We start from the raw sequence: 57671 nt of genomic DNA, 5'->3' as shown, positions 1-57671 counted from the left end.
GAAAGCTCCGTGCAAGCTGAAACGATACTAGGTCAGTTTGGTACCTTAACTATCGATTCTAAAGGGCATTGGCAGTACCAAGTCGATAACTCACAAAGCAATATCCAAGCATTGACGAGTCAAACTGCCCTACATGAATCGTTCACCATTCACACTAAAGATGGAACGCCACAGGTCCTTAATATGACCATTGGTGGTGAGGATGACAATGCCGTCATCTCAGGTGTAGATGCTGGAACGGTCACTGAGGATCAAAATACACATGCTCAGGGCCAGCTCTTGGTGACGGACTCAGACCTTGGGGAAGATCATTTTCAAGCATCCCAAGTGGTTGGACAGTTTGGTACGTTAACCATCACCAAAGATGGTGCTTGGAGCTACGACCTTGATAACTCCAATCCAAAAGTACAAACCTTAGGACAAGGGGCTACAGCTACTGAAACCATAACAGTGACCTCAGCGGATGGTACACAGCATCAGGTCACGGTTACGATAAACGGCACCAATGACCGCCCAGTGGTGTCTGGAGCATCAACTGGGGCAGTTGTTGAGCAAGGTTTAAATACTTCTGGAACGCCTGATGCAAGCGGTAGTCTCACCGCCACTGATGTAGATACGTCGGATACGATTACATGGATGGTAAATCAGCCTCTGGGTCAGTTTGGTACGCTATCGATTGACCAACAAGGGCATTGGCATTATCAGCTAGACAACTCTACAGGAGGTGCGGCAGATAGACTCGCTGCAGGTGAACATCAATCTGAAGCATTTTGGGTTACAGCGACCGACAGTGCTGGCGCTTCAACCCCTCAAAAGATTGTCATAGACGTTCAAGGTAGCAACGACAAGCCCGTGGTTAGCGCTTGGACGCAGCTTCCTGCAGGAAAAGAAGATCAACCTGTCATGATAAAAGCATCCGATCTCCTAACCCATGCAAGCGATGTAGACGCTACCGATAATCTGCATGTCAGTAACTTACAAGCCACTCACGGTCATCTGGTCGACAACAAGGATGGCACTTATACCTTCACGCCAGATAAAGATTTCAACGGTGAAATTCGACTTACCTATGACGTGGTTGATGGGCATGGGGGGAGCGTGAGTACGCAAGCGAAATTCGATCTCACCGCCGCACCTGATAATGCCCAAATCAGTTATGCCGCAACGGATAACCATCAAGGTGGTGTGACTGAAGATCATTACTACATCGATACCCATGACAACCTCCACTTCAATGGCAAACTGGATATCGTTGACCCTGATAAAGGGGAAGCTCAGTTTGATATTAACTTGGGCCCACAAACCTACCAGGGCATTGGGTATGACACTAAACTCGGTGGTCACGTCTTGATAATGCAGGATGGTCGCTACACCTACACCATTCGAGATCATCAGCCATTAGTGCAAAACCTGAAACAGGGTGAAACCATCACCGATGAGTGTGTCGTAAGATCGCAAGATGGCACTCAGTTCACAATAAAAGTGAATATACATGGCACCAATGATGCGCCAACATTGACCGCCCAAACGCATTCCGTTACCGAAGATGGAGTATCGCTATCAGGACAAATAGTTGGACAGGACGTCGACCACGGCGCGTCACTGACCTACTCTATTGTTAATTCTGTCGATGGCTTAACCTTCAACGCTGACGGCAGTTATAGTTTTGACCCCTCCCACGCGAGTTATCAATCACTTGCACAAGGTCAAACTCAGACTCTGACTATTCCTGTGACGGTAACCGACGAACATGGTGCCAGCGCAACACAAAACCTAGAGATTGTGATTACTGGTACTAATGATGCCGCTACGGTTGCAGGTGTGGATACGGGTGATGTGCATGAGAATCAAGCTGGGCAAAATATGTCACCAGACTATGCGCAAACTGGTATGTCCAAGATTAGTCATGATGCATTAACCACCTCTGGTCAATTATCTGTTGTCGATCCAGATACCAACGAAGCCATCTTCGATACCAAGGGCGGAGTTTACTCTTATCATGGTCAATATGGGCATCTATTACTCCGTGGTGATGGGCACTGGGAGTATGCTGTTGCGGCGGGTCAAACCGATTGGCAACAGAAAGGCGCTAGTACAACTGTAGGCTCGACCATCGACAAGTTGGGAACTGGTGAAACTCTAACCGATACCATCACAATACAAACTAAAGATGGTACCAACCATGACATTGTGGTCACGATTCATGGCGACAATGACGCGCCTTATGTTTCTGGTGAAGTACAACTTCATTCAGGCAAAGAAGATTTACCACAAACCCTTACTCAAACCGAGTTACTCACCAATAGTATTGATGTTGACCATAACGATATAGGCAAACTGAGTGTAGCGAATCTGCATGCTGATCATGGCTCAATCCTTGATAACAAAGATGGTACCTATACCTTCACGCCAGATAAGAACTACAACGGCCAAGTCCACTTCACCTACGACGTTAAAGATGCACATGGTGGAACCACACACACTGGAGCAAATACCACACTTGTCGCGACCTCAGACAAAGCCATTATTTCAGAGGTAACTACTGGAAGCGTGATAGAAGACGGGCCACATGCAACGCACAGCAACGGCACGACTACCGAGTTGGCAAGCGGTCAACTTCGAGTCATAGACCCTGACAACGGCGAAGATAAGTTCCAATACAGCCAATTTGGTGAGACTCGCATTCACGACCCCTTTGGCGGAATACTTCGAATTGATAGCGCGGGTAGTTGGGGCTATAGCGTCGACAACACGGCTCTTCAACACCTAGCACAAGGGCAAGTTGAAACAGTGACGTATCGCGTCCACAGCTTCGATGGTACCGCTTACGACTTACATATTGATGTCATCGGAACCAACGACGCCCCGACAGCCACCAAGGTGGTTTTAAGCAACGGTACGGAAGATACACATTATCAAATGCAGGCGAGTCAGTTCGGGTTCACCGATGTCGACACTGGTGATACGCTGCACTCAATTGCTATCACCGATCTTCCGCCAGCCACCCAAGGTAAGTTTGTACTCGATGGACACGACATTACTGCTGGTCAAAGTATTGCTACTGCCGATATCGCTAAGCTTCAGTTTGTCCCAGCCACTGATTTTAACGGTGATGTTCAATTTAAGTTCACGGTTAATGACGGACATGTCGATTCACAAGAAGTAACCAATACTCTGCACATCGATGCTGTTGGCGATGCTGCAACAATCTCGGGGCGCGACACTGGAGATGTTCATGAAGGGCATACCTATACAGCGCCTGACGGCACTATGTCTGGCGGCTACGTCGATGACCGTTCACCGGATCATATGCATGGAAACGTCGGTAAGATATGGAACGATGAGATACACACTGATGGCCATCTGGACATCGTTGACCCAGACGCCGGTGAAAACCATGCTCAAACAGGCACTTACCAAGGTACACTGGGGCACGTCATACTCCAGAGTAACGGAGACTGGAGCTACTATGCTTCCATAGGCCAAGACGCAACGGGTAGAAGGATAGATCGTCTCGGTCAAGGTGAATCAATAACAGATACCGTCACCGTCAAATCGGCTGATGGCACCACTCACGATATTCATATCACCATTCATGGCGACAATGACCGCCCGTACTGCTCTTCAGAAGTTCAGCTCAACAGTGGAAAAGAAGATCTCGCGCAAACCATCACAACGACTGAGTTGCTAGCCAACACTGTAGACGTTGACGCGAACGATGCTGGGCAGCTCTCTATCGCCAATCTACGCGCGGACCATGGCACTCTCGTCGACAACAAAGATGGCACATTCACCTTCACTCCAGAGCATAATTTCAACGGACAAGTCCACTTCACTTATGACGTTAAAGATGCACATGGTGGAACCACACACACTGGTGCAAACGTGGTATTGACCCCTACAGGAGACGCAGCTAAATTCTCTGGGACTGATGCAGGTAGTCTTACTGAAGATCTTCACGTTCAAGGCGATGCACAACACACCATCTATACAACTGGCGTTCTGGATGTCACCGACCCAGACTCTGGGGAAGATCACTTCAGAGCAACTCGAAATGCGCATGCTCTCCACGATCCCTATGGTGGAACACTTACAATAGGTACAGCAGGTGATTGGTCATACAGTGTGCCCAATGGCAACGTGCAACATTTGGCGCAAGGTGAGAGTAAGCAAGTTCAATATGAAGTTCAAAGTGCTGGCGGTGACAAACACGTCATCACTCTCACAATTCATGGAACCAATGACGTTCCAGTCGTGACCTCCGCCGTAACGCTCGCTCAAGGTACTGAAGATACACCAGTCGTATTGAAAGCATCTGACTTACTGGCGAACGCCACTGATGTTGATGATAACAGCCACCTTAGCGTGCATAACCTCAGTGCAGATCATGGGCAAATCGTCGATAACCATGATGGCACATTCAGTTTTACCCCAGATAAAGACTATAACGGCCAAGTTCAGTTTCGTTATGATGTCCAAGATGAACATGGCGCTTCCGTTACGACATCAGCCTCGATGAGCCTCGCCGCGGTCAATGATGCAGCAACCTTTGCAGGTGATTTTGGGAGTATTACTGAAGATGCAAATGTACAACACAACGTCTACCTGACCGGCACATCACCAACCCAAAACGCTCTTCAATGCACTGGCCATCTCGTTGTGTCTGATTTGGACGGACAAAGTGAAAGTGCATTGGATCTCCAAGGTCAACGTTTTCTCACCCATGACGGAACCTACGGGCACTTTATTGTTTCAGCCAAGGGCACATGGGCTTATGTTGCAGACAATGACAATCAACAGCTCCAAGATCTCGATAACGGACAAACACTCACTGACAGCGTTGAAGTAACTTCTAAGGATGGCACCAAACACTCTATTACAGTGACGATTAACGGTACGACCGATAAACCTGTATTACACAGCCTGAGTGATTCAGGTATCCAACATAGTGGTCCTATTGAAGGTAATCTGCTATCGGGTATCGGTACTCATGAAGGCGTATCTGGCGCAGCGACAGATACCGACTCCAATGCCCATCTGGTTCTGCAAGATATCCAAATACAGGATCCCAATGCAGGTTATGTGACGGTCACACCAGGACATCCACATTCTATCGCAGGGGTAGGCACATTAGCTATTGAAGCAAACGGTCACTATACCTTTACGCCAGAAGCTGGGTTTACTGGGATGGTCCCGGCTATGGTCTACCGCGTAGGCGATGATGGCGGCGGTTCGAGAGGCGACTCGTCTCAAAACCGACTCACCATTGAAGTGACGCCACCAGCGCAACATGCACCAACAGCTACGCCGCAAACCGTATCCAGTGATGAGGACCAAACTCATACCTTTACCACTTCCGAGTTTGGCTATAGCGATGCTGATGGTGACGCCCTCAGCCACATAACCATTACGCAACTCCCTGCTCATGGCACTTTGATGCTTAACGGCATTTTAGTGACCACTAATCAACAAATATCGAAAGCAGACTTAGACGCGGGGCACCTAACCTTCACACCCATTCATGACCAAAATGGTGCTAATTATGCCAACATTGGGTTCACTGCGAATGACGGCCATCAGGATTCAGCAAACGTGACAATGGTCTTGAACGTTAATGCCATCAATGATGCACCAACAGTGCAGGAAAAAACTCAAACGGGTCAGCCTTTGGGTTCTCACTCAATAACTGAAGATTCAAACGTAGATTCAACTGGTCAGATAGCCATTCATGATGTAGATGGTGACCAATTGAGTGTCGCGGTCGACCCAATGCACAATGCTCAATTTGGTCAGGTTCAATTTGATAGTCATACCAACACTTGGACTTACCACTTAAACAATACCAACCCACGAGTTGACGCCCTCAATGATGGCGACACGCTACAAGACACGTTTACCTTAGTGGTCGATGATGGTCATGGCGGCCAAACACGCCAACAAATTACCATGACGATCAACGGCCACACCGATCCGGTTCCTTATACTCCACCAACGCTCAATGTGAATGTAGATACGCAACACGCTCACCACATCACACCAAGTATCACTGCGGCAACCGTACAAGCTTATGCTCACAATATTGGGCAATTCGCTCACAGAGTGTCAGGGCGCGATGAAATTGAAGGCCACGGCAATAGCGAAGTATTTATTGTCCAAGGCAGTCTCCACGAAGAAGCAGAGCTCAAGGGTGGTAACGATATCCTGTTTATCGGCGGTAGACTCACCGACGAGGAAATAGAGGGCGGAAGCGGTACAGATACCTTAATCTTGGGGGCTTACACTCGCCAAAACGCTCCTAGGCTTCACGACCATGGTGAAAAACTGGGGAACATGGAACTAGAGAGCATAGAGAACATAATCTTAGGGGACGGTACTGTACTCAAAGGCCATATGCCTGCGAACTTCCCTGTCTCAAGTCATGGGCACTATGAGACGGCTGTCGATATCAGCGCTCGTTTATCATCACCTGACGAGTCCGTCACTGATATTCGTTTAACCCATCTCCAGAGTGGTGTGACCCTACAAAGCAATGGTCACCCAATTAACGCTAATCCTGACGGCAGTTACTCTGTTCCAGCGAGTGGGCACATAACCTTAGTGTCAGATCAACCCATTAATGGCAACCATCACTACTTTGAAACTGAGGTCACAACGCACAATAGCGTGACAGGTGTAACCGGTGTAACCACAGAAGACCGACAAGGCCAGTTGCATAGCCATATCACCCCACCACCGCCGCCTCCTCCACCAACGATGAGTCAATCTGATGAAGTGGCCGATGCTGATACGTTGGATGTTGAGATCACTTTGTCTTCGGATATCGATCACTACGGAAATGACGATCAGCATCATGTGGATCCGCATCTAGTCTCTCAAACCACTCAAACAGACAGTGACGAACCACAACACGGCGCAGCAGCATACCTATCGGCATTGGGCATAGAGCCTACACAAGCAGTAGTCGACGCGCCTGTACATGCTGCGTTGCCCGATGATATTGACCTTGTTTTAGCCGATGACATGAGTTCAGCAGACAGCTCTCACCTTGGGCTAGATGACGCTGCCACTGGAGCTATGCAAGAAGCCAGTGACCATGCGCACCAGCACGAAGAGCGTATCAACCCAGACGAGCATCATGACCAAGGGGATCCAAGCAGCTTCATCGACCCTTACTAGGCTTAATTAACATTTAGCCAATAAAAACGGGCAGCGAATTTGCTGCCCGTTTTGGTATCTCTGTTTTAGGCTCGCCTATCGTTCACCAAAAGCGACACTCACATTGGTGTAAATTGGCTTCCAAAGGTACTGAAAGACAGACTTCTCACCGGTGGTAATATCCGCTTCTCCCGTCATTCCGGGCAGAATAGAGAAGCGCTCAGGGTCATCGTGGAAGTAAGGTTTATCTACCGAGACAACGACCTCATAAAAAATCTCACCTCGCTCACTTTGACTGGTTGTTGGTGATATCTTTTCCACTTTTCCCTGCAAAGCTCCAAATCGGCTGTAATCGAACGCGTCCACCTTAACTCGAACAGGCTGCCCCTCTCGGACAAAGCCAATATCTCTTGGAGATAATTTCGCTTTAAAGTCTGCTTTGCCTGTCAAAGGGACAATCTCAACCACTGTTCCGCCGGGCTGAATCACGCCCCCGACTTGTGTACTTGGAACACTTTGAACTAACCCTTTGAGTGGGGAAATCACCACGGTATTTGAAACCTTCGCTTCACTCGAACGCACACGAGCATTCAGCGCTGAAAGATCAGAAACCGCTTTCGAACGTTCATCACTCACCTTAACTCGCGCTTCTGCGAGGAGCTGCTCAATTTTTTGCTCATTGGTCGCTGCCTGCTTTTCAAGCACGGAACGTTTACCCGTCGTTTCTGCAATCTGCTGCTCGATACCCGCAAGCTTCTGCCTCATCTCTAGCACTCTTAAACGAGAGATGTTTCCGGACTTAAAGCCCTTTTCAAGAATATTGAGCTCTTGTTTGGTCGCCAATAACTGCTTCTCATAAGACGGTAGCGCTTTATTAACCGAGCGTAGTTGCTCGGCAATTTGTTCGCTGTCTTTTTCTAATACCACTCGTTGTTGGTAGAACAGAGCCTTCTGCGCACTGAGCTGCGCCTGCTGTTCACTCACCAAAGATGGGTATTCCACCATGTACAAAGAAAAGTCAGGCTCTCTTTGATCCAATAACGCATTCATCCGCTCGATGCTCAACGACAAGGTAACCTGCTGTGATTTAAGCTCATCTAAGGTTGTCTTTTGGAAAGTCGCATCAAACTCCACCAGCGGTTGTCCCTGTTCAACTAAGTCCCCTTCGTTAACCAGAACACGTTTAAGTTTGCCGCCGATCTCACTCTGAAGGACTTGCCTTTCCCCTTCAGGGATAACCGCACCTTTCGCCTTTGCAATCTCATCCACCTGAGTCATCAAAGACCACACAACAAACGCAACCACACAAATTGCTACCGCCCAAGTTGCCATTGCTAGGGCTCTCGCGGTTGACTTAGATTCCACCAACTCGCCATATTCATGTTTAGCCATTCGATACCTCTTTACTGACGTTTGGTTGTTCGCTCGACTCTTCCATCGGTCCGGCATAGACCACCGCACCTTCATTTAGAATGACCACTTTGTCGGCTAGCTTGATTAGATCGGGGTCGTGAGATGTAAAGATAATGGTCGACTTACCGCGTTTTTGGTTAACAAACTCACTAAACACACGTTTCGCCCTTGGGTGATAATCGGGCACGGGGTTGTCCATTAGCATGAGCTTGTAGTCAAACACCAAAGCTTTAGCATCAATAAGCACCTGAGCAACCGTTCCAGATAAAATATCAAAAAGGCTATCTGGGATAAGCGAGCTGATAACTGTATCTAAGCCATCAGGAAGAGTATCAAACCAAGCTTTTCCGCCGACCAGATTAAGCGCTTGGATCATCTCATCATCACTCACTTGGTTACCATCAGACAGCCATTCACGTACTGACAAAGAAAGAAGGTCTGGGTATGCCGCACGAATGAAACACCAATGGCGATAAAGCTGTGGGTCATATTGAGATAGGTTCACGCCATTAAGATCAATGGTCCCATTTTGAGCTTGTTGTAAACCCGAAAGGATCTCCAGAAGCGTTGATTTACCGCTGCTCGAAGGCCCTGCAATGGCAATAACTTCCCCACTTTCCACCGCAAAGCTGACAGCAGAAAGCGCAGGTCGTGACTGCTTAGGGTATCGAAAAGTGACTTGATCCACCTTAATCTCAGGGGCTTGCTTAGGTAAGGCATGATGCTGGTAACTAAAATCACGTTCAGACGGCTGGGTTAACAATCGATTAATTTGCGCTTTGGACTGATTGAAGCTCGAAAACCGTGAGGCACTGTTTGCCAGCATTTGGGCAGGCCCAGTCACACGCGAGATCAACATCATAGAAGCAATCAAGCCACCCGGACTTAATACCTCCTCAAAGATAAGGCCGACCCCTAATCCCATAACAGCGATAGTCGAACCTAGCGTGATCGCATAATACATCGAGGTGTATCTATGCTGTTTAATCGCTTGTTCGAAGCCCACTTTTGAAGCTAAGAAATTTGCTTTGTCAAAACGCTTGAGCCAATAGTGCGCGAAGCCTGAGCTACGCAGATAGACGAGTTTAGAAGAAATCTCGTTGACTAGATTCTGCCTGTTAGTACCCGCGATGGTTGATTGCATAGAGCTTTTTCGTGACGAGTAAATCGCTCGCTGAGCAAGTAATAAATACATTGTTAATGCCACTATTGGGACAAGCACCAGCCAGCCACCTAACAGCCCAATCGCCAAGATAAAAATCACTACAAATGGAAGGTCAAACAGTGCACTGCCCAACGGGCCTGACAACACCCCCGATAGCCTCTCAGAAAGAAGTATTTGGTTCTGCTGGTTTGACACTGTGGACTGTTGGTTTTGAGAATAGGAGTTCTTCAACAGCTTTTTGATTAAGGCTTGGGAAACCTCTCGACTTAGTCTGTTAGACAAGCTGACGAGCACTCGACTCCGAAGCGTTCGAAGCAGTCCCATCATGGCAAACAGCAAGGCGGCGCCAATTGCAATCCCCGATAGTTCGTGGGCGGCGTCACCACCGATGACATGGTCATAAATCGACATGGTAATAAACGGGATCGCCAACGCAAAAAGGTTGGTAAACAGGCTAATAAATAGGAGTTTAGGTAAGATGGGTTTGAACGCATTCAGACGTTCACCAACCCAATCAACAGAGTGCTTTTCCAGCGGTAGCCCCAGCGCAACTAAATAGAACGTCGCACCTTTTTCACCACTCTTTGCTGCAAAGCCCTCAAGGACATCAACCTGTTCATCATCAAAAAACAGCAAAACCTGCTTGGACTCATGTTCTGGAAGGAGTTTAGGTACTATTTCGTAAGGTAAGTGAATTCTATCAAGAAGAGAGAGCAGCTCGTCCGTGTTTTCTAAGCCATTTTCATCAATCCACTGCTTGGAGAATAACTGTATGTTGCTGCTGACTTCTAAGTTCTTCAGCAGCGAAATTGCGGCTTGTTCATAACTGTTCATCATGCCGACACTCCTCGCGCGATTTCATCCACTGCCACTTTTTTCGTCGCTAAAGCAATGAATCCTGGATAATGACTCACCAGCACAATCATCCGCCCTTGAGCTTGCTCTTGCTTCAACACTTGAGACAATGCGTTTAATCCATCCAAATCCAGCGAAGCATCTGGCTTATCAAGGACGACAATACTTGATGATGAAGCCAATTGGGTCGCAATGTTTAACAGCTTGATGTTACCCATACTAAGCGGGCTAGACGGGGAATGGCCGACTTTGGTTTCTAACCCTTCACTAAGCTGAGATAGCTTAGTCCCTAAGCCTAGTTTCCGTGCATAGTCTTGCGCTTTTTCTGTTCTTTCAGGGTCGAAGCCACACAGGTTATCGAGAAGAGATCCACTCACTAATTGACCTTTAGCGCCAACATAAGATGACATCGCCGAGAGAGTTTCAATCGGTAATGTCGTGTCGTTTATCAGCACTTCGCCACTTTGAACTTCATCAACACCCGCAATAGCACTGGCCATAAAACTGTCGAGATGCCTTTCATCACTGGCAAGGTGGACAATATCACCTCGCTTAATCTCAAAAGAGCTCATGTATTGGCTTCCGTAACGTTCGATAGTGAGGTTTTGCACCTGCAATGAAGTCACGTCTTGAATGGCGTTTGACACTGGTGGCACTTGAGGCAACTGCTGGATTTGGCTGATAGCTTGGTTGGCCGTATGGATAGTATTGAGTTTTACCCGCATCCCAATAAGCGCACTTAAAGGAGCAACCGCTCGTCCAGATAAGATAGAACATGCGGCCAAACCACCTGTTGTCAGGTCGCCATCGAGCACCCAAAGACTACCAGTAATAACGATCACCACCGAAGTCATCAGGGATGCAAGCTGAATAAACTCCAGCGCAAAGGCATTTTGTTGTTCTTCACTGGATTTCGATAGAGAACGCGCATCATTGGTACGTTTGAATTGACTAAACAGTCTAGATTCAACAGCTTGGCGCTTGATGCCTTGCAGCGTTTGTCCTAAAAGAAGCATAAAGCCTTTTCGTTCCTGCTCTTTTTCGGATGCCATTTCACCTAAACGTATGGATTTGATAGAAGCTAACCAAACAATCGTACTGGCGAGCCCCCATACTGCGATCGGCACCATCACTAAGCTGTCACCGATGTAATAAACCAGAGCTAAGAAGAGCAAAGCGAAAGGGAGATCGATAAATCCGGCAACGATGCCCCCTGAATACCACTCTCTCACTTTAGAGATGGATGCAAGCCCGTTATCAACACCAGAAGCACCAAGCTCCCGAAGTGCATAAGGTTGAGAATTCGTCACCGACGAAACGAGCTGATCGAAGGTTGTTTTCTCTGTGTTACTCGCAGCGGCAGACAGTAACCAACTCCGTATGTATCGAATCAAAGCTTCTAGAAGCACTGCCGTGCCTGCACCCACAAGTAATAATGTTGCTGTACCGTAGCTTTGATTGGGAAGAATTCGATCGTAGATCTGTAAAACCGTCAGTGGAACGGCGAGCGATAACAAATTAATGAGAATAGAAGGGACCATGACCCTTCCAATGACATCCTTGTTGACGGTGCGTGTCAGCTGCATACCTAGCCCCTGTTTATCCTTATGAAATAAGGTTGGTACATAGATAGCAGTTCTTCAAGTTAAGGTGCTGAATTTATAGTTAAAATTTTAAAAAATGGAATCTATGTTATTCAGCAGCTCATTCAGAAAGATCAGTCATTCCCATAGAGGCTTTTTATCGTATCTCTGAGCCAAGTGATCTTCGGGTTTTGATTGTTGCGTTTGTGCCAAATCATCGTAAATGGGATCAACAATTTGTGCTGATATTCCTCACCAATCGGGATGGGCAGCGCAATCAAATTGGGGTGCAACTGTTCACAATAACGCTGACAGTATTTAGGCGCCGTAGTCAGCATTTCATGCCCTGGTTTTTCTGCAACGAACAGCGCTTGCTCAAAGCTTGCCATCGTTAGGCTGACGTTACGAGTGTGGCCTTGCTCGACCAATATTTCATCAAGCGCCCAGCTGTCATTCTTCTCCCACGTCACGTTGATGTGGGCATAGCTAAGGAATGTTTCCATGTTCCACTCTTGCTTCAAGGCTGGGTGGTCATTTCTTACGTACACCATTGGTAAGTCTGAAAACAGCACTTCAAAGTTGATGAAGTATGGCAGAAGGTCGAGAGACTCTTTAGAGCGAGGGTGGCTCTCTCGACCAGTAAAACCGATATCGACCTCACCGCGGGTAATCGCGTCTAACGAATCGTAGTCCCAGTTATGAAATTTCACCTTTGAATCTGGGTATGTATCGTGAATACGTGTGGTCAGTTCATCCACCATGATCAATGACAGTGGCGATTCAACCCCAAGATTAAACGAGACGCCACTTGGTGCTTCATCGCCTCGTCTTGATGCGATCTGTGTGCCTATCTGCATCCAATCTGACAGACTCTCATGCATACTGCTGGCAAGCGTCGTCGGCTTTAATCCTTGAGGTGTATTCACAAAGAGTGGGTCATCAAACCAATCACGAAGTTTGCCTAAAGACTTGCTGACTGTTGAAGGCGTTACATTGAGTTTTTTCGCCGCTTTGGTGACACTCTGCTCTTGCAACAGCAATTGCAGAGTAAGCAGCAAATTGAGATCAAGTCGGGCAAGGGTTTTCTTCATGATGTTCACTAACGTTTTGATGTGGAAATAATAATATTAGAGAGAGACCGATAACGCCACTCGTAACCAACGCAATAATTAACATCATCACAGCCGACACACCCAAAACGGCCATCAGCCAAATATAGAGTGCCGAACACGATACTTGAGCAATCCCCAACATCGAACTGGCTAACCCCGCTTTACGTGAGAACAGGCTGAGCGCTTGACTCATCGCGACACCAAATCCCATTGAGAAACCCATACTCAGAAGCACGAACCCGATCATATAGAGTGTCGAGCTATCGCTATTCAAGTGAGCCGCGAGAATAACGATAGCCGACAGTAAACTCAGTGTTTGTGAGCCAATCATCAAGGTCGTTTGTTTGAAGTACGACAGCAAAACCGGAGCTGAAAACGACGTCGCCATCCCGACCATCGCAAGTAGCGCCATGGCCGTTGAATACTCACCTCGAGTAAAGCCTAATGTGTCCATTACAATCATTGGCGAAGTATTCACGTAAGATAAAATGGCCGTTACACCCAGAGAGGTATAAATCACTCGTGATAGGAAAAAGCGATGAAATAACGACTCTTGCGCCTCTTGTTCATCCGTTGCATTTCCCTCAAACGTCTTTGGTGACGTCTCTTTCAAAATAAAACAGGCAATCAACCCTACCGCTAAACCCATGATCGCCATGGCAGTAAAAAGTACAGGCCAAGGGAATTTGAGCATAATAAGGTTGCCGATCACTGGAGCCAGCACTGGGATCATGCAGGTAATGCCGTTTAGCATCGACAGCACTTTAGCGCGCTTCTGATCGTCCAAAGTGTCACGCAATATGGCAAAGGCCACTACGTAACAACATGCAGCTCCCACCCCTTGGAAAAAGCGCATCATCAGAAAGCTATCACTGGTTTCTGCAGATCCTGCAAGCAAAGAAGCGATAGAAAAAATCGTCGCTCCAATCATAGCAACAGGTTTACGACCAAATTTATCGGCTGCTCGACCGACAAAAATCATCGTCGTCGCCATACCGGCTAAATAGATCGAAAAAGCGATATGAAGTTGCGACTCAGACGCCGACAGATCACTTGCGATCTGAGGAAGTGCGACCAAGTAAAGGTCAATGGCTGTGGGATACAGCAAGACGAAGGCAAAGCTACATAATAAAAATCGGGACATAACAAATCTCGCTCACGGTAATCGTTTGCGAGAATCATAGGGCATGGGCTAATGATTGGCTCGTTGCCATTCTGACAACAGGTATTTCCATTTACGACATAGTGACCCCAATATGCAACAAATTTAATTGATTGTTTACACAATGCAAATAAGTGCATACCATTCAACCAGTCATTTCAACATGGAGTACTATAAATGATCATACATAGGTGTCTATTTTCGCATTCACTACTTAGCATTGCACTCACTGCATCCACTTTTACAACGTATGCCAGCACAAGCTTTGCAGAAATACCCATTGACAATGATGAGTATACAGAAGTACTTCATCAGCTCGGATTCAACATTTATTCCGTGGATAAACGACCGTTCGACCCGGTAAATGGTTTGCCTGATTCAAACTATACGCCACAAGAAACCTTTATTACCCCAGTCGTTCAGGATCAGCTGGGCTTTACAAATTACCCTAAAAATGAAGAAGCCCAAGACTACTTGTTTTACCAAACTGACCCGTACGGAGTAAGCGAGAACCAGCTTCCATTAGAAAGTGTTAGTTATATTGATAATCAAAATGACTTATCAGCCGGACAATCTCATAGTTTTGGAAAAGGGGTTGTAGAAGGGGAAGTTCTGAGATCAAATATTCACCACACAACCTTTCTCTATGGAGAAAAGGCGACATCACTCGCTAGTGGTAGTGCGATCTTAGAGCTCGTTAGATCAGATGATATTGCTAAACTCCACCTGACATTTGATACACAGGAAGGTAAGGTATCAAACATACTACTTACCGACACAAGCAGTAACTTCCCCATTCCAAGTGGAGAAAAGCTTCAACAGACACATAGACTTAAATCCATCTTTTTAGACACTGATTCAGATGGATATTCTGAACTGCTTGCAATCTCTTATAATGGTCGCGTATATGTGTTTGTTCTTGAAAACCTGACTGGTTCATCAGGTAGTGCACTCCCTGCTTCCTATGCTATCTCTCCAGAGTTCTCTTTATCTGGGTACGGTAGCATATCCCTTGCTAAAGGAGAGTTTAGAACGGAGCCCGGCGAACAGTTAATGTTCCTCAAACGTTCATATGCTTACCCTTGGGACCTGGATAAACCCGCTGAAGCAAAGCACTGCTCCGAGCGCGAAGTAAGCATAGTCAAGCTTGGCACGAAGGACTACAACACCCTCATCAATAGCACCTATGCCAACTTATCTGAAACTTTCTGCCCTCAAGCAATAACAAGTGCGAAGATCGACGGACGAAAGACTGATCAATTGATCCTGGGCGGAATTAATTCAAACATACAGCCCCAGCTAGCTACCCATGTAATTAATATCAATGAAATAGACAGTGAGACCTATTCTTCAGAACCTTTCGCTGTCTTTAATTGGAGTGAAAGTAAGTGGAAAGAGGAAAGCTTCTATGCTCAAACATCCATTGCAGCAGCTGACCTACTTGGTATAGGTCAAGACTACATCGCCTATGCTAGTAAAATATTTGTTTTTGACCCATCTCAAGCCAATAAATTATCCAACGTTGGCCGATGGAATCTAGGTGATTCGCCAAATGTAACACTTGAGTGGCAAGTAGGTAACTTTTCAGAGGACTTTAACGAATACCAAACTCAAGACAACATATTAACTGCATCCCCCTCAGAATCGCAGATAGTTCGTTCTGAAGGTGAAGAGTTGATACTCGCTAGAATAAATAGAGACAGCGCTAAATACTCACTTCGAACTGTGCAACTGATCGATGTAGACAATAGCATATTTGAAGATGTTGAAGGCACAGGTGATAATTTTTACGGATATAAATCTGGTTTAGACCGAAGTCACATTTCACAACCTCCATTTTTTCCTAGCGCTAAAGTGAAGATCGCAACCCACTATCATTCTGCTTACCCGAGCTTGAATGCGGTTGACCCTAACCAAGTGTCAATCAATGCGAGACATGCAGGTGGACACGAAGTAAAAATATCACCTCCAATCCTGCTTGAAGCAATGGATGCCGTTCCATACTACGCGAGTTTATTCGAATCAATGGAACCTACCCAAGAGTTTTATCACTCAACTGAAACGGGGGATTCATATAGCCTGACTTCAACGTCTTCATCAGGGACAACTTCTGAAGTAACGTCTCCAGTATTCGAGTATGCGACAAGCTCAACGATTAGTGACATCTTTAGTCAGCAACTCTCCGTAACTAAAACCACCTCAAACATAGCAGGTAATACAGCCGGAGACGCCTTTCTTCACTTTGAAGTCACTCCATTTGACAGTTATGAATACAAAATACTTACAGCTCCAAATGAGTTAGCGGATGCTATCGGCACTACTACGAAATATATGTTTCCTAGAACACCATTGAGTTCCTATGTAAACCTTACAAAATATAACCAAGTAAACAGTGACACTGGAGGGAAACTGTTTTCCTATGATCATCTATTTGCTCCTAAAGGAATACCTCAAGAATATCCAAAGTTGCCCGATATCTATGAGAAATATCCAGATGCACAAGAAAGCACATATCACTCTCCTCCTCCAACACCTGACCAATACTTGGAAGTGGGTATGACTGTAACCACTTATTTAGAAAAAGGTCAGGGGAATGGGGAGTCCCTCACCCAGACAGTAAAGGTAGGAGCGAACTTTAAAAACTTTGGTTTTGGCAAAAGCAAGTCATATACAAAAGGTTTAGAAACGTTAACCACCCGTTCATGGAGTGGCTCTCAAGGCTATTATGGTCGAGTCCACGGATTTGACGTCAGCGAAGAGTTCCCTGTGTATGAGTTTGGGATGTACATGGCTACAGACACCAACACAAACGGCGCAAAAGAAGACTATATAAAAATAGGTTTCTTTACGACACACTAGCCCTTTGAAACATTAACAACACGTTACATAATAAACTGTACGCCACTCTTTCAAACAAGAGTGGCGTACTCATGTCTAGAGCCTTTGTCTAACTTGCCCTATATACGGCAGGACAGAATTACAACCCAATTCGAAACATCACCGAAAAGAGTGGAAACAAAAGCTAGCTCCAACGAACCTAGCTTTCTAGGTTCATTCTTCGCTCACTATTTTCGTCATAGAGATGGGCTTGGTTTTGATCAATCAAGACCATAGCTGAGAGCGGATTCACCGATAGAACCGCGCCTTTCCGATAAGGAATCGGCACATCCCACGGATTATTTTGGTACAAGCCTTCCTGATCAAATTGGATAAGAACGTCCATGCCTACCTCCAGAAACACGTTAAGCACCCTGTAATTTTAGTCCTTATTGATTATTTTGTTAGTTACTCATAAGAACGAAAAAGGATAAGGCGTAAAGTGTTTAGGCTCTATCTCGAGTTACCAAAAACTTGTTCGTCGTTATGTAACTGATTAGCATAAAAAACAGTACAAATCGAACTGCGCAGTTTATAGTATCTATCAACCAACAAACTATCGTTTGCGCTGAACCAGCCACAACATAGACACAAGGAAGAATTCGATGAACCCTAGTGACATCGGCAAAGCTTACGATCAGATTACCCATATTTGGCAGCGCGATGAGTTCAATATGAACAATGGCATCGACGCTCACAAACGGGCACTAAAATTTGTCAGCCATAAAGGGCAAGCGTTAGAAATAGGCTGTGGCTGTACATGCCGATTTATTGACTTGCTGTCAGAAGAAGGGTTTCAGGTATCAGGCTTAGATGTCTCTTCTGAAATGCTGAAGTTAGCGAAAGAAAAACGTCCTGATATCGATTTTATTCAAGCTGATATTTGTGAACACACGTTAGACAGTCAGTATGATTTCATCACTGCATGGGACAGCATCTGGCATATCCCACTTGCTAAACAACGACCTGTGATTACTAAGATCGTCGACAGTCTTAACTCTGGTGGTATTTTTATCTTTTCATTCGGAGGCACAGACTCGGAGGGCGACCACAAAGATGATTTCATGGGGCCAGAGGTCTACTATTCTTCCCTTGGAACTCAAGGTTTTTTGAGCCTATTCATCGAACTGGGATGCAAAATCAGACATTTGGAGTTTGACCAACATCCAGAACTTCATACTTATTTGATTGTTGAGAAAGCGTAGTTTGAGTTGGAAGTCTCACCGCTAGCAGTTGGTGTTTTCAATTCGCACAGTGCAGACGCAGCCATCAGCAGGACACGTTGCTCCTGCACGACCACCAAATGAGTCATAGATAACGTAGCAACCCGCAGGTAATACCTCGATGAGGTTCGACCCAAGATCTTGAGCTGAAAAGTCATGCTCGAAGCCAATCACGGTATGACGATTGCCGATCGCTGTCGTCAAGTCATCCGTTGTTCCTAAGGTAAGAAAGTCGAGCATGGTCAAGCCATCAGCCGACTCACCGATACTTTCTGGGCAAAGTGCGCCCCAGTCAACTTCAACTTCACCAATGCCAAAATCGATAATGTAATCATCCTGCGCTGAGCTGCCTGAGCCCGCTGTTGGGTTAGAATCACTTGGGGTTAAACCAGCGATAGCCGCTTTTGCATTTACCTGAGTGATCGCACTCTCCATCGCACCCGCGATACCTTCAAGTACAGCTTCACGCGCTGACTCTTGCAAATTAAGAAAACGCGGCGCAGCCACAACAGCGAGGATACCCAGAATAACAATAACAACCACTAACTCGATTAACGTAAAACCACTCTTTTTCATCACGCTTACTGCTACCTTTTACAACTCGATCCATGAAGTCAAAACGTTTCTAACATGTAACAAAGTATAAATCACAAACAATTTATAAATTTGTTTTATAGATCAAGTATAGGCCTGCAGTATAGATGACGGTCATTTAAACTTAATGAATAAAAGCCCAGCGGGATCCACTGGGCTTATTCTGGGGCAATTGCGTTTATTGTTAGAGCACCCAATCACCGCCTAATGCTTTATACACACCAACCGTCACCTGAGCAGTTTGCAATCTGGCCGCCAATTGTCTGTCCTCCATCATGCGGTTCTGACGCTGAGCATCCAACACCGAAAGATGATCGATTAGGCCAGCTTTATATAACGACTTCGCTTTACTGACGGCTTTTTCAGATGACGCTAAAGCATCATCAATATGGCGTTGGTTTTCTTGGCTTCGACCATAAGCGAAGAGCATCGAGTCGACCTCCGTAAATGCCGAGTCCACTGCATGCTGATAACCGAGCGCTGCGCTATCAAATCGCGCTTGGTTCAACTCCACTAAGGCGTCGCCTCTGCCACCATCGAATACGTTCCAACTAACACCAACTGACCCAGCCCAGCCAAAAGAATCACTGCTGAACAGATCATCGAAATCACTAGCTGATACGCCTGGTGCGCCTGTTAAGAAGAATTTTGGATAACGATTCGCGATGCTTGATGCGACTTCTTCGTTAATGGCCGCCATTTCACGCTCCGCTAAGCGAATATCAGGGCGACGCTTTAATAAGTCAGAAGGTAAGCCTACTGGAATCATCCCTTCCATCTGAGGCAAACCTTGCGACTGAGCAAGTCGAATATCTACCTGAGATAGCGGCTCACCGAGGAGCGTTGCGATCCGCTGCTTGTGGACTTGTTGAGCAATCTCTAGCTGAGGCAACAAAGATTGAGTTGCCGATAACATGGCTTTGGCTTGCGCTAAGTCGAGCTCCGAGCCATAACCGCTGCTGACCACTTTCTCGACCAATTGGAGAGTCTTTTTCTGGTCAACTAAGTTAGCTTGTACCAACGCAGTTCTCTCTTCAGCACCTCGATATTGCAGGTAATTGTGGACGAGATCTGCGGTAATCAAAGTGGTTAATCCGCTTTGATAAATCTCGGCTTGTTCGACACGAATAGCCGCAGCGTTGGCTTGACGGTCCAAGCGTCCGAACAAGTCCATCTCCCAAGCAATGGACGCGCCAACAAAACCACCGTCATGTTGATTGTCTAACACGGTGGCATTAGACAACTGAGGCGGCAGTGAGGCTACGCTCTCTCCTAGTGGGTTAAGGGCAGGGCCAAGTAAGGAGTCATTTTTGCTTAGTTGGTAGTTGTAGTATCCCGCGCCAACATTAATGGTTGGAACTTTAAATGATTCAACCACTGACTTATAGCTGTTGGCCATGTTGATACGTTTGGCCGCCATTTGCAGCGGAATGTTTTGGCGCTGAACATCCATGACCATGGTATCGAGCGTTTGGTCATTGAAATGCATCCACCAATAATCATTGTCGGCCAATTCTTGGCTGTCAGAGTAGAGGTAACTTTCCGCCATCGATACCGTTGGTTCGGTATAGTTAGGCCCTACTGCACATCCAGTTAACACCAAAGCAAGCGCAATCGATGATAGCTTTAACGCCTTATTAAGCTGTAGTTTACGTATAGTCATTTCCAGCTCCTAAGCTTGCTGTGGTTGGTTGATACGAACGTTATTATGCGGCTGCGGCTTCTCTTTGTAAGCCAGACGATATAACGCTGGCATTACAAACAGTGACAAAACGGTCGCGGCAGCCAAACCACCAATAATCGTCGCGGCCATTTGGTCGAACAGCAGATCGCTCAGCAGCGGAATCATCCCCAATGCCGTTGTAAGAGCGCCCATAGAAATAGCCATGGTACGGTTGATCGTCGCTTCTTTAATCGCGTCCGATAGCGCTCGGCCATTTGCTCGTTCTAGCTCGATTTGATCCATCAAGACAATGCCGTTTTTAATGATCATCCCCATCAAGGTAATAGCACCAATCAGAGCCATAAAACCGAATGGCTTATCAAACGCCAGCAGTGCAAACGTCGCCCCGGTGGCTGCCAGTGGAATGGTCGATAAGATGATCACAGGCTGCTTAAAGGCATTGAACATGGCGACTAAGATGATCACCATAATCAACATCGCCTTAGGCAGTTGTTTAAGAATGTCTGATACTGCCTTGTGCTCGTCGTAATACTCACCGCCCCACTCCATCGAGTAACCTGGTGGCAATTCAATCGCTTCAATTCGGTCTTTGATTGCATTACGCACTCGTGCCGGAGTGGTTTCGCGGCTCACTCCTGCCTGCGCCGTAATGGTTTTCACACGGTCACGTCGCCAAATCATGCTCTCTTCGGCCGCCAACTCGAATCCATCGACGACTTGACCAAGCGGCACAGAATGTACTCCCAACAACGACTTCACGGGCAATGTTTCTAGCGATGCCATGGTCTGCTCAGAGCCACGAAGTTGAATCGGGATGAGTTCATCATTGAGGTTCATTTGACCAAGAGGCATACCATCAGAGGCACGTTTCAGAGCAAACGCAATGTCTGCACGATTAATTCCCGCTCGGCGAGCCTTATCTTGATTGATGATCGGCTGAAGCGTTTTACTCTGCTGGCGCCAATCATCACGCACGTATTTTGCATCTGGGTGCGTCGACATAATGGCTTTCGCCTGTGCCGCTAATTGATGTAATACCACTTCGTCTGGTCCAGAGAATCTGGCTTCAACTGAATACTTATCGGTCGTCGCAAGTTTGAGCGATCTAAAGCGAGGCTCAGCATTCGGGAACTCTGCTTTTACCCACTCGTCACCTCGGGCAACCAAGCTTGAGATAGCGTGATAATTGGTTGTATTGATTAGGATTTGGCCGTAAGCAGGATCAAGCGGCTCGGGTTCAACTGTCACCGAGAAACGTGGCACACTCGCACCTACTGAGGATGAAATTGACACCACTTCAGGCTGCTCAAGTAACCACTCTTCCATCTTTTGCATGTCTGCTGAGGTTTGCTCAACTTTCGCTCCGTTCGGCAGCCAATAGTCAAAGAACACGATTGGTCGATCAGATTGAGGGATAAAGTTGATTGAGATGTACGGCACCGCAAACGCCGTCAGGACAATCAATGGAATCAAACCACTTAGAGCCTTAGCTGGATTATCTACCGTCCAGCTCACCCACTGCTTGTAGCGAACCATCTTATTGCTAGCATCCCCTTTGCTTGGTTTGATGAACAGCCAGCACATAAGCGTGGTAAAGGTCATGGCAACCAGCCAAGAGAGTAGCAATGAAGAGGCAATGATATAGAACACTGACCCCGCAAATTCAGCCGCGTCGGTTTTAGAAAACAGCACCGGACTCGCGCCCATAATGGCAATAATGGTTGCGCCAAGCAGCGGAATGGCCGTCTCTTTTACCGACTCAATCGCGGCTTCAGTACGTTCGATGCCTTTGTTGAGTTTAGCGATCATCATATCAGTGATCACAATGGCGTTATCCACCAGCATGCCTAGCGCCAAAATGAAGGTACCTAGAGAGACTCTGTGAAGGTCAATGCTCATCACATTCATGTAAATCAAGGTTAATAGAATGGTGAGCAGTAAGCTACCGCCAACAATGGTCGCACTCTTAAAGCCCATAAAGACAAGCAGTACAACAAAGACAATGCCGACACTTTCCGCGAGGTTTCCGACGAAATCATCAATCGATTTCTGCACTTCATCTGGCTGATAAGCAACAGTCGAGATCTCAACACCCAGAGGTAAGCTCGCTTGATATTCGTCGATGATTGTACGGATCGTATCGCCTAATGACACCACGTTAATACCTTGAACAGGACTCACCGCAAGAGTCACCGACTGTTCACCATTGTAGCGGTTTTCGGTCAACGCTGGCCTCTGATAGCCCATCGAGACATCTGCAATATCCCCTAGACGAATCAAGCCAGTACCGAGTTCGCTAACGCCACCTTTAATCACAAGGTTGCGCACATCATCGAGTGACTGAAATTCACTGCTTTGAGCAATACGAACACGCTCTCGGCCAGTATCAAATTTGCCCGCTTCAAAGGTCATGTTGCGACTGTTTAACTGGCTCCAAACCTGAGCGGTTGAAAGGCCATATTGCGCCAGCCTTTCGTCTGGCATGTCGATGTATACCACGCGAGGTTGAACGCCATGAAGCTCGACTTTTTTAATGCCTTTTACCGTTTTAATACGTCGTTGAAGATCTTCTGCATAACGGCGCAGCTCTTCAGGTTTAGCATCTTCGCCATGAACCGCGAAAAGCATGCCATACACTTCCGAGAATTCGTCTTGCACTAGGGTAAGCTGCGCGGTCGACGGCAATAACAGCTTCACGTCATCAACTTTGCGACGCAGTAAATCCCACTGCTGAGGAAGTCCTTCAGAATTGAGACTCTCTTTGAGATCGACAAACACCATCGACATGCCCGGACGAGAAAGCGAGCGCAAGCGATTGAGTTCGCCCATCTCTTGCAGTTTCGTTTCAATCGTATCAGTCACTTGAGCTTCCACTTCTTGTGCGGATGCACCCGGATACAAAGTCACAACAACGGCTGTTTTTACCGTAAAGCTTGGGTCTTCCAATTTACCCAAATCGAAGTAAGAGTAGATTCCAGCAATGACACTTAATGCGGTAAAGAACAGCAGAAAGGTTCGCTGACGAATAGCAAATTCAGCAAGTTTGATCATGAAAATTCCCTACTGAACTCGTACAACGATTTTATCGGCTCGATCGCCATCGGAAAGATAATGACTACCACTCACAACAACATAATCGCCGTTTTGCATCTCTCCTTTCACGCACGCTTGGTACGCATCCAGTGACTGCAACTCAACGGGGGTCGACACCACGGTATGCGCTCGAACAAGATTGACGTGCATATCTTGTTTTTCACCGATTAGGGCTGAATATGGCACACAGTAGGCATTTTGCATTGTGCTTAACTGCGTAGTCACCGACACTGCTTTTCCGGGGAACAGCATTTGAGCAGCCCCATCAATTCGGTAGGTCACCGTGTAGGTTTGCTTAATCAAATGTGGCAACGGAGCAATCTCGGTCACCTGTGCATTCAGAGCCGTTTTAGATTGATACCAAGAGACTGCGCCTGTTTGCCCGATAGCAAAATCTTCAATCAGGCTTTCTGGTACATCGACCTCCACTTCAAGCTGCATATTATCTTGCAACGTTGCCACTGAAATACCCGGTAGCACTTGCTCATGTGCATCGTAATCCACTCGTCCTATCACGCCATCAAATGGAGCGCGAAGCTCGGTGTATCTCAAAGTGTCTTTTGAGCGCTGAATGTTTTTATCCACCACCTTGATGGCCGATAAGCTGCGTTCATAACCACTGATTGCTCGATCTAAATTCACACTCGCGATGGCGTCATCTTGCGTAGCCTGTTTAATCCGCTTGAGTTCCGCTTTCGCCAGCTTGTGTGCTGATTCAGCTTCCAGCTTTTTGGCTTGAAGCTCTTCGAGCGCCACTTGATAATCATGAGGATCCAACTGCGCGATAAGCTGGCCTTTCTCTACACTCTGACCTTTTTTCACGTGAATGTGTGTAATCGTTCCCGGAACACGGAAAGCCAAACCCGCCGTTTCTTGAGAATGTACAACGCCACTAAAATGCTTTGCACTTAACGATTGAGAATCAGCCAACTCAACGACTTGAAGCGTTTTTTGGCTCACCTGAGGTTGCTCAATAATTTGAGCCTGATTGCAGCCAGTTAACCCAATGGCTAACCCGACTATGATAGAGAGTGAAGAGAATCTGTTCATATAATAGCTCCATATTGTTGGCGCTATTCTATAATTGAACACCGTTCAAATAATCCGCTGTTCACAAGACTGACTGTCACGAATATTGTGACAATAGGTTCCACTTAGCTGAGTTTTGGAATCTCTTGTAATAAGAATTCGATCAATAAACGACTCACGTGACTGAGTGTTTTAGGTTGCGGGTAGAGCAAGTAACCATGCTCCGACTTGGTTTGAGACTCGGGTAAGATATGAACGAGCTCTCCACTGGCCAGTTGGTTCTGCACCAAAATTTTAGGTAAGAAGCAGATCCCTCTTGCCGCAATAGACGCATCTTTTAAAAACGCGACACTGTTGGCGATGAGCTTCGAATCCACCTTAATGGTTTGTTGTGAGAAGTGCCAAAACTGGTCTACCTCTCCGGTTGGCCAGCGGAAACACAAAGCCTGATGCTGTGTGAGTTGCTCAACACACGTTGGAGTGCCATATTGGTTTAAATAATCTGGAGAGGCTACCAAGCAACGATCGAGCAACAGGACTTTTCGTGCAACCAAATCTGAATCCATCAATTCGCCGCCATGAAATGCAATATCCAGCCCTTGCTGGTACATGTCGATAAAGCCATTTTGAATAACTCGTACATCCAGTTCGACTTCTGGATAGCGATCAAGAAATTCAAACAGTATTGGCTGCAGCAAATCATGGGTTTCAGGCAAGATACCGAGCTTCACCTTTCCTTTCACAACGCCACTATCACGCTTAATGGCTTGGCCTGCATTGTCGAACATTTCGAGCGCTTTGATTAGCTCCTCGTAGTAGATCGCCCCCTGATTGGTCAGTGAAAGGCTGCGAGTGGTGCGGTGGAACAAAGAGGTATTGAGAGTCGACTCAAGCTCATTGATTCTGCGGCTCACGTTCGCACGAGGCAAATCAAGGGCATTCGCCGCAGCAGTGAAGCTCCCAAGCTCCACCACTTTTACAAACAACTTTAAGTCTTCAATCTTCACATCTACTCTCCTTTGTACCCGCTTACTTTACGTAATGAGCGCCACCGCCACTTTAGCCAATATCAAATTATATCGACTCCGGCTCAGGTTTCTTCTCAACTGCGACGACAAGAGTGTACACCATGACAGAGATACTCTAGTATTCGCCGTGTCGAAGCGTTACCCAACAAGGAAATGACATGTTTGAACTGATTAAATTTACTCTTATCAGCAATTTGATAGCGGCTGCAATTGTGATTGGTTTGGAAGTGTCGACGGGGTTCTTCGGGCTTAACTTCTTATCAGATTATGCGTTTTTTATGGTGATGCTTCTGTGGGGTACCGCCGCACTGTTTTTCATGTATCCCCCGCTTGGAGGGTTCAGCGCTTCTGCTGACAAAGAGGATCGCGTTGCTGACTCCATGGTAGACAGAACCGTGGCCGATGAAGTCGATGACAAGCGTTTTTCTGAGAATAGTCTCTTTTGCATCAAACTGATGGTTGCTGGTGTTCCTGCCTTTTTGGCCTGCCTCATTCTAAGTCTCTAGGTTTAATTATCTTAAGCTCAAAAGATAAAATTACAGCTTTTTCACTCCGCTAATCGCGGAACTAGGTAAGGTTATCATTGATGGTTTTCTTACCACATTGTTCACAAATGCTATGACGCTGGAAGTCATCCATGCTGGCTTCAAACGCACCCACTGCTGAGCTTTTAATTAACCCACCCAAAAAGTCGGAGAAACTGTTCTGCTTCGGTTCATCACGAACCAAGACAACAATGTGTGTTGTTTTCGCATCACATTGAGTGCAGTGCTGGGTTTCTTTAGTTGTCAGCATTTGGTGTCCTTCATTTAGAGTTAGGTAAAGCAAATAGGAAGATAACCCTAACTCAATGGTTAACTAAATACCGAGAGGGAAAACGATTTTATGATATCAGCATCATAAACATCATTTTCTGTAATCATCTTTCCGCCAGTTGTTTCGATTTATTGAAAACGTGCCGTGACTTCTTCAGTCCAATACATAACCTCCCCCATACAGTTTTGCTCTCGTTAATTGTTATGATATAACATCACATTAAACTTATACATCTAACCTTAAGACACCTATTATTTGGGAGGTTACTCGTGACTGCTTTAGCCGAATCTTTTGACATCGATATAATCGATAAAACACATGCCAGCATAGGCCAAGAGGCAACGGCCCTCAGTGATATCTACCAACCTGATACCAATATCGCCGTCTGGCAACGAGACTTTGAACCAGACACCGTCGATGCGATTTCGCAGTTCATCGCTGAAAACCCAGAGCTAAGCAAATCAGTCACCCTCTCTCCAGAAAACGCTTTCGAATCTCTAGACTACACATTTGACGGCAAAGCCCCTGTTTCTCTGCTTATCGACATCGCTCAACTCGTCGATATGTTTTGCTGTCTATTTGATCTAGACAGCGCAGGGGTCAGGCTCGCAACCCTCAACGGTGCGATGTGTCCTCGTTTTCATGTTGATCATGTGCCTTGCCGATTGGTCACTACCTACCAAGGCATCGCAACACAATGGCTTCCAAACACAGCACTAGACCGTTCAAAACTTGGCAAAGGTAGTAATGGCCTACCGGATTCATCATCCGGTTTGTATCAACAAGATTCAGATATCAAGCAGCTATCAAGCGGAGATGTCGCACTGTTAAAAGGCACCCGCTGGGAAGGGAATGAAGAGACAGGTTTAGTGCATCGCTCACCTAACAATGTCGCCAATGAGCCTCGATTACTGCTGACGATGGATTTTGGATAGTGATCTCTATGCCTACCAACGAATAACTCAGTGAAAAGCGACCTACTTACTCGGTCGCTTTTTTTAATGGTACCCACCAATTTTGATAATATAGAATTATCAAATGAATAATTATCAATAATTTAACCTAATCAAAAAAGCTACCTATACTTATCTCCATCGAAACGAAATACGACACACATTAACTAGACAGTTTCTGGAGCAGAATATGAAAATGAATCACGTTGGTATCATGGTTGGCGATATGGACAAAGCGGTAGAGTTCTACACGAAAGCGCTAGGCCTACGCATTGTTATGAACAACACAAAGGTAATGGAAGAGCGTGAAACAGCCATCGGCCGTATGTGTATTGCGGTGTTTGGTGAAGGCTTTAAAGGCTTCAACATTGCTCACCTAGTAACAACAGATGGCATCGGTGTTGAACTGTTTGAGATGAAAGACCGTCAAGAGCGTCATGAAGTTGATTTCTCTCGCCTAGGCATCTTCCACTTCTGTCTACAGTTGCCAAAAGAGCAATTTGATTCAGCAATCAAGCGTGTTGAAGAGTATGGCGGTAAAGTACGTATGGACATTCACCGTTACCACCCAGAAGATGAACTAAAACAAGCACAAATGGTTTACCTAGAAGACCCGTTTGGCAACCTATTTGAGTTCTACTCGCACTCTTACGAAGACACTTACGCGACTGACTACGAGTAATATCAGGCGGTAGAGTCAACTAAAAAAGGATTGGTATCACTACCAATCCTTTTTTGAATTTAATGCTTTTAGGCAAAGCCCTATTGAGTTGAGATGATTCGCTAAACAGAAAAGACCGGCGACATACCCGCATCTTGGCCATTCATTAACAGCATACCGATGATCACCAGTAATACTCCACCAAACAGTTGTAAATAGTGGCCTGCTACTTTCAAAGAGCCGTTCTCGTCTTTATTTCCTACGGCTAAATAGCGCTTCACTAAGTGTTTTCCTGTCAACGTCATTATGGCAATCAATGACGTGGTCAAAGCGGTACCCACCGCCATCGCTAATGCACTCAAGACGCCCATCCAGTAGAGACCCACAACATTCGAAAACAACAACACCATAATCGCACCGGTGCAAGGCCTTATACCGATAGTAACAATGATGCCTGCATATTCGCGTAGTGTTGATGCGTTATTGATCGACTCCGCATCGGCGACATGTTGATGCCCGCAACCACATTCAGAACCCGCTTTATGATTTGTGCGGACTGTATGAATCGCCGTTGCCATAGGCGTATGAGCATTGAGTGATAACATTGGTTTTGAAGACAAGGGTTGTGAAGACAGTGCTTGCGAAGACAGTGGTTGAATCGCTTTGACCCGAAGTTGCGGCTGACGCATAGCGCGATAGATATTCTTCAGCGCTTTCCAGCAAATCAAAACACCGACAACAGCGACGAGCGCAAAGCTCAATGCAACAAACATGTTCGCTTTGTCATTGACGACTCGCATAGAAGCATTAAAGCCCCATATCAATACAGATACCAACAGAACGGCCACTAAAGCTTGCAGCAAAGCTGAAACGATCGTGAGGGCCAAACTTGCTTTAGCTTTTGTCGGATGAGTGGCGAGATAGGTAGAAACGATCACTTTGCCATGACCCGGCCCAAGCGAATGCAGCATACCGTAGATAAAACTAAACCCGATTAGGTAACTGCCAGCGACCCAAGGGGCGGTTTTTGCTTCATAGAGCAAGTCAGCTAATTGAGCATTCACTTCTCGCTGCCATTGAATACTGGAAATCACTAGCGATGGCCACATCAACCACAGCTGGTAAAAACCTAGGCCTAACATGGCTAAAACCGCGAGACCAACCAGACAGTGGCGCGCTTTAAATGGATTACTTTTCATTTATTTAGCCCCCTATCATTGCGCTGGAAACGCGGCACAATGGATATTAATCGATTGGGTAAAAAGCTGACCCAATGTGTTATCAGGGTCAGCATCGACAGGTAATGACATCGCATAACTCATCTGTTCTGGCGTTGGGTTAGGCTCTACTAGCTCTAATGCACACTGCCTTGCTAACTCAGGCGATAACTCAACATCTCCTTTCGAGTTCCAGCTCATATCAACAAAATAGCTCGGATCAAACACCAGTAGCCGCAAAGAGTCTCGCGTTACCGTTTTTGGTTTAGATAGTGGTAGGTCAAATGTCAGGACAAGTTTCGCTTTATCACGCTCAAGCTTGGCATGTTGCGCCATTTTATACTTGATTGGCTCTTCACCATCATAGAAGTAGGTGAAATAGTGCTCATACATCATGTTATCAATCACGGATGCCGCAACCTTTTCGAACGTCTGTTGCTCATTTTCAGGTGACGTGTCTTCACCATCGAGCATATACATCGACGTCATGGCATCAAATGACCATTCCATCTTCAAGCCAGTAATCACGCCCTGCTCACCTTCAATGTAAGTCTTCATCTCAATCCACGAGTGAGGATGAGCATAAAGATTGGTAGAGAATAAGGCAGTGAATAACCCAACTGAGAAAATTTTTCTAAGAGTAGCAATGACTTGCTTAGAGAAGAGGCGGTTGGATAAACCAACAAAAGAAAATCGCTGTGTCATGGTGAAAAATAGTGGCTCGAAACAGTGTTATAACATAACAAAAACTAGCCTTAATTCACATCGAAATAGACCATTCCTACAAAGTGCTGACATTCCCTTTCAGACGAGTTGAGTAAAGCCCCAAAGCATTTCACTTTGAGGCTTCCTCTGATACTGACTTTGATACCTAACGAGATTAGCTGAAACCAGCCGACCTCGTCACTCCAGACTCCGACACAAAATCATCATCATGGCTGATCAGAATAAATCCACCTCGGTACTCGTTAAGCGCTTGAGCAAGCAAGCTTTTCGAATCCAGATCCAAATGGTTGTCCGGCTCGTCGAGGAGCAATAAAGGCTGATTAGGCTGATGACTGACGATCAACATGGCCAATTTCATTTTTTCTCCACCACTGAGTACTTCCCCCAATGGAAAAACATCGTCGCGACGAAAGCCGATACCGGCCAGTAATGTTCTAGCATCACTCTCTTTCACGTCGCTGCAGTTTTGCATCAGGTTTTCCAGCAGAGACAGCTCAGAGTTGATGACTCCAAAATGCTGATCAAGATAATACAAAGGAGTATTTACCAAGACCTCTCCTTGCCGGAACGACAGTTCGCCCAGAAGCGCCTTTAACAACGTCGATTTCCCACTGCCATTTTTCCCTACCAAGTGAATTTTTTCGTTCGCATACACTTGCAGATCTATCGGCACCTGATGACCAAATGGTAAAACTGCATCAATAAGCGTGATCACTTTTCTAGAACGAGTTTGCCCTTCAGCAAGGTATATCTTCTGAGTTTGTAACTGCTCTTTTCGCGCATGTAATGCTTGCTGTTTGTCTTGCAAATGACCTCGTCTAAGCTGCTCATTTTTATGCCTATTTGAGCTTCGCAACTCAGCTTTGTTCTTTTTGCCGTCCAATAAGATTTTTGGCTGACTGCCATCTTTGCGTAATTTGTTACCTTTGGCCGCCCTTTGCTCAGCTTTCTCTCTGTTATGCTGTGCCTGAAGTTCCAGTTGCTTCTTCTGTTTCTCCACGCTCGTTAATTGACGTTCAACCGCTTGCAGCTCGGTACTTTTATGTTTGGCATAGTCATCATAATTGCCTCCAAACACTTGTAAGCCAAGGGTGGAAAGCTCCCAGATCTCCTCCATTTCTCTGAGCAAAGTGCGATCATGACTGATCAACAATATTGCTCCCTCATAAGATCGCATAGAGTCAATTAGCCATTGCCGAGCTTGGTTATCGAGATGGTTGGACGGTTCATCCAAAATAAGTAGCTCAACATCACTTTCAAACAATCGCCACAACTGTAATACCGCCAACTGCCCACCACTCAAATCCAAGCAAGAAAACTCAGGCTCAGGGGGCAGTCCTAGTTTAGCCAACTGATCCGCCAATTTAGTGGGGAGATCCCACTGCTCTGCGATGATATTGAACCAATGCTCTGCGCAATCACCCTGTTCTACTTGCTTGATCGCATCAAGCACTTCCGACTTACCCAAAAATTGCGCGACAGTGCATGGTTGAGAAAATGAATGTGAAGCTTGTTGACGATACATGGAAAATGACCGAGGTAATGTCACCGCCCCGCTTGATGGAGAAACCTCTCCGCTCAATATGGACGCGAGAACCGATTTTCCTGCGCCATTGCGCCCGACCAAACCGACCCTTTGCTTAGTCATAGAGCACGATAGTTGAGTAAATAATGTGTCACCGTTTTCGAATTGATGACTGATATTGTGTGTCTGTAAGACTGGCATAATTTGCCTCCTGTATGACAGGGACAACAGCCGCAGCTAAATGCAATTTTGAGATGAGATCGATGCCAAGACTGATCACGATATGAGTGAATACATCGGTAAGATTTTGTCTGACAAAGAAATATCGGAAAGTGAGCTACGCCTACTAACCCTGTAAATCCAAAAATAAAATGAGATATGGATGACAGGTTTAGTTATTCATATTGGCGTAATCTCCTAGAGAAGTGATGGTCAGAGATTAACCTATTTAAAGAAGGAGCGTCAAGATTAGAACGCTCCACCATCTTCAACCTATGACATTAACCATTCGCCTTAGCTAAGATAAACATGTGATAACCAAATTCATAGGCAAATTGCGTACATACATTGACCTCATGCTTGATGTCCTTAAATGCCGCTGAATCCGCCATTTCAGGCTCAAGTTCCGTCACTCGTTCTCCTAATGGACCGTAGTAGTTCAGCCACGCCTCTTTGCTCATTGGGAAATGATCTACCACTTGGTATCCGGCCTTTTCCATTTGCTTGATACGCGTTTCAACCAATTGAATGTCTGGGTACTCTTGGTTCCAAAACTGCGTCGATTCAGTGCTCGGCGCTTCGGTGCGCCAAACCATGTCACTGATCATTAGATGACCACTGTCTTTCAATAGCCCTTTCCACGCCGAGAGTGCTTTTTCAACGCCCATGATATAAGCACTTCCTTCAGCCCAGATAAGGTCGAAAGTCTTTTGTTCAAACGGCATTTCCGTCATGCTTGAGCACACCGTTTCCAGTCTGCCTGACATATTTTGCTGTTCAAAACGCTGAGTAAGGCGATCAAGTGCTGACTGCTCATTATCAACCGCAGTAATCACGGCTTGGCTATTCTCCGCCAAGACTTGGGTCGCTAACCCTTTGCCACATCCCACCTCTAAAATTGAATTTAAAGTGTTTGGAACAAGATTCAATGCTTTTTGTGTTTCACCTTCGCTGCCTGGCCCCCAGCGTTCTAACGTCTCGAAAACGCGCATAAAGTCAGCCATATATAATTCGTGTTCGTTCATGTCTTTTGATAACCATTTCAATCGCAACGCCTCTTTTTCACTAAAGCCTTGCTTCATTAACCAATCCAGGTGAGCGTCAGGGGCGAGCTTATCTAACCCCTCATGCCACGCTTTGAGATCACCCTCACCTAACATAGCAGCAAGCAGCGTACGGGATTGCTGCTTACGTTCGATCTCTTCATCCAATGCGACAAGTCTGTTCTGTAGTAGCTGCCGGTCTATTTTTGCTTCAAGACAGATTTTGCACTCTTGCAGCGTTAAACCGCCCGCCTGCAACTGTTGGATCAGGCGAACACGTTGTACATCTTTATCACTGTAGACTCGGTAGCCGTTCTCTAATCGACGACCGGTAATCAGCTTTTGTTTTTCGTAGTAAAGCAGCGCCGTGCGTGATAGCCCGACTTTCGTTGCTAGCTCCGATATTTGGTACATAGTGTTACGCCTATAAATTCGATCATGGTTGAGTACTTTAAACTATGAAGCTGTAGACAAGTCAACCAAAGAAAGCCGAGTGGTAAGTCACTGCGCCCGATGGAACAGTGCCGTCTAGAGGCAACGCCAAGAAATACTCCGCAGGTACTCCCGTAAAGGTCAGCTTAGGTTCTGCAACAAAACCAAATCGTCCGTAGTACTCAGGCTCTCCAAGCAAAACGACGCCTTCATACCCTAGATTGGTAAGTTGAGCGAGTGATTCACGTATTAATGCTCCGCCAATCCCTTTTCCTGATGGTTTGGAGAAACAGATACAGGGCCAAGTCCAAGCCACTTGCTCTCACTACCGTTAATCAAGATAGGAGAAAATGCGATATGACCTAAGATCTCTGATCCTTGTTCATATACTAAAGAAAGCGTCAGCGCGTCAGCTTCACGCAGTCGATTTACGATCAAATGTTCAGTCGGTTTAGCACCTGGTTCATGGTGTGGGTGATTCACGAACGCATGATAAGTGATGGTTTCAATCTGTTGTGAATCTAATTTCGTTTCATGTCGGATAGTCATGATAGGTTTACTCGTATTAGTTATGCGGCTCCACAATCAATGCCGCTGTCGATGAGTAAACTATAAAGTGTAAAGCTGTAGACAGGTCAACAGCCAATTCTCAATTTCTTCTCCGATAGCAAGAAAAGAAAAACTAATCCTCACGACAAAATACTCGATTAGTCCAATCGCACAATTGCTGTTTTAATCCGCGCCGAGAGATTTTCAGAATCTATTATTTAACTTCAAGGTGTTTCCATGTTTGCAATTGATGATGTAGTTGTAGCAACTAAAGGCATTGATTTAGGTCAGATGGTAGTTGTTGGTTTAAGCAGCGGCGGTTACTACGTTCGCGTTTCTGTTGACGGAATGTCACTGACTTACCCAGCAGCAGACCTGAAGAAAGCTTAATCGCTAGAACAGTCAAAAAAGCCCCGACAACTTAACGGTTGTCGGGGCTTTTCAATTTAGTGGTTTAGCTATGGAAACTATTTAGAGCGAGACAGTTTAGTTTGCTCTTGAGAGTTATCCATTTCAGTAAACAAGCCCTTCACTAAGCTCACACAACCAATCAGAAGAATAATGGTAAACGGCATCGCAGCAATGATCGTAATCGACTGCAGAGCCTGAATTGACTGAGTGCCACCAATCCACAGCATGACAATCGCAATCAGACCAGAGATGATTGCCCAAACGATTTTCTGCTTCATTGGTACTTCCAACTTACCACCCGCGGTCATGCTATCGATAACGATAGAGCCAGAGTCCAGCGTTGTAACGAAGAAAACAATGATAAGTACAACCGCAACCACAGACAGAATGTCGCCAATCGCGTACGCTTCTAGCATGTAGAACAAGCTTAGCGACACATCACTTAGGGCTTGTTGTGCGCCCAGCAGACCCACTTTATCGATCATCTGTTGAATCGCGATACCACCGAATGCTGACATCCATACCGTTGTTACGATAGTCGGAATGATCAACACGTAAGTTAAGAACTCACGAACCGTACGACCTTTTGAAATACGCGCAACAAACATACCAAAGAATGGCGCGTATGCGACCCACCAAGCCCAGTAGAATACCGTCCAACCATGCAAGAACGTGGTATCTTCACGGCCCGATGTTTGGCTCAGAGGAATGATGTTCTTCACATAGCCCACCACTGACGTTGCGACGGAATCAAGCACCGTGGTGAAGTTCAAAATCGCCATCAAACCTAGGAAGACAAATGCGATAACCATGTTTAGGTTACTCAGCAGTTTGACACCACCATCCATACCACGCAGTACAGAGATGATCGCAAGACCCATAATAAGAACGATGATAGATTGCTGAAGCAGCAAGGTGTTCTCTAGGCCAAATACGTGGCTAATACCACTCGCTGCCTGTGTGCCACCTAAGCCAAGCGATGTCGCTAGACCAAATAGCGTCACAAGCACAGTCATGACATCAATGAAGTCGCCAACTTTACCCCATACGCGATCGCCAAGCAGCGGATAGAAGACTGAGCGCATGGAAAGAGGCAAGCCTTTGTTGTAAACAAAGTACGCTAGACAAAGTGCAGTCACACCATAAATTGCCCAAGCGTGGAAACCCCAGTGGAACGTCGCCGCACCAAGCGCTAACTCGCGCCCTTCCATCGTATGCGACTCAACGTTTAGTGGTGTGCCATACCAACCTGTGTAGAAGGCTGTCGGTTCTGCCACACCCCAGAAAATAAGACCAATACCCATACCCGCTGCGAACAGCATAGTGATCCAAGAGATGGTTGAGTAGTCCGTTGTTGCCCCTTCGCCGCCAAGACGAACTTTACCAAACGGAGAGAAAGCGATGGCAACCGCAAACAATAAGAAGATGTTCGCGCCCCACATAAATAGGAAGTCAAAGTAAGATAACACTGCCCCTTTCACCGAATCGATCGCCGCTTTGGCATCTGCCGGTGATAACAATAATAGGGTAACAATGAAAAGAAGAGATAGGCCTACCGAGGCAGTGAAAACGGTGTTGTGGACATCCATACCCCACTTGTTCACGTTATCTTGGCCGACTTGGTAGTCTGTAGATTCAATACTGTATTTTTTAGATTTAAAGCTCATATATCATGAGGTTTACATACCCGACTCAACGGATATAAAGACCAACTCCATGTTAGTGATAGTTTGATTAGCGATGACAAGCTCATGCCATACTGATGATGACCAATACTCTTTCCTAACGAATATTGTCGACTCCATCACCAATCCCCAGCACGTTATACTATCACATTGATGCTGATCTTTCGCCCGACCGAGACCAAAACGAGGTCAAGTGCCACCCAAGCCCTTGTTAGATAAAGAAGAAAAATCGTCCTTGATAACTAAGGCTCTCGCTTTTCCAATTCACTGATCAAATGAGTGACGTGAGTAGAAGCCTTGCATGAATAGTTAAGCAATAAAAAAGGCTAACCGATGTTTCACCGTTAGCCTTATTGGTTCAGTTTAAAATGAGTATGGTCTATTGAAATTTTTCACCAGCGGCAGCGACAAACGCCATTTCGACCAAAAGGTTAGGATCGGCAAGCTCGACTTTCACACACGCACGGCTTGGCGCTGTACCTTCTTCAAACCAATTGTCCCAAACCTCGTTTAACGCATCAAAGTTGGCGAAATCAGTAACGTAGATGGTCACTGATAGGATGCGTGTTTTATCGCTATCAACCAGAGCAAGCATCTGTTCCGCTTGATCAAAAATTTGCTGAACTTGGCCTTTCATGTCCGCTGAGGTATCCGCTTCTGCCACTTCAACAAAGTGAGCGATACCATTAAATACAGTCACATCTGACCAACGTTTGGTCGGGTTAATATGGTGAACAGTCATAGTTTTCTTATTCTCTAATAATGATGTTGTTGTTCGATTAGACAGACAGGCGCATCAACGCGGCATTCAAAGCCAGTCGCAGTAATACTCCCATCGTCAACATTACGATGATAACTTGTGATGTTGTTGGTGTGTTGATTAGCGACTAAGAGCCACTCACCGCAGCGAGTTAAGGTAAAGTCTCGTGGAAACTGGCCGCCACTATCGGTCATAGAACGCCACTGGATAACGTCCCCCGAGACCTCAAAGCAGCTCACTTTGTTTTGGTGACGACATGACACATAGATAAAGCGTTCGTCATCAGAGAGCTTAATCGCAGCAGCGGCTTGGCCTTTTTCGCCACTCGGCAGTAAATCGAGTTGCTGCGCCACCTGCCAACCTTGGGCGGTTTTGATCAGCTCCACCAGCGTTTCAGACAACTCGCACACCACATACGCCTTGTCCTCTTTGCGATTGAACGCAAGATGACGAGGCCCAGAGCTTGGTGGCATCGCGACAGATTGCGCTAGTTGGAACTTATCGTTTTCTCGTCGATAGAAACGCACCGCGTCGCTACCCAAGTCAACAGTAACCAAGGTGCTTTCCGTTTGCTGAAACACCGCTTGGTGAGCATGGGGTGATAGCTGCCTATCTTGATTTGGCCCGTGACCCTGTTCAAAAAGGCTATCTACCAAAGCGACTGGTTTACCTTGGCTATCGAGAGAGTAAATACTGACATTGCCAGAGCCATAATTCGAAACGGCAAGGTGTTTGTTGTCGGGTGAAATAGCCAAATGGCAAGGGTAGTCACCTGCTATCGACATAGTGTGTACCTGCTGGTCTTGAATACACACCAGTTGAGCACCGTCTTGTTCGGCGATTTCAGAAAAGCTATAAATGCCCAAAGAGGTTTGAGCGATATAAGAAGGGTTTTGCAGTGTGTAGACATCCTCCAGCCGAGTCATTTCACCCGTTTGTCGATTTAAGCTCACTTGAGCTATTCCCTTGCTTTGACTTGGCTCATCCGTGTAGGTGCCGACGTAAAAGCGTAAGTGACCACTTGCTTGCATGATGACGATTCCAATCCATAAACGTTAGAAACAACAATGCCGCCAGCGTTGGCCGGCGGCAATGAGTTGTGCGATTTACTTCGCTAAAGTATGAAGTAAGTTCTCAGTCGGCTTAACAATAGCCACAATGGTTTCGTCCAAGATGATGGCATTTTCGCTGATAAGACGTTGGTATTCCGCCGCATCTTGCGCTCTTACCGATTTGCCTTGCTTGGCCAAATCAATCAAAGTCGCCGCTAGTTCAGAGACTTTAACCGTCGCCTCTGTCACTTTCACGGTATCCACTGAAGCCACATTATTGGCAAAAATTGGCTGCGCCTGCTTCGCTGCCAAAGAGACAACTTGGTAGTGCATCGCGAGTTTGTCTAACGCGGCCTTATCACCTTCAGCAAATGCGCCAACAAGATCGTTCATCTCATAGACCGCTAAGCTTTCGACTGGCAACGCATCGGCAAATCGGTTCAAACGCTCATACTGGTTATACAGATCGCCTTTGTTTGGTGTGGAAATCCACTTCTCCCAATGGCGTGCGTAGTACTGAGCAGGCTCTGTGTACTTCGCGAGTGTTTGTAGAGGCGTTGCATCCGCACCATTAGCAAGACGTTTTAGCATGATGTCAGCATCGGCATGGTGACGCAGACCTAACGAGATTTCAGACCATGTATCCATGACGCTCATACGCTGGTACATGCTGCGCTCATCGGTGAGCTCTTGGCTTGACCATAAACGCTCAGCAATTGCGTAGCTGCGAGGCCACAGGCGCTGTTCAATCGTCATTGAGTCTAGGTTTTCACCCCAAATGGTGATTTCGCCGCCCAAGATAAGGTCTTGTTCATCACCTTTAAGCTCTGCTGGGTAACCGCCATTTGGCTCTGGGATCTCGCTCCCTTTCAGCACGCTACCTGCAACCAATTCACCCGTGGCAGGCCAACGAACGTTCCCCACCAATTGGTAGCTGCTCTCTTTAAGCTTGCCACCTGCAAACTCATAGTTGAACTCTGTGTACGACATGAAGTTATCGAAGTGGCCACGGAACTTAACGCCCGGGACATATTCAAGAATATGAACTTCTTCACGAGATTTACCGTTGTAGTCGGTAAATGCGCGGAACGTGCCATCTTTAGCTTCGATAATGGTCAAGTTACCTTTACGAGGGCCGCCCTTATTACGTGGTTTTACCCAATCATAAGTTTCGAACTTCTCACCGCTGTACAGCTTGTCATCAACCGTAATACCCGTTGGCATTGGGTCATTACGATAGTGATAGCTGGTCGGTTGCGGTTGATCTAGGTAATAGCCCGTGGACAACACACCTTGGTAACCTTCTTTGGCAGCTCGGCCAATGCTGTCATGGCCTCGCCAGCTTTGAATGACGATCGACTTAGGTAAATCTTTGTGCCAGATTTCATCCCAGCCTGACATTTTCTTACCGCGCTCTTCCAGCATCTTCTCAACTTTAGTGTTGAGGTAAGACTGCAAACCGCGCTCGCCATCAAGATTGTTGTCAGCAATGAATTGTTGGATATCTGGGTTCTCTTTCCACTGCTTATAGTTCGGCTCATCACCACCAATGTGGAAATACTCATCTGGGAACAACGCCACCACTTCATCAAACACGCTACCTAGCATGGTGTAAAGCTCTGGGTTAGTTGGATCCATCAATGGTTCAAATACCCCCCAGCCACGCTGTTGCGGGTAAGATTGCTCACCTAAACCTGACATAAGCTCTGGGTAGGCATGAGCGACTGCTGACGCATGACCTGGCAATGAGATTTCAGGAATAACACGAATACCAAGGTTACGGGCATAGTTGACCACATAACGGATTTCGTCTTTGGTGTAGTAATCGCCGTCGGCCGTTTCTGACCACAGCTTAGTGTAGTTATCTAGCTGAATGCGGATGCCTTGGTCATCCCAAATATGCCAATGGAAAACGTTCATCTTCGCCGATGCCATGGCATCGAGCTGACGAATAATCACATCCAGCTCAATGAAGTGACGCGCCGTATCATAAGAGACGCCGCGCCATTTGAATCTTGGTTCATCCTCAATCGACACTTCTGGTACGTAGTAGCCCGACGCATCGGTTGTCACTAACTGTAGGAAGGTTTCTAAACCGTGGAAGGCACCAAACGGACGTTCAGAACGAATGCGGATCTGGCCATTTTCGACCTCAAGTTGATACGATTCATCGCTCTCGATGTTCTGTACATCGTGCTTAGCTGCGCTATCAATATCGATGACCAGCGTCGCCTCTTTTTCAGATTCAGCCTGCCAGTGGAGCATTGGCAGGCCAGTCTGACGGTATAAACGTTCCATTGTGCGTTTCGCATTAAACTGCACGCGCTCTGAATCGTAACCTTTGATGTAAATACTAAAGTCTTTATCGAGCTCAACTTTGCCACTGCCCAATTCCACTTCCTGTGGGTAAGGCATCAAGTTAAGGTCTGTGTTTGGAGCCATCGCCATCGCGTTTGTTGTCAGTAGTCCAGAAATCAGTAGGGTAAGAGTGGTTCTCTTCATCTTTATGTTCCTATTTATTTTTATTATTGGATTTCTGTTATGCGACTAGCTCGACAGCTTCACGCACTAATCGGCCGATTTCATCCCACTGCTCACCTTCAATCAGAGCTGGAGAAACCATCCAAGTACCGCCACAACAAACCACGCGGTCAATCGCTAGATAATCATTAACGTTACCTTTACCGATACCACCCGTTGGCATCAGGCTAACGTCAACGTATGGAGCAAGCAGAGACTTCACCATCGCTACACCACCAGACGCTTCAGCTGGGAAGAACTTTAGGAAGTTAAGGCCAAGCTCTAGCGCCTGCTCAACTTGGCTAGGGTTGTTAACACCTGGAACGATCGGCATGCCGATCTCTTGGCAGTAGCGAACGGTATTAGGGTTTAGACCCGGTGCTACAACAAACTCCGAACCAGCCGCTTTCGCTTGATCGACTTGCTCGGCATTTAATACCGTACCTGCACCCACACACATCTCAGGGTACGCTTCACTCATCGCTTTAATGGATGCCGCTGCCGCATCTGTACGGAATGTTACTTCCGCCACAGGTAGGCCGTTTTCTACCAGCACTTTAGCCAGTGGGATAGCATGTTCAACGTTGTTGATTTGAATTACAGGGATTACTTTGAACTGTTCTAGTTTGTTGATCATTTCTGTTGTCATTGTTGTTTTCCAATCAAAAAATTAAGCAAGGATGAGATGCGCCATTTCCTCTTGAGGAATAATCGCACCTGAAAATTGAATTACGGTTGAAGCTAGATGATGCCCTAGCGCCGCGGAGGCTTGAGCTCTTTGTCCGCTTAAACGACCAGCAAGATAACCTGCTGCGAATGAGTCTCCGGCCGCACAAGTATCGACAACGTTCGTCACTCGCTCAGCACTGACATACGCACTGTGTGAAGCTTGCTCTGTCCAGATTACTTTGCACGGTTCACAGCCACGCTTTATAACGGTTTCAGGGCATCCAAAACGTTCGCTGCGTGCTTCGACGCTCTCCTCATCGCCCCAAACACGCTGATCATCGTCTTCAGTGATTAACGCGATATCGACAATGGGTAGCAACTCGCCGTACCAGTGTTTTGCTTGCTCTGCACTCCACAGTTGCGGGCGGAAGTTATTATCGAATACCACTTTGCCATCTGACTCAGAAAACGCCTTTAACGCACTGATAAGCCGCTTTTTACTTGAGTCATCAAGAATCGCTAAGCTAATGCCACTCAGATAAACGTAATCTATCTCGCCTTGCGCCATGGCTTGCTCTAGCTTGCTCAATTCAGCTTGCGCGAAGTAGCTTTTCACCGCCGCCGTATCGCGCCAATAAATAAAGCTGCGCTCGCCTTGAGCATCAGTCTCGACCATGTACAGGCCCGGTACTTTATCTTGGTAGGTCTGAACCAAAGAGGTTGAAATACCTTCACTTTGCCAAGCTTGAATCAGCTCTTGAGATAAAGCGTCTTCACCCAAGCCAGTCGCGTAGCTCACTGATGTATTTGTGTTTGCCGTCAAACGTGAAAGGTAAAGCGCGGTGTTTAACGTGTCGCCACCGAATCCTTTCTTCAGTGGGTTACCGCTAAGTTCGATCATGCATTCCCCAAAGAATGCGATATGCAGTGGTTGTGTCATAAAACTCACCTGTAGGAAGGCGGTGACTTACCGAAAGTAAGTCACCGAAGTTGTGCGATTAAGAAGCGCTTTGAGCCGTTTTTTGGTTTTGAAGAGAAGCGTCTTCTTCAATTTGGCCTTTATCTGAAAGTTCCATTTCCATCATTGCACGCTCATCATCTAGGATTGCTCGCGCCATTTCTGGTGTAACTTGATTTGCTGGAGTCAGTAAGCTCACTACCACACCTAACGTTAAGGCAAACAGGCAAGATGGGATGACAGGGTTACCCCAGAAAGCCGTCAGGTCAGCGTTCAGCATTACCGTGAATGAAGCAATTGATGCGCCCGCTAGTGTTGCCAGAGCGCCTTGCCAGTTGTAACGCTTCCAGAAGCGACCTAGCATTCCACACACGAACATGCCTGACATCACGGTTGAGATCATCTTGGTGATGTAGCCAATAATGTCGTTTGACGTCAGTGCAAACAGCAGAGCAAAACCAATCACCACGATAAGCGCAAGACGCGAGTAGTTCAGCATTGACTCTTTATTTGGCACACGACCTGTGAACATCACATAGACGTCGCGAAGTAGGATAGATACGCCCGCAATCGCGTCAGAACTCGCGCTCGACATGGTTGCAGAAAGACCTGCGATAAGAACAATCAGGCCAACGCCGACAGGCAGAACCGTTGCCGCCACGTATGGGAATGAGAAGTTCGGGTTATCTAACGTAGGGTCAATCGCATGCGCAGCCATACCAATGATTGCAGGGATGATTGAGAAGAATAGGTATAAAACGCCTGACGCCACAAATGAACGGCGAATCGTTGATACGTCTTTACCTGAGTAGATACGCTGGCGGAATGATGGCGTCGCCAGTACACCCACACCAATAACCACAGCCAGTGAAATAGCAGGCAGTAGGCCCAGTTTCTCAATCGCTAGGAAACTTGTCGCCGCAGGGTCCATCGCTTCATATAGGTTATCTAGGCCACCAATGTGCTGCACTGACAGTACCGCCATTAGAATAAAGCCCGCAAATAGAATGATTGCTTGAATGGTATCTGTCCAAACAACGGCGGTGTAACCACCAATCACAACGTAGATAGTAAACGCCGCAGCAATGATCACTTTCGCGGTATTCAGGTCGATGTCCGCAATCCAAGCGAGGTACATACCACCACCCAGAATATGCGCGCCCAACCAACCAATCGATGCGATGAAGATAAGTAGACCAACGACGTTTTTAACAATGCGATTTGCGCCAACGTAATACGCTAACTCTTCACTCATTGTCATGAAATTCAGTTTTCGTACTGGGGCAAACCATAGCGCCAGCAATAAAATGCCGACTGCGCCACCAATACCATAAAGGGCACCAGCCCAACCATTTGCGTAACCAAAGCCAACAGCACCCATACTTGAGCCTGTGCCGACCATTGTCGCAACCGTTGTGCCTAAAACAAGAAACAGAGGTAAACCACGTCCGCCTAGTAGAAAGTCTTCACCTGACTTTTGGTTGCGCGAAACGAACCATCCAAGCCAAATAAGAAATACAACATAAGCTCCGAAACCAGTAAGAAAAAGTGTGCTATTCATTAAACACTCCTTGGGCAAAAATCCATATTAAATTCAGATTCATTCACAACAGGGCAATTAAATCTTATTCCTAGAAAATAGAGTTATTCATCTACGTGAAATTAATTCTCTATTTAGGGCACTGTTGGTTTATATTTATTTTTGTAGGGAAGTCAGTGCCGAGGCGATAATAACAGGGATGTATTAGCCCCGACACTTTATACGATATAATTGTGAAGCTTATCGACGGTCTTCGCGGTAGCAAGTCACATCTACTTCTACTTTCACGTCTACTACAAGGTCACACACCATGCAGATGCGTGCAGGAGGATTTGCGCCAAAGAACTCTTTGAACACCTTATTGAATGATTGGAAGTAACGTGAATCGGTAAGTACCACTTTAACGTGCACCACGTCTTCTAGGCCGTAGCCCGCTTCTTCCATGATGTCTACACAGTTTTGAATCGCTAGGCGAGACTGATCGATGATGCCACCTTCAACCACTTCACCGTCCGTCATTGGTGTTTGACCAGACACATATAGGAAACCGCCCGCTTCCGTTGCACGAGCAAATGGAAGATGCTGACCGCCAGTACCTGTACCGCCTTCAATACCGTAACGTTTAATAGACATAATATTCTCCAGTAACTACTTAAATGATTTAATTAATATATGTGTTAATTGATATTTATTGATTTAACGATTTATTTTCTATAAATAAATGTTCCATTTCTTTTTTCGCTGACGTTACCTTGTAAATAAGATAATTCGCCATTCACAAATACCGATTCAATACCCTGCGCCATTGAAATTGGATCTTCAAATGTTGCCGTGTCTTTGATGGTATTTGGATTAAATAAAACTAAATCGGCAAACGCTCCGACACGGATTTCACCGCGACCTTGCAAGTTGTATCGTTTCGCCGACATACCCGTCATTTTGTGAATCGCTTCTGCTAGCGGGAATAACTTCTCTTCGCGGCAGTAGTGCCCAAGCACTTTCGGGAATGTGCCCCACAAACGTGGATGTGGGTGAGGGTCATTTGGCAAACCATCTGAACCAACCATCGTCAATTTGTATTTAAGAACACGCTTAACGTCATTCTCATCCATGCAGTGGTAAACCGCACCTGCTGGCTGCAATGCTTTGGCTGCGTCCATTAAAGACAGATTCATTTCATCCGCAATTTGTTTTAACGTTTTACCTGCGTGTTCAGGCTTCGCTTCTGACCACGTAATGAAAATGTCGAAGTCGTCTGTAACCTGTTTAAGATCCAGTGTCGATGAGCTTGCAGAGTATGGATAGCAGTCACATGACACATCTTGGTGTTCAGAAACTTTATCCATCAGGTCAAGCACTTCAACAGTACGACCCCAGTTACCTGCACCGGCACATTTCAGGTGAGAGATCACCACCGGCACTTTGGCAAACTGCCCCGTTTCAAACGCTTCTTCCATCGCAGAGATGATCTCTTCAAACTCTGTACGCATGTGCGTGGTGTAGATGCCGCCATGCTCGCCTAGCACTTGAGCTAAACGCATCACTTCATCAGCAGTCGCTTGTTTCGCACTTGCGTACGCCAAGCCTGAACTCAGACCCAGTGCGCCCTCTTCCATCGCTTGGTTCAGAGCCGATCGCATTTGAGTAATTTCATCGTCCGTCGCCGTGCGCTGTAAATCATCCATCACGTTATTGCGCAGCGCAGTATGCCCCACCAAAGCTGCCACATTAACAGCAGGTTGAGCCTCTTCTACTGCTTTGGCATAGCTTGCGAAGGTTGGGTATTTAAAATCTTGTTGCTGACCAAGTAAGTTCATCGGATCAGGTGGATCGCCAGCTAGCACAACTGGGCTAGCACTGATGCCACAGTTACCAACAATGACCGTCGTAACCCCTTGGCTAATCTTTGGCAAACACTCAGGAAAGCGAATGACATTAGTGTCATCATGAGTGTGAACATCAATAAAACCTGGTGCGATTGCCAATCCTTGACCATCGATAACACGTTCAGCGGCGACTTCGCCTAACTGTCCGATTTGTTCTACTCTGTCTTGACGAATAGCAATATCAGCTGTGTATGGCTTAGCGCCCGTTCCGTCATATATCTCTACACTTTTGATAATGGTGTCGAACAACATTGTTCACCTTCTTCGTCTCTCGTTTGCATGAGTTCATATTAATAATCCGCCCAATAAAATCAGTGATAAAACACACAAAAAATACCAATTTGTTTGATAGTTTCTAACACAACATTTAATGTAGATAGCAACAAACAATAAAAATCAACAACTTAACAAATGTTAGACGCGAGTGTGCCATGAATAACTTTGAACAAAAATGTGATACAAACTACCAAAATCCCGTAACTTGCACGCCTGGAGCGGGTGAAAAAGGTCAGCCTTATCAAAGAGATGATCGCCAAATCTATAGTTTGATTAATGAAGAAGTGAGCCTACCGGCAGCGGTGATCCAACAATCGCGCCTTAACAATAACCTCGATTGGATGCAAAGATTTGCAACTGAGCACAACGTAAAACTGTGCCCGCATGGCAAGACGACCATGACGCCGGACTTCTTCAGTCAGCAACTTGCTCATGGCGCATGGGGTCTAACAGTCGCTACAGCCGCCCAAGCAGAAGTCGCGGCTCTTGCTGGCGCTAAACAGATCATCATCGCCAACCAGCTTGTCGGTAAAGCCAACATGGCGATCGTTGCCAACCTGATTAAGGAAAAAGGCGTTGAGGTATACACCTGCGTTGACTCTGCATTGAACGTTAATGCACTCGGTGCTTTCTTCTCTCAGCAAGAGGTTAAGCTCAATGTTCTGATCGAATTTGGTGTCGAAGGCGGCCGCTGCGGTTGTCGCACCGAAGAGCAAGTCCGTGAAATCGCAACAGTAATCCAACAGCACTCTTACCTCACTTTACGTGGAATCGAAGTGTATGAAGGGGTTATCCATGGTGACGACGCCGAGCAGATGATTCGTAATTTCCTCACTCAAACTCTTGAGCTCGCGCGCTCCCTTGAACAAACTCAGCTGATCACGACCAAACCGATCGTGACAGGTGCAGGCTCTGCTTGGTATGACGTGGTGTCTGAATGTTTTGCTAATTTAGATGATGTAACCGCGATTATCCGCCCAGGCTGCTACGCGATTCATGACACTGGAATCTACCTTGATGCTCAGGACAAAGTCATGGCACGCGCCAAGAAAAACCAAGGTGCCGCTTGTGACCTTGGCGGCGATCTTCAATCGTCCTTAGAGGTGTGGGCGTACGTCATTTCTCGTCCTGAACCGACCAAGCTGGTTGCGGGTATTGGCAAACGTGATGTGGCGTTTGATGCTGGACTGCCAATCCCAGAGCGTGCGTATCGAAATGGTGAAGCCATCAGTGTCGCCAGTGCGGTCACCACGGCCGTTATGGATCAACACGCCTTTATTGAAATTGACGCTGATAGCGAGCTAAATGTGGGTGATGTCATCGCATTTTCAACGTCACACCCATGTTTGACGTTTGATAAGTGGCGCGCCATCGCGGTATGTGATGACGACTACAATGTAACGCATTGGGTAAACACTCGTTTCTAACCTTACTGCCTTTAGTCCCATGACATTTGGGGTATACTAACCGAAGAAAAATAGGGAGCATGTCAAAGGCTCCCGTCATCAAGAATAGGACATAACGTTGAGTTTAGAAGTCGATATTATTTCGCGGATTACAGAGCGATTCAGCGCCCTACGAGATGCTGAAAAGAAAGTCGCCAAGTTGATCATGGACGACATAGAAACCGCCGCGAACGCCAGTATTACTGAACTTGCGGAAAGTGCTCAAGTCAGTGAAGCGACCATCACTCGATTTGCTAAGGCTGTCGGTTGTAAAAACGTTCGTGATATGAAGATTAAGCTTGCTCAAACCTTAACCGTTGGCCAACGCTTTATCTTAGAGCCGCCAGATCAAAGTGGTTATCAGGGCATTTACGAGTCGATAAAGCAATCACTCGATATCAATCGTAATCTGATCAATGAAGCAGATATCGATACGGCAGTTGATTGGCTTCACAATGCCAGACAAATCATCTCTATCGGTATGGGTGGAGGCTCCACCATCGCTTCGCAAGAGATTCAACACCGCTTGTTCCGCCTTGGCTATGCTGTGGTTGCCTACAACGACGGCTTAATGTCTCGAATGATTGCGTCAACCGCAGATAGCAATGACGTGATTGTTATGCTTTCGGCAACAGGCTACACGCCAACGATTCTCGAAACCGCAGAGCTTGCCAAGGAGTATGGAGTAAAAGTCATCGCGATTACGCCAAAAGCAACGCCTCTGTCTGACATTGCCGATCTGACCTTACCGATTGAGCACCAAGAGACTGACTTTATCTATAAACCGTCTGCTTCGCGTTATGCCATGTTGGCGTTGGTCGATGTACTGTCGATGGCACTAGCGGTCAACCATAAACGCCGCTCTAGAGACAAACTGCGTCGCCTAAAATTGGCGCTAGACTCATACCGCGGTGGGTTAGAACGCCAGCCTCTGGGTGACTAACAACCTCTCATCTTAAAAGCGCTAACCGACCAGTTAGCGCTTTTTTATTAGTGTTTCGAGGCTTAACCCACACTATCAATTCGAATCATCACGGCATCTGGTCGCCAATATTCCAATTCACAATCCATAAGCTCTCCATCTTGCTTGTAGTTCACTCGACAGATTTTTAGTACAGGTTGCCCTTCTGCCAAATTTAACGCTTTGGCGACATGAGCGGGGGCAGAAGTGGGAATCACATCAAATCGAGAACGCTTGGTCTCGTAGCCATACTTTTCACGATAAATACCCGTCAAAGATAGGGTCAGGGTTTCTTCCAATATCCCGTCAAAAAGCTCGGAGATCAGCACATTTTCGACGAATAACACCGCTCGACCATCAATAAAGCGCAGCCTTTCAATAACATGAATGGGCGTTATTTTGTCAATCTCTAAGACCTTGGCAAACTCCCCTGCGGCCATTTCACTGCGCACATTAACTAATGTCGTTTCAGCGATCCGATGTTGCTCTCGAATCATTTGATGGAAATGAGAACGAGAGAGCGGGTTGTAACAGATTCGTTCAGGTGACACGTACCAACCACGCCGCTCTTCCCGATAAATCAACCCTTCTGTCTCAAGTGAAATCAGCGCATCTTTTATGGTGATGCGCGTGGTCGAGAACAGCTCACTCAGCTCTCTTTCTGAAGGCAATTTCTGCCCCTCCTTCATGATCTGAGAGTGAATTTGTTGTCGAAGGCTCCCTTTAATTTTTGCCAGTTGTGTGCCTGATTGGCTAGAAGCAATGACGCTCATGTTCTGATCTAGTCCATTAGTTAGTTTCGCCCTACGTTAAAACGAGTAGATAACAGGAATATGACACCCATCAATCGCGTACCTATTACTCAAATGAAATATAAACGCCACATAAATTCATAAAAAGTGTCAAATAACTAAAGCCAAATCGTCACATTCCTTGCCTAGCATACAAATCGAACTTACTGACCTAGTCCAGAAGGATGGAGACAATGAAAACTTTGCTAAGTCGTTCAACTGCTTTTTCTGTAAAGCACATGGGGCCAACTGCTGCAATGATTGCAGCAACCCTTTCAGTGCCAGCAATGGCAAAAGATGCAGACCTAGAATCCCTCATCAAAGCGGCGCAAAATGAAGGCGCGGTTTACAGTGTGGGAATGCCTGATAGTTGGGCGAACTGGAAAGATACTTGGACAGATTTAACGTCAAACTACGGCTTGAAACACCAAGATACTGACATGAGCTCTGCGCAAGAGATTGCAAAATTTGAAGCAGAAAAGCGTAACGCTACAGCAGACATTGGTGATGTTGGTTTTGCATTTGCTCGCGTTGCCGTGAAGAAAGGCGTCACACAGCCATACAAACCAAGCACTTGGAGCGATATTCCAAACTGGGCGAAAGACCAAGAAGGTCACTGGGCACTGGCTTACACGGGCACTATCTCGTTCATCTCAAACAACAACCTTGTTAAAGATGCACCGAAAACGTGGCAAGACTTACTAGAAGGTAACTACAAGGTAACGGTCGGTGATGTTGGCGTTGCTGCTCAAGCAAACAATGCCGTTCTTGCTGCAGCCTTTGCTAACGGCGGTGACGAAGCGAACCTAAAACCGGCTATCAAGTTCTTTGGTGAACTGGCTAAACAAGGTCGCCTATCGTTTACCGATCCAAACATTGCCAACCTTGAGAAAGGGGAAGTGGAAGTCGCAATCATGTGGGATTTCAATGCCCTTAACTACCGCGACAAAATCGACCGTGAGCGCTTTAGTGTCAACATTCCACAAGATGGCTCTGTGATTTCAGGTTACACCACCATCATCAACAAGTACGCGAAAAACCCAAATGCGGCGAAGCTTGCTCGTGAATACATCTTTAGCGACCAAGGCCAAATCAACCTTGCAGAAGGTTACGCTCGTCCGATCCGTACCAATGTTGAGCTGCCACAATCCATTCAAGACAAACTGATTGCCAATGACCAATACAGCAACGTGCACCCAGTAACTGACTTCTCAGCATGGGAAAAATCAGCGCGTAAGCTGCCACGTCAATGGCAAGAAAGCGTCCTAATCCACCAGCAGTAAAAGTGAAGCACCATGAGCAATAAGGTCATCCTTGTTGTTCTAGATGGACTGAACTATCAGGTAGCCCGTGATTGCATGGGCTACCTAAACGGTCTACTAGAACAAAGCCATTCGAACAAAGCGATGCGCGCGACCCTTTATCCAGTCCAATCGGAACTGCCTTCTATGTCGCGTCCTCTTTATGAGTGCATCTTAACGGGTGTTCGCCCTGTCGAAAGCGGTATCGTCAATAACCAGATCGTGCGCTTATCCCATCATGAGTCGATCTTTAGCTTGGCGAAAAACCAAGGTAAGACAACGGCAGCAGCAGCCTATCACTGGGTAAGTGAGCTGTATAATCGAGCCCCTTTTGACCCTGTCCGTGACCGCTTCACCGACGATGAGACACTCAATATTCAGCACGGCTGTTTCTATCACTGGGACCACTATCCCGACGAAGCGCTCTTTCTCGATGCAGAGCATTTGCGCCGTACTCATCAGCCAGACTTCTTACTGATTCATCCAATGAACATTGATGATATGGGCCACAAGCACGGTTTAGACTCGCGCCAATATCGCAATTGTGCCCGTGGCGCTGACATTATTTTGTCTAACTACATTGAGCAGTGGGTTAACGATGGTTACCAAATCATTGTGACAAGCGATCACGGTATGAACAACGACCTTTCTCATGGGGGTATTTTGCCTGAAGAGCGAGAAGTCCCTCTGTTTGTCATTGGCGATCGGTTCACCCACCAAGAGTGTCAAATCAAACAAACTGACCTTTGCGGCGTTGTTTGCCAGCTCTTAAACCTCGACCACACTAAATCTTATACTCAGGAATTGTTAGCCTTATGAGCAGTTCTGTAATCACCCCAAACTCAAGCCATTCAGCGGCAAAAAAAGCGTCTTCAGCAAGACCCAAAGCGCGCTACTGGAAACGGCTTAAGCCTGCGTTATGGCTTGCTCCATTTGCCCTGTTCTTCTACCTATTTCAGCTTGCCCCAATGGTTTGGGTACTGATCAACAGTTTCATTTATGACGACGAGTTCGCGCTAGACAACTACGTGGAAGTGCTCGATTCCGCCTTTATGATGCAAGCCTTTAGCAACAGTTTATGGCTCTCTGTTTGGTCAAGCTTGTTTGGACTCATGATCGCCACCTTACTTGTTTCATCTCTGCGTCGCGTTGATTCTAAAATTCGTGATGGCGTGATCGCCTTTACCAATATGAGCAGCAACTTTGCTGGCGTACCTCTGTCGTTTGCCTTCATCATTATTCTTGGTACCAATGGCGCCATCACCCTACTACTCAAGCAATACGGTTTGTTAGGCGATTTCGACCTGTACGGAAAATGGGGCTTATTGGCGATTTACATCTATTTCCAAATTCCACTAGCGGTGTTGCTGCTTTACCCTGCGTTTGACGCGTTAAGAGACGACTGGCAAGAAGCAGCGGCTTTACTGGGCGCAAGTACGACTAAATACTGGGCGAAAATCGCGTTGCCAGTGCTCTCTCCAGCTCTGTTTGGCACCTTCATTATTCTGGTTGCCAATGCGATTGGCGCGTATGCGAGCGTTTATGCCCTCACATCAGGGAACTACAACGTGATTACCATTCGAATCGCCAGCCTCGTATCAGGCGACCTGTTCCTAGAACCGAATCTTGCGGCGGCGATATCCGTCATTCTGATGGCTATCTTGGCCTTTATTACCGTCATCAACCAGTGGCTAATCTCGAAAAGCTACGCGGGTAAGAAGTAAGCACATGCAACACGTAAATACTCGATTTCACAAAACCGTGGTCTACTCAATTGTGGGCATCATGCTGATCCCAATCTTGGCTACGTTTGTCTATTCCATTTCATCACGCTGGGGCGCGACCATCTTGCCTGATGGCTTCACGTTGGATTGGTACATCAGCTTATTGACCGATCCTCGTTTCTTGCAAGCGTTTGGCCGATCTCTGTTCATCTGTATTGCTGCTCTCGCGTTGAGCGTAATACTGATTCTGCCTGCGATTTTCGTGGTGTTTTACTACTACCCGAAACTCGACAAGCTCATGAATATCATGATCCTACTGCCCTTTGCGGTTCCTCCTGTAGTTTCATCGGTTGGCTTACTTCAGCTCTACGCAGACAGTGATATCTCATTAATAGGGACGCCTTGGATTTTAATTGGTACCTACTTCACCATTGCACTGCCGTTTATGTACCGAGCCATTTCCAATAATTTCGAAGCGATCAATCTCCAAGATCTGATGGATGCGGCGCACCTGCTCGGCGCAAGCACCACTAAGGCGTTTTTGCTGATCATCTTACCGAACTTGAAGAAGGGCTTAATGGCATCACTGTTCTTGTCGTTCTCATTCCTACTGGGCGAGTTTGTGTTTGCCAATATCTTGGTCGGTACTCGGTTTGAGACACTGCAAATCTATCTATACAACATGCGTCAAACCAGCGGCCACTTTACCTCGGCGCTGGTAATGACCTACTTCCTGTTTATTTTTCTACTGACTTGGCTGGCAAGTCGTTTTAGCCAAGGAGCCAAATAATGAGCTACGTAACTGCAACTAATCTAACTAAACATTTTGGCAGCAACACCGTATTTGAAGATATTCAATTTTCTATCGAGAAAGGTGAGTTCATCACACTACTCGGCCCAAGTGGCTGCGGTAAATCAACGCTACTGCGAAGCCTTGCAGGGTTAAACCCTGTCGATGGCGGCGAGATTTGGGTCAACGGGGAAGAGATAACTCACCTTACCCCTCAAGAGCGCGGCATTGGCATGGTGTTTCAATCTTACGCGCTGTTTCCTAACATGACGGTTGAAGGCAACATCGCCTTTGGGCTCAAGATGAAGAAGCTCAGTGCTGACGAGATACAACGAGAAGTGGCAAAAGTCATTGAGTTGGTTGATCTTACAGGCAAAGAGAAGCACTACCCGCACCAACTCTCCGGCGGTCAAAGACAACGAGTGGCATTGGCGCGCGCACTGGTGGTCAAGCCTCGTATTCTGCTGCTTGATGAGCCGCTTTCTGCATTAGATGCCAAGATCCGTAAGCACCTTCGCCAGCAGATCCGAGACATCCAAAAAGAGATGAATCTCACCACGATCTTTGTCACTCACGATCAAGAAGAAGCAATGATCATGTCGGATCGTATCTTTCTAATGAACAAAGGGGAGATCGTTCAAGCTGACACCCCAGAAGCGATCTACACTCACCCAGCCAATGAGTTTGTCGCCAGCTTTATGGGTCACTACAACTTGGTCGAATCGAGCAAAGCGAAAAAGCTGTTTGATATTGATACCGAGTGGCGAGTGGCGATTCGCCCTGAATCGATTTACGTGAAAGAGAGCGGCCGCCAATATGGCAATCATATCTCTGCTCCACAAGTTGGCACCATCAAGAACCACCAGCTATTGGGCAACGTGATTCGCTATCAAGTCGATGTTGATGAATGCGAGCTCACCGTTGACTTACTCAACCGTTCTTCTGAGCGTTTGCTCGCCAATGGCAGCCAATTGGAACTACTCTTTAACCTCAACGAAATTCAACCTGTGAGAGCGTAGACATGTCTAACCCGTTGTATGTATTTGATATGGATGAAACTCTGATCAATGCCGATTGTGCGATGATTTGGAACGAATTTTTGGTTGAAAAAGGCATCGTGACGCAAGCTAACTTCATAGCAGAAGATCAGCGTTTGATGGGGTTATACGCGCAGGGCAAGTTGGATATGGAAGAGTATCTTGCCTTCTCAATGGCACCGCTAGCAAACATGCCAATCGCAGAGGTAACCACCTTGATTGAAGAGTGTGTTGAACACCATATTCTACCAAAGCAGTTCAAACAATCCGTTACCTTGATTGAACAACTCTCCAGAGACAACATCGACATGGTAATCATCTCTGCCAGTGTGACGTTTCTCGTGAAAGCAGTTGGTCGTAAACTTGGAATACCAACGGCGTTAGGCATTGATTTGGTCGAACAAGAGGGGCGTTACACAGCACAAATATCGGGCGTGCCTAGTTATCGTGAAGGCAAAGTGGTTCGCCTGAAAGAGTGGTTGTCAGCTCAAGAGAAAACCTACTCAGAGATTCACTTTTACACTGACTCAATCAATGACTTACCTTTGTGTGAACATGCTGACTACGCCTACTTAGTTAACCCATGCTCGCAGCTCAAAGCTCACGCCGAGCGGCCAAATTGGACCCTGCTTAACTGGGATTAACCTCCGCGCTCACAGAATAATGCCAGCACTCATTGATGCTGGCATTATTTGGATTAATATTTTTAACGCACATCTAAGCTGCAATGAATCGAATGAACTTATCTCAATAAATTAAATGAATACGCGAGCTCTTACCCCAAACACCCATGCACTACTCTCATTGGAGAACGCAGGATCTTTGATGTATTGAATGTCTGGTGTAATTTGAACATGGTCGCCAAACTGCATGTTGTAGTATAGCTCGGCGGCCATTTGGTCTTTACCTGCATTTAGGAACGTTTGCAGCGTATCGCTGTTCGTTTCCGACCAGTTAACCGCAAATCCAAGGTTATTGGTCGGTTTACCCAGGCCAAAGTAGCCGAAACCGACCGATAGTGATTTATCGTAAAGGGCAACATCTCCTTCCGAAATACCACCACGTACAAATGGCATCACTTGAGGTGTGACAAACTGACTCCATGAGAAATTCACCCCTTGGCCTGACTCACCACCTACCACAGTTCCATCAGCCAATACCGTTGAAGATAAGCTATGTCGAGAACCCGCATCCATGTGCCAGAAAGTGACGTGGAAGTTATCCGTGTAGATCTGCTCTTGTGAAGCCGTCCACCCCAGTTCTAACGTAGTAAACAAGGTCGTATCATTAAATAGCGTATCAAACCCTTCGAAGATATCATCCGACTTGCCTTTAGCATCGGCTACACCGCCAACCACATAGAAGTTTTCTCCCAACATGTGACCTGCTGAAAGCGCTAAAACACCGTCATCAGGAAGGCCCATAGCACCAGCACCGGTAGAAAAAGCAAGGTTGGTAAAGCCTGACCAAGGGCTTGCTAGAGCATAGACATCCGCGTAATTGGTGACGTCTTGCCAACCCACGATGATCGTCCCTTTACCGTCATTGATTTTCTGTTTCCAGTTTAAGTCAGTAACACGAAACCCTTGATCGCTGAATGCTGGTCCAATCATACCTGCGTAACCAATCTGATCTTGCCCGAGCCAAGCAAATTGCTTAGGTGACGTATCGGTGTAAGAGTGTCTGTGCTCAACTTTCCACACCAAGCTGCCACTGTTCTCGGTACCTTTACCCGCGAGATTCCAAGAGCCATAAATACGCGCAACACCTGAAGACGCATCCACCGAATCTCCGTTTTTACCATCGGCTGATTGCAGCGCTAGTGAGAAATAGTCCGCACCGAAGGTAAAACCATCAGCAGCTAGCGACTCTCGCCAATCCAGTTGCTGAGTCTTTTGCTGCGCAATGGTATTTTCAACCGAATCTGGGCTGTCAAAGTTAGCGGCATAAGTTGGCGCAATGCTTAAGCTTGCGATGATGCCTAAGCTCAAGGTGGTTAATTTCGTCTTCATTACAGTTTCTCTCATTGGCTCGACTTCCTTTCGATGAGTGTATTGGGTCTGTTGACCTTTTGCGGTTAAATTTTGTTCGAGATAAAAGCGTTTTTATCGCGGCGAGAGGTTTGCAGCCTAGTTATTCTAAGCAAATACCTCTCAACAAAGAGAAAAACGCTTTTAGCCGAACCCTATGGGCAGCATTTGTAGGCCCTTTCTACTGCGTTATCGGCTTATCAGGTAGAGCAACTACAATTCAAAGCCTCTGCCTTGCATAAAGAACCTACAAATTGCTGCAAAAATCAGCTCAAAAGGTCAACAGACCCTAGTTTAAATGCGTGGAAATAGGCACTTAACGACAAAATAGTAATAACGTGATCCTATTGGTCATAATATCCGGCTAACTTAGCCGGATATTACTGGGCAAGATTACAAGGTGTTTTTGAAAATCTTGCCGTCTTTCATAATTAAATCCATTTCGGTCAGGTGAGAACCATCTGGCTTGGCATCATTGCCTAACCAAGTCTCACGACCACCAATTAAAGTGATGTCTTCTAATGGGTTACCATCAATCAATAGTATATCCGCATATGCACCTACTTCAATAACACCAATTTTTGCATCTGAGTATGGGTTAATCCAATCTTGCATCAGCTCAGCTGAAATTCGACCACCTGTTGAAGTCATGGCACGAAGTGCTGAGAAGTTACCGAAGAACTTAGCGTTCAAGTAAATCTCATGAGAAATCTGCTTCGCACACATATCCGCGTAACCAACACAATCGGTATTAAATGCTCGGTAATCTGGGTCTAGCTTTTGTACATTTTCAATATAGCTTCCAAAGGCCGCCTGCGCTGATGCCAGTTTCTTTTGAATGCTTGGGTCTTGAACCACAGGTACTTTCGCCAGTTCAGGAGAGAACGCCGTTAGGTTCGTCACCAAGAACGCTCCGTTCTCTTTGAATTTCTTGTGGTGGCTTTCGTTAAACATGAAACCATGTTCAATCGACTTAACGCCTGTATCGAGTGCTTGGTGCAACGCTTTATCTGAATAAGCATGGGTCGCGACATAAGAACCGTAAGATTCAGCAATATCGACCGCCGCTTTGAGCTCCTCATCTAGTAGTGACTGATACTGCCAAGGGTCAAATTTAGACGAGACACCACCTGACTGGAATACCTTCGTAAACTGGCCACCCTGACGGTAGTTGTAACGAGCCTGCTCATGAATTTCAGCAATGCCCGATGGCGTTGACATGATATTTAGAATCTCGAGATTCTGCGGTGAATCCGTTAAGCGACGCGACTGCAAGCCGACATCTGAGTGACCACCCATAGGCGCAATCGGCGCACCTGAAACGTAAGTACGTGGGAAATCAATTTTGCCTTGCTTCTCAAGCTCAGTCCAAACGCCATCAGCACCACCTACGTCACGAATCGTACCGAAACCAAGGTCAAGATACATTTCACCAAACCCTTGAGCATGAACGGCAATCTCTGACCAGCGCATATCGTTGGTACCTAACAAACCTTTCGGCAGAGCTAAGTGCATGTGCGCTTCAACCAATGCTGGCATCAAGGTACGACCTTCGCCATCAATCACTTTTGCGTCTACGGGTAGATCTGCTTCGTCTTTGGTAATCGCGGTAATTTTATTGCCAGTCACGACAACGGTATGGTTGTTGTACAGCTTATTCTCAGTTCCGTTGAAAATATTCACGTTCTTAAATACAACTACTTGAGGGGCTTCAATCGCCG

The 57671-nt window shown here is 46.4% G+C and carries 45 protein-coding genes (2 of these 45 cut by a window edge); 15 read left to right on the top strand and 30 right to left on the bottom strand.

All coding sequences use genetic code 11. From position 1 onward, the window contains the following. Positions 1-7176, top strand: the 3' portion of a protein-coding gene (locus tag F0231_RS02720) for a VCBS domain-containing protein (protein WP_171758177.1). Its footprint begins 855 nt before the window's first position; only the last 7176 of its 8031 coding nucleotides appear in the window; its start codon lies beyond the left edge, outside the window; the stop codon is at positions 7174-7176. A 75-nt stretch (positions 7177-7251) separates the two neighbouring features. Here the strand turns inward: F0231_RS02720 and F0231_RS02715 are convergent, their stop codons facing one another. From F0231_RS02715 to F0231_RS02695, 5 genes are all read right to left on the bottom strand, one after another. Next, positions 7252-8547 (bottom strand): HlyD family type I secretion periplasmic adaptor subunit, encoded by a 1296-nt coding sequence (locus F0231_RS02715; RefSeq protein WP_171758176.1) that lies wholly within the window; start codon positions 8545-8547, stop codon positions 7252-7254. Next, positions 8540-10570, bottom strand: coding sequence for a peptidase domain-containing ABC transporter (locus tag F0231_RS02710; RefSeq protein WP_171758175.1), 2031 nt, complete (start codon positions 10568-10570; stop codon positions 8540-8542). Before F0231_RS02710 ends, F0231_RS02715 begins: the two co-directional genes overlap by 8 nt. Continuing rightward, entirely contained in the window at positions 10567-12174 is a 1608-nt protein-coding gene (locus F0231_RS02705; RefSeq protein ID WP_171758174.1) for an ATP-binding cassette domain-containing protein, read from the bottom strand. The genes F0231_RS02710 and F0231_RS02705 overlap by 4 nt, the downstream gene beginning before the upstream one ends. Positions 12175-12305: 131 nt before the next feature. Next, positions 12306-13262 (bottom strand): HTH-type transcriptional regulator YidZ, encoded by a 957-nt coding sequence (gene yidZ, locus F0231_RS02700; protein WP_171758173.1) that lies wholly within the window; start codon positions 13260-13262, stop codon positions 12306-12308. Continuing rightward, positions 13237-14427, bottom strand: coding sequence for an MFS transporter (locus F0231_RS02695; protein ID WP_171758172.1), 1191 nt, complete (start codon positions 14425-14427; stop codon positions 13237-13239). The genes yidZ and F0231_RS02695 overlap by 26 nt, the downstream gene beginning before the upstream one ends. Positions 14428-14622: 195 nt before the next feature. Here F0231_RS02695 and F0231_RS02690 point away from each other — a divergent pair, with 195 nt between their 5' ends. Continuing rightward, on the top strand, positions 14623-17304 hold the full coding sequence (locus F0231_RS02690; protein WP_171758171.1) for a hypothetical protein: 2682 nt from the start codon (positions 14623-14625) through the stop codon (positions 17302-17304). A gap of 178 nt (positions 17305-17482) precedes the next feature. Here F0231_RS02690 and F0231_RS02685 read toward each other — a convergent pair whose 3' ends face one another. Then, positions 17483-17668, bottom strand: a complete 186-nt coding sequence (locus F0231_RS02685) for a hypothetical protein (RefSeq protein WP_171758410.1) — start codon at positions 17666-17668, stop codon at positions 17483-17485. A gap of 259 nt (positions 17669-17927) precedes the next feature. Between F0231_RS02685 and F0231_RS02680 the strand changes: the two genes are divergently transcribed. Further along, positions 17928-18527: a trans-aconitate 2-methyltransferase gene (locus F0231_RS02680; RefSeq protein WP_171758170.1), complete on the top strand. Its 600-nt coding sequence runs from the start codon at positions 17928-17930 to the stop codon at positions 18525-18527. 21 nt (positions 18528-18548) lie between these two features. Here F0231_RS02680 and F0231_RS02675 read toward each other — a convergent pair whose 3' ends face one another. The 5 genes from F0231_RS02675 to F0231_RS02655 form a co-directional block, all read right to left on the bottom strand. Next, the gene (locus F0231_RS02675; protein ID WP_216611957.1) at positions 18549-19121 is read right to left on the bottom strand and encodes a type II secretion system protein; all 573 of its coding nucleotides are present in this window, start codon (positions 19119-19121) and stop codon (positions 18549-18551) included. Positions 19122-19323: 202 nt separating this feature from the next. Next, positions 19324-20802, bottom strand: a complete 1479-nt coding sequence (locus F0231_RS02670; RefSeq protein WP_171758168.1) for an efflux transporter outer membrane subunit — start codon at positions 20800-20802, stop codon at positions 19324-19326. 9 nt (positions 20803-20811) lie between these two features. Further along, positions 20812-23874 (bottom strand): efflux RND transporter permease subunit, encoded by a 3063-nt coding sequence (locus F0231_RS02665; RefSeq protein WP_171758167.1) that lies wholly within the window; start codon positions 23872-23874, stop codon positions 20812-20814. Between the two features lie 9 nt (positions 23875-23883). Continuing rightward, positions 23884-24966: an efflux RND transporter periplasmic adaptor subunit gene (locus F0231_RS02660; protein WP_171758166.1), complete on the bottom strand. Its 1083-nt coding sequence runs from the start codon at positions 24964-24966 to the stop codon at positions 23884-23886. Positions 24967-25070: 104 nt separating this feature from the next. Further along, entirely contained in the window at positions 25071-25952 is an 882-nt protein-coding gene (locus tag F0231_RS02655) for a LysR substrate-binding domain-containing protein (protein WP_171758165.1), read from the bottom strand. A 179-nt stretch (positions 25953-26131) separates the two neighbouring features. Here F0231_RS02655 and F0231_RS02650 point away from each other — a divergent pair, with 179 nt between their 5' ends. After that, positions 26132-26479: a hypothetical protein gene (locus F0231_RS02650; protein WP_171758164.1), complete on the top strand. Its 348-nt coding sequence runs from the start codon at positions 26132-26134 to the stop codon at positions 26477-26479. 61 nt (positions 26480-26540) lie between these two features. On the opposite strand, the gene F0231_RS02645 is transcribed toward F0231_RS02650, so the two are convergent. Next, a complete protein-coding gene (locus F0231_RS02645) occupies positions 26541-26768 on the bottom strand; it encodes a hypothetical protein (RefSeq protein ID WP_171758163.1) in 228 nt (75 codons plus the stop codon). Between the two features lie 317 nt (positions 26769-27085). Here F0231_RS02645 and F0231_RS02640 point away from each other — a divergent pair, with 317 nt between their 5' ends. Together F0231_RS02640 and F0231_RS02635 are read left to right on the top strand one after the other, a co-directional pair. Next, positions 27086-27724, top strand: a complete 639-nt coding sequence (locus tag F0231_RS02640; RefSeq protein ID WP_367613457.1) for a DUF1826 domain-containing protein — start codon at positions 27086-27088, stop codon at positions 27722-27724. A gap of 208 nt (positions 27725-27932) precedes the next feature. Continuing rightward, entirely contained in the window at positions 27933-28424 is a 492-nt protein-coding gene (locus F0231_RS02635; RefSeq protein WP_171758161.1) for a VOC family protein, read from the top strand. Between the two features lie 101 nt (positions 28425-28525). Here F0231_RS02635 and F0231_RS02630 read toward each other — a convergent pair whose 3' ends face one another. The 6 genes from F0231_RS02630 to F0231_RS21205 all read right to left on the bottom strand — a co-directional run bounded on the left by F0231_RS02630 (position 28526) and on the right by F0231_RS21205 (position 34114). Continuing rightward, positions 28526-29602: a nickel/cobalt transporter gene (locus F0231_RS02630; protein ID WP_171758160.1), complete on the bottom strand. Its 1077-nt coding sequence runs from the start codon at positions 29600-29602 to the stop codon at positions 28526-28528. Positions 29603-29617: 15 nt separating this feature from the next. Next, entirely contained in the window at positions 29618-30250 is a 633-nt protein-coding gene (locus F0231_RS02625) for a DUF1007 family protein (RefSeq protein ID WP_367613456.1), read from the bottom strand. Positions 30251-30500: 250 nt separating this feature from the next. After that, complete coding sequence (locus F0231_RS02620) at positions 30501-32072, bottom strand: ABC-F family ATP-binding cassette domain-containing protein (protein ID WP_171758158.1); 1572 nt, start codon at positions 32070-32072, stop codon at positions 30501-30503. A 299-nt stretch (positions 32073-32371) separates the two neighbouring features. Further along, entirely contained in the window at positions 32372-33547 is a 1176-nt protein-coding gene (locus F0231_RS02615) for a MerR family transcriptional regulator (protein WP_171758157.1), read from the bottom strand. Positions 33548-33608: 61 nt separating this feature from the next. After that, positions 33609-33764 carry a hypothetical protein gene (locus F0231_RS21210; protein ID WP_367613454.1) on the bottom strand — a complete coding sequence of 52 codons (156 nt, stop codon included), beginning with the start codon at positions 33762-33764 and terminating at the stop codon, positions 33609-33611. Positions 33765-33814: 50 nt separating this feature from the next. Then, the gene (locus F0231_RS21205) at positions 33815-34114 is read right to left on the bottom strand and encodes a GNAT family N-acetyltransferase (protein WP_367613453.1); all 300 of its coding nucleotides are present in this window, start codon (positions 34112-34114) and stop codon (positions 33815-33817) included. 237 nt (positions 34115-34351) lie between these two features. Here F0231_RS21205 and F0231_RS02605 point away from each other — a divergent pair, with 237 nt between their 5' ends. Next, positions 34352-34504 carry a hypothetical protein gene (locus F0231_RS02605; RefSeq protein WP_171758156.1) on the top strand — a complete coding sequence of 51 codons (153 nt, stop codon included), beginning with the start codon at positions 34352-34354 and terminating at the stop codon, positions 34502-34504. Positions 34505-34581: 77 nt separating this feature from the next. Here the strand turns inward: F0231_RS02605 and F0231_RS02600 are convergent, their stop codons facing one another. From F0231_RS02600 to F0231_RS02560, 9 genes are all read right to left on the bottom strand, one after another. Further along, a complete protein-coding gene (locus F0231_RS02600; RefSeq protein ID WP_171758155.1) occupies positions 34582-36192 on the bottom strand; it encodes a BCCT family transporter in 1611 nt (536 codons plus the stop codon). A gap of 397 nt (positions 36193-36589) precedes the next feature. Next, complete coding sequence (locus F0231_RS02595) at positions 36590-36952, bottom strand: RidA family protein (RefSeq protein ID WP_171758154.1); 363 nt, start codon at positions 36950-36952, stop codon at positions 36590-36592. 14 nt (positions 36953-36966) lie between these two features. After that, positions 36967-38001 (bottom strand): lactonase family protein, encoded by a 1035-nt coding sequence (locus tag F0231_RS02590; protein ID WP_171758153.1) that lies wholly within the window; start codon positions 37999-38001, stop codon positions 36967-36969. 75 nt (positions 38002-38076) lie between these two features. Then, positions 38077-40524: a beta-N-acetylhexosaminidase gene (locus F0231_RS02585; RefSeq protein ID WP_171758152.1), complete on the bottom strand. Its 2448-nt coding sequence runs from the start codon at positions 40522-40524 to the stop codon at positions 38077-38079. Positions 40525-40561: 37 nt separating this feature from the next. After that, positions 40562-41191 carry a bifunctional 4-hydroxy-2-oxoglutarate aldolase/2-dehydro-3-deoxy-phosphogluconate aldolase gene (locus F0231_RS02580; RefSeq protein WP_171758151.1) on the bottom strand — a complete coding sequence of 210 codons (630 nt, stop codon included), beginning with the start codon at positions 41189-41191 and terminating at the stop codon, positions 40562-40564. Between the two features lie 21 nt (positions 41192-41212). Further along, complete coding sequence (locus F0231_RS02575) at positions 41213-42151, bottom strand: sugar kinase (protein ID WP_171758150.1); 939 nt, start codon at positions 42149-42151, stop codon at positions 41213-41215. A 58-nt stretch (positions 42152-42209) separates the two neighbouring features. Further along, positions 42210-43730 carry a sodium:solute symporter family protein gene (locus F0231_RS02570; RefSeq protein WP_171758149.1) on the bottom strand — a complete coding sequence of 507 codons (1521 nt, stop codon included), beginning with the start codon at positions 43728-43730 and terminating at the stop codon, positions 42210-42212. Positions 43731-43949: 219 nt separating this feature from the next. After that, a complete protein-coding gene (locus F0231_RS02565; protein ID WP_171758148.1) occupies positions 43950-44342 on the bottom strand; it encodes a RidA family protein in 393 nt (130 codons plus the stop codon). A 71-nt stretch (positions 44343-44413) separates the two neighbouring features. Continuing rightward, positions 44414-45847, bottom strand: coding sequence for an amidohydrolase family protein (locus tag F0231_RS02560; protein ID WP_171758147.1), 1434 nt, complete (start codon positions 45845-45847; stop codon positions 44414-44416). Between the two features lie 179 nt (positions 45848-46026). Between F0231_RS02560 and F0231_RS02555 the strand changes: the two genes are divergently transcribed. Further along, positions 46027-47298, top strand: a complete 1272-nt coding sequence (locus F0231_RS02555) for an amino acid deaminase (RefSeq protein WP_171758146.1) — start codon at positions 46027-46029, stop codon at positions 47296-47298. Positions 47299-47395: 97 nt separating this feature from the next. Beyond that, positions 47396-48259, top strand: a complete 864-nt coding sequence (locus F0231_RS02550; protein ID WP_171758145.1) for a MurR/RpiR family transcriptional regulator — start codon at positions 47396-47398, stop codon at positions 48257-48259. A 62-nt stretch (positions 48260-48321) separates the two neighbouring features. Here the strand turns inward: F0231_RS02550 and F0231_RS02545 are convergent, their stop codons facing one another. Continuing rightward, complete coding sequence (locus tag F0231_RS02545; protein WP_171758144.1) at positions 48322-49050, bottom strand: UTRA domain-containing protein; 729 nt, start codon at positions 49048-49050, stop codon at positions 48322-48324. Between the two features lie 212 nt (positions 49051-49262). Here F0231_RS02545 and F0231_RS02540 point away from each other — a divergent pair, with 212 nt between their 5' ends. The 6 genes from F0231_RS02540 to F0231_RS02515 are packed head-to-tail and all read left to right on the top strand — an operon-like array spanning position 49263 to position 54564. Further along, on the top strand, positions 49263-50351 hold the full coding sequence (locus F0231_RS02540; protein WP_171758143.1) for an ABC transporter substrate-binding protein: 1089 nt from the start codon (positions 49263-49265) through the stop codon (positions 50349-50351). Between the two features lie 12 nt (positions 50352-50363). Further along, on the top strand, positions 50364-51188 hold the full coding sequence (locus F0231_RS02535) for an alkaline phosphatase family protein (RefSeq protein WP_171758142.1): 825 nt from the start codon (positions 50364-50366) through the stop codon (positions 51186-51188). Further along, a complete protein-coding gene (locus F0231_RS02530) occupies positions 51185-52093 on the top strand; it encodes an ABC transporter permease subunit (RefSeq protein ID WP_171758141.1) in 909 nt (302 codons plus the stop codon). The genes F0231_RS02535 and F0231_RS02530 overlap by 4 nt, the downstream gene beginning before the upstream one ends. A gap of 4 nt (positions 52094-52097) precedes the next feature. Further along, positions 52098-52883: an ABC transporter permease gene (locus F0231_RS02525; protein ID WP_171758140.1), complete on the top strand. Its 786-nt coding sequence runs from the start codon at positions 52098-52100 to the stop codon at positions 52881-52883. Further along, the gene (locus F0231_RS02520) at positions 52883-53902 is read left to right on the top strand and encodes an ABC transporter ATP-binding protein (protein ID WP_171758139.1); all 1020 of its coding nucleotides are present in this window, start codon (positions 52883-52885) and stop codon (positions 53900-53902) included. The genes F0231_RS02525 and F0231_RS02520 overlap by 1 nt, the downstream gene beginning before the upstream one ends. Positions 53903-53904: 2 nt before the next feature. Further along, positions 53905-54564, top strand: a complete 660-nt coding sequence (locus tag F0231_RS02515) for an HAD family phosphatase (RefSeq protein ID WP_171758138.1) — start codon at positions 53905-53907, stop codon at positions 54562-54564. A gap of 111 nt (positions 54565-54675) precedes the next feature. Here F0231_RS02515 and F0231_RS02510 read toward each other — a convergent pair whose 3' ends face one another. After that, entirely contained in the window at positions 54676-55932 is a 1257-nt protein-coding gene (locus tag F0231_RS02510; RefSeq protein ID WP_171758137.1) for a carbohydrate porin, read from the bottom strand. Positions 55933-56343: 411 nt separating this feature from the next. Beyond that, positions 56344-57671 carry the 3' portion of an amidohydrolase family protein gene (locus tag F0231_RS02505; RefSeq protein WP_171758136.1) on the bottom strand. 91 nt of this gene lie beyond the right edge of the window, so 1328 of the gene's 1419 nt are visible here — the last part of the coding sequence; the start codon falls outside the window, past its right edge; it ends in the stop codon at positions 56344-56346.

The organism is Vibrio sp. RE86, from assembly GCF_013114545.1.
Classification (GTDB): Bacteria; Pseudomonadota; Gammaproteobacteria; order Enterobacterales; family Vibrionaceae; genus Vibrio.
Note: the sequence above shows the minus strand (reverse complement) of the source record. Positions and strands in the feature narration are given on the sequence as shown.

Bases quoted from the DNA above. Each gene is read 5' to 3' on its own strand.
- F0231_RS02545 (WP_171758144.1), bottom strand. From the start codon at position 49,050: ATGAGCGTCATTGCTTCTAGCCAATCAGGCACACAACTGGCAAAAATT.
- F0231_RS02620 (WP_171758158.1), bottom strand. From the start codon at position 32,072: ATGCCAGTCTTACAGACACACAATATCAGTCATCAATTCGAAAACGGT.
- F0231_RS02530 (WP_171758141.1), top strand. From the start codon at position 51,185: ATGAGCAGTTCTGTAATCACCCCAAACTCAAGCCATTCAGCGGCAAAA.
- F0231_RS02565 (WP_171758148.1), bottom strand. From the start codon at position 44,342: ATGTCTATTAAACGTTACGGTATTGAAGGCGGTACAGGTACTGGCGGT.
- F0231_RS02515 (WP_171758138.1), top strand. From the start codon at position 53,905: ATGTCTAACCCGTTGTATGTATTTGATATGGATGAAACTCTGATCAAT.
- F0231_RS02715 (WP_171758176.1), bottom strand. From the start codon at position 8,547: ATGGCTAAACATGAATATGGCGAGTTGGTGGAATCTAAGTCAACCGCG.
- F0231_RS02520 (WP_171758139.1), top strand. From the start codon at position 52,883: ATGAGCTACGTAACTGCAACTAATCTAACTAAACATTTTGGCAGCAAC.
- F0231_RS02695 (WP_171758172.1), bottom strand. From the start codon at position 14,427: ATGTCCCGATTTTTATTATGTAGCTTTGCCTTCGTCTTGCTGTATCCC.
- F0231_RS02660 (WP_171758166.1), bottom strand. From the start codon at position 24,966: ATGAACAGATTCTCTTCACTCTCTATCATAGTCGGGTTAGCCATTGGG.
- F0231_RS02525 (WP_171758140.1), top strand. From the start codon at position 52,098: ATGCAACACGTAAATACTCGATTTCACAAAACCGTGGTCTACTCAATT.
- F0231_RS02710 (WP_171758175.1), bottom strand. From the start codon at position 10,570: ATGATGAACAGTTATGAACAAGCCGCAATTTCGCTGCTGAAGAACTTA.
- F0231_RS02575 (WP_171758150.1), bottom strand. From the start codon at position 42,151: ATGACACAACCACTGCATATCGCATTCTTTGGGGAATGCATGATCGAA.
- F0231_RS02665 (WP_171758167.1), bottom strand. From the start codon at position 23,874: ATGATCAAACTTGCTGAATTTGCTATTCGTCAGCGAACCTTTCTGCTG.
- F0231_RS02570 (WP_171758149.1), bottom strand. From the start codon at position 43,730: ATGAATAGCACACTTTTTCTTACTGGTTTCGGAGCTTATGTTGTATTT.
- F0231_RS02605 (WP_171758156.1), top strand. From the start codon at position 34,352: ATGTTTGCAATTGATGATGTAGTTGTAGCAACTAAAGGCATTGATTTA.
- F0231_RS02535 (WP_171758142.1), top strand. From the start codon at position 50,364: ATGAGCAATAAGGTCATCCTTGTTGTTCTAGATGGACTGAACTATCAG.
- F0231_RS02685 (WP_171758410.1), bottom strand. From the start codon at position 17,668: ATGGACGTTCTTATCCAATTTGATCAGGAAGGCTTGTACCAAAATAAT.
- F0231_RS02650 (WP_171758164.1), top strand. From the start codon at position 26,132: ATGTTTGAACTGATTAAATTTACTCTTATCAGCAATTTGATAGCGGCT.
- F0231_RS02555 (WP_171758146.1), top strand. From the start codon at position 46,027: ATGAATAACTTTGAACAAAAATGTGATACAAACTACCAAAATCCCGTA.
- F0231_RS02560 (WP_171758147.1), bottom strand. From the start codon at position 45,847: ATGTTGTTCGACACCATTATCAAAAGTGTAGAGATATATGACGGAACG.
- yidZ (WP_171758173.1), bottom strand. From the start codon at position 13,262: ATGAAGAAAACCCTTGCCCGACTTGATCTCAATTTGCTGCTTACTCTG.
- F0231_RS02580 (WP_171758151.1), bottom strand. From the start codon at position 41,191: ATGACAACAGAAATGATCAACAAACTAGAACAGTTCAAAGTAATCCCT.
- F0231_RS02635 (WP_171758161.1), top strand. From the start codon at position 27,933: ATGAAAATGAATCACGTTGGTATCATGGTTGGCGATATGGACAAAGCG.
- F0231_RS02590 (WP_171758153.1), bottom strand. From the start codon at position 38,001: ATGCAAGCAAGTGGTCACTTACGCTTTTACGTCGGCACCTACACGGAT.
- F0231_RS02630 (WP_171758160.1), bottom strand. From the start codon at position 29,602: ATGAAAAGTAATCCATTTAAAGCGCGCCACTGTCTGGTTGGTCTCGCG.
- F0231_RS02670 (WP_171758168.1), bottom strand. From the start codon at position 20,802: ATGACTATACGTAAACTACAGCTTAATAAGGCGTTAAAGCTATCATCG.
- F0231_RS21205 (WP_367613453.1), bottom strand. From the start codon at position 34,114: ATGACTATCCGACATGAAACGAAATTAGATTCACAACAGATTGAAACC.
- F0231_RS02510 (WP_171758137.1), bottom strand. From the start codon at position 55,932: ATGAAGACGAAATTAACCACCTTGAGCTTAGGCATCATCGCAAGCTTA.
- F0231_RS02680 (WP_171758170.1), top strand. From the start codon at position 17,928: ATGAACCCTAGTGACATCGGCAAAGCTTACGATCAGATTACCCATATT.
- F0231_RS02615 (WP_171758157.1), bottom strand. From the start codon at position 33,547: ATGTACCAAATATCGGAGCTAGCAACGAAAGTCGGGCTATCACGCACG.
- F0231_RS02675 (WP_216611957.1), bottom strand. From the start codon at position 19,121: ATGAAAAAGAGTGGTTTTACGTTAATCGAGTTAGTGGTTGTTATTGTT.
- F0231_RS02540 (WP_171758143.1), top strand. From the start codon at position 49,263: ATGAAAACTTTGCTAAGTCGTTCAACTGCTTTTTCTGTAAAGCACATG.
- F0231_RS02595 (WP_171758154.1), bottom strand. From the start codon at position 36,952: ATGACTGTTCACCATATTAACCCGACCAAACGTTGGTCAGATGTGACT.
- F0231_RS02585 (WP_171758152.1), bottom strand. From the start codon at position 40,524: ATGAAGAGAACCACTCTTACCCTACTGATTTCTGGACTACTGACAACA.
- F0231_RS02690 (WP_171758171.1), top strand. From the start codon at position 14,623: ATGATCATACATAGGTGTCTATTTTCGCATTCACTACTTAGCATTGCA.
- F0231_RS02645 (WP_171758163.1), bottom strand. From the start codon at position 26,768: ATGCTGACAACTAAAGAAACCCAGCACTGCACTCAATGTGATGCGAAA.
- F0231_RS02600 (WP_171758155.1), bottom strand. From the start codon at position 36,192: ATGAGCTTTAAATCTAAAAAATACAGTATTGAATCTACAGACTACCAA.
- F0231_RS02705 (WP_171758174.1), bottom strand. From the start codon at position 12,174: ATGCAGCTGACACGCACCGTCAACAAGGATGTCATTGGAAGGGTCATG.